We start from the raw sequence: 56,041 nt of genomic DNA, 5'->3' as shown, positions 1-56,041 counted from the left end.
TCTGCGGCTCGGCGTCTATCCGCGACGAACGCGCAGCCCACTTGCCGGCAAGCAGCGCCGCGGCCAGCGCGCCGAGCAGCGCCAGCAGACCGTATGGCAGCACGAAGGGGCCGATCGTTATTCCTGCCATGCGTCCCCCGTCGCCCCGTTGCTGATCATCCCTGGTTCCGGGGCGTGCCGCCGCCTGTCATTTTGCATGCTAATCATGAAGCGCATCGTACGGGGCCAGCATTAACACAGCATTAAGCGTTGCGCGATCCCGCCCCGCCGGGCCGCGAATTTTTATGGAACCGCGAGCGGTGTTCGTTTTTCCAAGCGGATGACGGCGGCTGCCTGCCGGCTTCCGCGATGCGCCCTTCCGCACCGGTTCATCTTCAATCGGGACAGCAGCCGGCGTTTGCTTCATAATACTTAAAAATATTATGTAATTATGTAATAGCACGAATTGGTTCAGCCGCTAGACTGGACCGACGCAGCTTCCGGCACAGTCCAATCAACAAGGAAGGAGAAGTCCATGATATTCCGCCAGCTGTTCGAACCGCTATCAAGCACCTATACCTACCTGCTCGGCTGCGAGCAGACCGGGGCGGCGGTGCTGATCGATCCGGTCATCGCGTCGATGGAGCGCGACCTCGACACATTGCACGCGCTTGGACTGACGCTTGCCTATGCGCTGGACACCCATATCCATGCTGACCACATTACCGGCGCGCTGGAACTGAAGCATAAAACCGGCTGCAGGATTGCAGCGCCTGCTATCGATCGCCTGCCGTGCGTCGATGTCGGCATCGAGGAAGGCAGGCCGCTGACCGTTGGCGGGCTTACGCTGAATGGGCTGCACACGCCCGGCCATACCGATGGCCACTTCGCCTATCTGCTGGACGATCGCATCTTCACCGGGGACGCATTGCTGATCGAGGGCTGCGGTCGCACCGACTTCCAGAACGGCGATGCCGACACGCTCTATCGCAGCGTGCGGGAAAAGCTGTTCAGCCTGCCGGACGATTATCTGGTGTATCCGGCGCACGACTACCAGGACCGGCATGTCTCGTCCATCGCGCAGGAAAGGAAGCGCAATCCGCGCCTTGGCGGCGACCGCTCGCTGGAATCATTCCGCGACATCATGGCGAACCTCAACCTGCCCTATCCGAAATTCATCGATTACGCGGTGCCGGGTAACCGCCAGTGCGGCGTCTGCCCGTCCGACCTCCCGGAAAACCTGGAGAAGTATTGCCGCCAGATGACGCAGAGCCCGCAGGGCTAGGCAGGCATAATGGCCAGCTTGTCCCGGCCGGAAATCCTGCCCGCATGACGATTGGACAGCCGTCAACCACCTATCCTCCCGGAGAAACTGTGACCAACGCCCCCTTCTTTCAATCCGCCGAGACATGGAACGAGCGCTACAGCGCGCCAGGTTTCGCATTCGGCACCCAGCCGAATGCCTACCTCGCCGACAGGCGCGCCTTGTTCGAACCTGGAAAGTCAGCCCTCGCCGTGGCCGATGGCGAAGGCCGCAACAGTGTCTGGCTGGCGCAGCAAGGGCTGAACGTGGATGCCTTCGATATTTCTCCGGTAGGCGTCGCCAAGGCCCGCCAGCTGGCGCAGCAGGCGTCGGTCGCGGTGAATTACCACGTCGACAGCTGCGACGGCTGGGACTGGCAGCCGGCGGCCTACGATTACGTCGTCGCGATTTTTGTCCAGTTCGCCGACCCCGAGATGCGCCGGCGGCTCTTCGCGAACATGGTGGCGGCGCTCAAGCCCGGCGGCCTGCTTGTGCTGCAGGGATATACACCCAAGCAGCTGGACTACAACACTGGCGGGCCCGGACAGCTCGACCACTTGTACACCGAGGAAATGCTGACCTCCGCGTTTTCGGCGCTCGAGCTTGTCGACATGCAGGTGTATGAGGCCGAACTGGACGAAGGAGCGCGGCACAGGGGGATGTGCGCATTGATAGGCATGGTCGGCAGAAAATAAGGCGGCGCTGCGCCTTTCGCCAGTTTCCCGCCCGTACCGGCGAGACCGCTTGGCCGCGTTCCCTTGCTCGGCGAAGCCGTCGTCGGTCCCGGAAGTCCGGTTCCGGTCAGCGTTGAAGCGTCAAAGCCAGACCTTGACGATCAGGCCGATCGCCACGACCGACGAAACCAGTGCGAAACCCTTCTGCATCTGCGGACCCGCGATGCGTGCAGCCACGATCCGGCCTGCCAGCATGCCGGCCAGCGCGCCCGCCGAAAACGGTATGGCAACCGGCCAGTCCAGGATGCCGGCAACGGCGCTCGATACCACGCCGGTCGCCGATACCAGCGCGATCACGGCCAGCGACGTCGCCACGACGGATTTGATGTCCAGGTCGGTATAGCGCTTCAATGCCGGCACCATCACGAAGCCGCCGCCGACGCCCAGCAAGCCGGACATCAAGCCGGCAATCCCGCCGGAAAGCGCCATCGCGCGGGCGCAGCGGCTGGTCCAGACGAATCGACCGCTGGAAGCATCGCGGATGCAGGCCAGATCGGCCCGGACGTCGTCCGCGCCCGTTCCGGGATGACTGGCCTGGCGCCAGGTCCGGTAAGCGACATAGAGCAGGACCACCGCAAACAGCGCCGTCAGCCATTGGTTGTCGATGCGGCGGGCCAGCCAGAGTCCGGCCGGCGACAGCAGCATGCCGGCTGACGAGATCAGCATTGCGGCGCGGTAGCGCACGGTGCCGGTGCGCAGTCCAAGCAGCGCGCCGAGCGCAGCCGCCATGCCCACGGCGAGCAGGCCCACCGGCCCGGCTTGGGCCACGCTCTGATGGGCGCCGAACATCAGCGCGGGAACCGCGAGGATTCCGCCGCCGGCGCCCGTCAGCGCAAGGATGACGCCTATCGCCGAGCCTAAGAGCAGGTTGGTCAGCATGTCTGCGCCGCGCGGTTCCCACGCATATCAGGCGGCCTTATGCCGGCCCGAAAGAGCCTGCCACTGAAGCAGCTCGAACAGCGCCATTCCCGCAAGCATCGCAAGGACGAACAGCAGCGGCTTGGCCCCGCCCGACAGCAGCGACGCCAGGGCCGGCCCCGGGCAATAGCCAGCCAGCCCCCATCCCGCGCCGAATGCCAGGCTGCCCAGCACCAGCCGACGGTCGATGTCGGTCGCGGTCGGCAGCCGTATCGGACCGCCGAGCAGCGCCGTGGCCCTGCCCTTTGCAAGGCGGAACGGCACGGCGCTGACGGCGATGGCGCCCGCCATGACCAGGGCCAGAGACGGATCCCAGTTGCCTGCCAGGTCGAGGAAGCCGATCACCTTCGCCGGATTGGTCATGCCGGACAGGATAAGGCCGAGACCGAAGATCAGGCCTGCGACCAGTGCCATGAATATCTGCATGATTCTCTCCTCAGGCCAGCCAGTGACGAACGATAAACACGGTCGCAAAGCCGGCCGCCATGAAGGCTGCGGTCGCGACCAGCGAGCGCGGCGACAGCCGCGAAATGCCGCATACGCCGTGGCCGCTGGTGCAGCCGGACCCGTACCGGGTGCCGATGCCGACCAGCAGGCCGGCGACGATGAGCGTCAGGTTGCCGGCCTCGACCTCGACGGCCGGCAGCGGCGCCAGCATGCCGAACGCCAACGGCGCGGCGATCAGTCCGCCCAGAAACGCAAGCCGCCACAGGCGATCATTCCTTACCGGATGAAGCAGTCCGCCCAGGATGCCGCTGATGCCGGCGATCCGCCCGTTGAAGAGGATAAACAGCGCTGCGGAAAGGCCGATCAGCATGCCGCCGGCGAGCGACGCCCACGGCGTGAAATGTGCCCAGTCTATGTTCATGTCCTTGCTCCTTTTCAGTCCTGCAATATCGCCCGTGCAACAAGCGGCATCGGCCGCAGCCATTGCCTTGCCGCCGGCGCTTCCCGACATGGTCGTACTATCTCAATACATTATATCTTTTTATAGTATGAAGTCCAGCACCCGCTCCGCTGGGCGCTGTATCGCCTGCTGCCGGAGGGGGTTTTTGGCGAATGGCCGCGTGACCGCCGGGTTGCGACATCATTCGTACCGCCCGCTTTCCTTTTTCCGTGCGGGCATGGTTGAAACGGAACCTGCCGCCGCTGGCGCGCAAGATCGCGCCCAGAACGCAACGAACTTGCAAAAGCGGCGGCCGGCGCACGAGCGCCGGCTGCCGTATTCGCATCGCTCCTATCGCGTCAGAACGGATAGTGCCGCGGCGATGTCTGCACCGTCATCCACCGCAGGTCGGTGAACTCGGCGATGCCGGCCTTGCCGCCGAAGCGGCCCATGCCGCTGCCCTTGACGCCGCCGAACGGCATTTGCGCCTCGTCATGGACCGTCGGCCCGTTGATATGGCAGATGCCGGATTCGATGCGGCCGGCCACGTTCATCGCGCGGGCGATGTCGCCGCCGAACACTGCCGACGACAATCCGAATTCATTGTCGTTGGCGCAGGCCACCGCTTCGTCGACGCCATCGACGCGCACGATGCCCTTGACGGGTCCGAACGATTCCTCGTGATAGATCTTCATGTCGCGCGTGACGTGGTCCAGCAGGGTGGCCGGCATCAACGTCGAATCGGCGCGTCCGCCGCAGAGCAGCGTCGCGCCTTTCGACAATGCGTCGTCGATCAGCGCATTGCAGCGGTGGACGGTGCTCATGTCGACCACCGAGCCCAGCACCACCGGTCCCTTGCGCGGATCGCCCAATGGCAGCTGGACCGCCTTTGCCGCCAGGCGCGATGTGAATGCGTCGGCGACCTTGCGGTCGACGATGATGCGTTCGGTGGACATGCATATCTGCCCCGAGTTGGCGAAGCTGCCGAATGCGGCGGCATCGACGGCGGCGTCGAGGTCGGCGTCGTCCAGCACGATGAACGGCGCCTTGCCGCCCAGCTCCAGCACCGCCGGCTTCAGGTACTTGGCGCAGTAGGCGGCAATGATCTTGCCGACGCGGGTGGAGCCGGTGAAGTTGACGCGGCGAACCGCCGGGTGGGCAATCATCGCCTCGACCACCGCGGCGGCATCCTGCGGCGCATTGGTGACGAAATTGACCACGCCGGGAGGCAGGCCGGCTTCCTGCATCGCTTCGATGATGAGCCCGTGGGTGGCCGGGCACAGCTCGGAGCCTTTCATCACCACCGTGTTGCCGCAGGCGAGCGGCATGGCGATCGCACGTACGCCCAGGATGACGGGGGCGTTCCAGGGCGCCATGCCCAGCACCACGCCGGCAGGCTGGCGCACGCCCATCGCCAGGCTGCCCGGCACGTCCGACGGGATGATTTCGCCGCTGATCTGCGTCGTCATCGACGCGGCTTCCAGCAGCATGCCGGCTGCCAGGTGCACGTTGAAGCCGGACCACATCGCCGAGCCGCCGGTTTCCGCGGCGACCGCGGCCGCGAATGCGTCGCCCTTGGCTTCGAGCGCCTGGGCGGCCTTCATCAGCATCGCGCGCCGTTCGCCCGGCCCGATGGCGGCCCACGCCGGAAATGCCCTGGCCGCCGCATCGACCGCGGCCGTCGCGTCCTCGACGCTGGCCGCCGGCGCCGTGGTGGCGACGCTGCCGTCGAGTGGATTGCGCCGTTCGAACTGCGCGCCATTGCGCGCCTGGACGCGGTTGCCATTGATCAGCATGGAGATAGTGCTCATGTTCGATTTTCCTTATCCTGTTGAGTGATGCGTAAGGTCCCGCCCGCCGCGCCATGATGCCGCGCAGCCTGCCGGGATGCGTTTTCCATAGCCCGAGATACGACTTTCTGATGCGCTTGCCCCGGAGCAGGTCCTGTCCTGCGCCTTCGCTGACGATTTGCCCCTGCTCCAGAATATAAGCGTGATCGCAGACGGACAGCGCCTGGCGCACGTTCTGCTCCACCAGCAGCACGCCGGTGCCCTGGTCGCAGATCTGCCTGAGGATGCGAAACAGTTCGGCGACCATCTTCGGCGCAAGCCCGAGGGACGGCTCGTCGAGCAGCAGACAGCGGGGCTTGCCCATCAGGAGGCGCGGCACGCCGGCCTCGGGATGAGCGCTGCAAATCGGTCCGGCTTAACCCGCTTTTCAGCAGGCGGGCCGAATTTACATTTAACAAGTATTCACAGTGCAATTAAGAAAGATAGTACACTGCCAACTCTGAGGACAGGCGTGCGAAATCAGCATAGTCCGGCTTCCCACTCCGTGCACGGCGCGCATGCGCGCGGCAGCGCGAAAGGACTTGCAATGACCTACCAAACCCGCGACTCCGGCATAGACGCTGTCGGCGATATTGCATGGGGCACGCACTTCTGCCAGTTCTACCGGACCAAAGAGGACCTGGCCGAAACCCTGGTGCCTTATTTCGAAGCCGGATTGAGGGCCAACGAATCCTGTCTCTGGGTGACTTCCGAGCGCCTCGAAGCGGACATGGCGGAAGACCTGATGATCAGCGCCATGCCCGAATTCAAGCAATACCTGTCGTCGGGCCAGATGCAGATCCTTCCTATTTCAGACTGGTACACGCCGGGCCAGGTATTTTCGGCCGACGATGTGCTGCAGGGCTGGGTCGACAAGGAAGCCGCATCGAAGAACAGGGGCCTGTCCGGCCTGCGCCTGACGGGCGACACGTTCTGGGTGGAGCGCTCCGGCTGGAATGACTTCATGGACTACGAGAACAAGGTCAATCACGCCTTCCGGCGCTACAACCTCGTTGCGCTGTGCACTTATTGCATGGACAAGTGCTCGGCCGAAGACGTGATCGACGTGTGCTGCCATCACCAGTTCGCCATTGCGCGCCGCCAGGGCAACTGGGAGCTGCTTGAAAGTTCTTCGCTGAAGATCGCCAAGGAGAACCTACACCAGTTGAACATCGAACTGGAATCGCGCGTCGATGCGCGGACCGTCGAACTGAACAACGCGCTCAAGGCGCGCGACGAATTCCTCGCGATGCTGGGCCATGAATTGCGCAACCCGCTCGCGCCGATTCGCAATGCGACCGAAATCATACGCAGCCTTACGCCGGCCAATTCGCCGCTGAGTGCGCCGACTGCCATCCTGGACCGCCAGGTCGGCCACATGACGCGCCTGGTCGCCGACCTCCTGGATGTCGGGCGCATCACGCAGGGCCAGATCAGCCTGGACAGGAAGGTGGTCTCGCTGTCGGATGTGCTGGAACAGGCGCTGGAATTGTCGCGTCCGCTGATCGATCAGCGCGGGCATTCGCTGTCCGTCTCGCTGCCCAGCCGCCATGTCAAGATCAGCGGCGACGCTTCCAGGCTGGCGCAGGTCTTCGGCAACCTGCTGCACAACGCGGCAAAGTACACGCCGGACGGCGGCAAGGTCAGCATCGGCGCCGAGGTCGACGGCGACTTCGCCACGGTGACCGTGCGCGACACCGGCGCCGGCATTCCAGCCGAAATGCTGGGATCGATCTTCGACCTGTTCACGCAACTGCCGCGTTCGCTGGCGCGCTCGGACGGCGGGCTGGGAATCGGCCTGACGCTTGTCAAGCGGATCACCGAAATGCATGGCGGCGCCGTGCTCGCGCATAGCGACGGCGTCGGGACCGGCTCCACGTTCAGCGTGCGGCTGCGACTGGTCGAACGGATGCCGTCCGACCAGTCATCCGCGGCTGCGCTGTCCGTCAATAAATCGGTCGCCAGCCGGCGCGTCGTCGTGATCGACGACAACCATGACGCCAACCAGACCCTTGCGATGCTGCTGCAGATCGCCGGCCACGACGTATCGTCCGCATTCGACGGTCCGGAAGGCCTGGAGCTGATCGGCGCGCTGCAGCCGGAGGTCGTCGTGCTCGACATCGGCCTGCCGGGACTCGACGGCTACGAGGTCGCCAGGCGGCTGCGGGCGGACCAGCGGACCAGGGGCGCTTACGTCATTGCGCTGACCGGTTACGGGCAGGAGACGGACGTCGCGCAGGCGCGTGAAGCGGGCTTCGACGCCCACCTGCTCAAGCCTGCGCGGGTCGACGACCTGCTGAGGCTGATCGCCAGCCTGTCGAGGAACCTGCTTCACTGAGCGATTCCACGCCGACGCAATTTCCAGCCGGCGTGCGGCTGTTTACAGTCCTGCATCGAACGCGCCCGCAGGCCGGGCCGCTGCCGGCAAGGCATGGGCCGAACGGCAGCCCATGCCTTGCCGGCCTATGCCGCTCAAGCAAAATACTCCATTCGATTGCCCGGCCCGCACCAGCCCGCTGCCGGCGACATAGACGATAGATTATTGCGAAACTATCGCCACTACCGTTCTTTTCGCGCCTGGCATGGCGCAGCAGCAGGATGATCGTGCCGCTGCGCTATTGGATGAACGGACAATGTTGTGCGAGTATACTGTTTTTTTATACAGTACTCTGTCATCATGGTTCAAGCGCCGGGTCGTTTATGGGATCGTCTTCATCGCGATGAAGCGCCGGTTGAAAGCGGCAAGGCAGCGCAGGCGCCTGTCCATACCGGCAATACGGCGCCCGACGACAGGAATTAATGATGCGCACCGAGATCACCAGTTTCGTTTGCGATGGCGAGGACCCGAATGCGGTGCCGCCGTCGCCGGACGACTTCGCCGCGGCGTGGGGCAATGCGACATTCCCGCCGGCGCTGTTAACGGACCAGCGCAATGCCGAATTAATGCGCTCGGCGCCGGCGACGCAGATGAATGCGCTGGCGGTGATGAAACATGCATGCGTCGATGCGCTTGAACTCGATGCATTGATGCCGGGCGACGCCAGCGTCTACGCTTCCCTGGTCGACCCCGTGTCGGTGCTGGCGCTGATCGACATCGTGGAGAAACGGATCACCGAGGAAGAAATCGCCGCGCTGCACCAGGTCATCGCCGAGATGGGCCACTATATACAATGCAATGCGCCGGGCGCCGAGGCGGATGCGCTGCTGCTGCGGGCGCGCCAGATCGTCGGCCTGACCGGCTAGGACATTCTCGCGCAATCCTCCAGCATCCTGCACAGCGGCTGTCACGGCGCCTGCCGGCGACGGCTGCGCAGCGCACCGCCTATCCAGGCGCGTTCCTGGCGACCCTGCCCATCCATGCCGCTTCCGTCCGGTCCCGCTTGACCTGGGTCATGGCGCATGCGGCGCCGGCTCTTATCATCGGTGGACTTCCTCCAAGCGATTGCCCCGCGCCCGGATGCCATGGAACAGAAGTCCGACACGCCCAAGTTGACGGCATGGCACTGGCTGCTGCTGCCGCTGCTGTTGCTCCTGCTGGTCAACCTGTTCATCGCGCGGGGCGACACGACGCTGGCCTATAGCGACTTCAAGCGCGTGCTGCATGCGGGCAAGGTCGACGAGGTGCGCGTCGGGCCGGCCGTGGTCACCGGGACGCTGCATGAAGACGGCCTGGATACGCTGCTGCCGAAGGAGCAGGTCGCGCGGCTGGGCCGTGCGGAAGCGGGCCTGCGCCGCTTCGAGACCGTGCGCATCGACGACCCCGACCTGGTGCCCGAACTTGAAAAGGCCGACGTGCGCTTCTCCGCGCAGGTGGGAAGCGCCTGGGTGGGCGCGGCGTTTTCGTGGCTGCTGCCGCTGCTGTTCTTCTTCTGGATCTGGCGCTCGATGGGCAAGTCCGGCGGCATCGGGCGCTGGGCGCTCGATATCGGCAAGAGCCGCGCCCGGGTCTATGCGGAAAAGCAGACCGGCGTGACCTTCGACGATGTCGCGGGCATAGACGAAGCCAAGGAAGAGCTGATGGAACTGGTGGCCTTCCTGAAGCAGCCGGAGCGCTACCAGCGGCTGGGCGGGCGCATTCCCAAGGGCGTGCTGATCGTCGGCGCGCCCGGCACCGGCAAGACCCTGCTGGCCAAGGCCGTCGCCGGCGAGGCGGGCGTGCCCTTTTTTTCCATCAGCGGTTCCGAGTTCGTCGAGATGTTCGTCGGTGTCGGCGCGGCCCGCGTGCGCGACCTGTTTGCGCAGGCCGAAGCGAAGGCGCCCTGCATCATCTTCATCGACGAGCTCGACGCCATCGGCCGTGCGCGCGGGATGGACCTGGCCGGCGGCGAAGAGCACGGCCAGACGCTGAACCAGCTGCTGGTGGAAATGGACGGCTTCAATTCCAGCCGGGGCGTGATCCTGCTGGCCGCGACCAATCGCCCGGAAATACTCGACCCGGCGCTGCTGCGGCCGGGGCGTTTCGACCGCCATATTGCGATCGACCGGCCCGACCTGAAAGGCAGGGAACAGATACTCCAGGTCCACGTGCGCAAGGTCAGGCTGGCGCCGGGCGTGAAGCTGGCGGCCATTGCAGGACGCACGCCGGGGTTTGCCGGCGCGGACCTGGCGAACCTGGTCAACGAGGCGGCGCTGCTGGCGGTGCGCCGCGGCCGTGACCAGGTCGAGATGGACGACTTCGACGACGCCATCGAGCGCATTGTCGGCGGACTGGAACGCAAGAACCGGGTGATGAACCCGCGCGAGAAGGAGACCGTCGCCTATCACGAGGCCGGCCATGCGCTGGTGGCCGAGATGCGTCCCAATGCCGACCGGGTGGCGAAGATCTCCATCATCCCGCGCGGCGTGGCGGCGCTGGGCTACACCCGGCAGCAGCCGACCGAAGACCGCTACCTGCTCAGGAAGAGCGAGCTGCTGGACCGGCTCGACGTGTTCCTCGGCGGCCGGGTGGCGGAGGAGCTGGTGTTCGGCGACGTGTCGACCGGCGCCCAGAACGACCTGCAGCAGGCCAGCGACATGGCCCGGCACATGGTGGCGCAATACGGCATGAGCGAGCGGCTGGGCCTGGTGACCTTCGAGGAAGTGCGCTCGCCGCTGCTCGGCCCGAATGCGCAGCCCGAGCGCCATGCATGCAGCGAACGCAGCGCCGAGGCGATCGACATCGAGGTGGCGAGGCTGCTGGCCGAAGCGCACCAGCGGGTGCGGGTGACGCTGACCAGCCGGCGCGCCCTGCTGGAACGGGTGGCGCAAGCGCTGCTGCAGCAGGAAAGCCTGGACCGCGCCGGCTTCGACGCGCTGCTTGCCGGCCAGCCGGCTGTTACACCGGCGGCGGAAGCCGCGCTGTCGCCGGCAGTCCGTTAAGGCTTTGCGGGTTCAGGGATGCCGCCGCGGGTATTGCGCGACTAACCGCCAAGCCGGGCGCGCGTGCAGGCCGGCGCGCCGACCCTGTGGTCACGGCGCCCTGCGCGGTCAACCCTGCCGCTCGCCCAGCGCGATGTCCAGCGTCATGTCATGCGCCAGCACGCCGAGTTCCTGCCGCAGCGCATCGGGGGACAGGCTTGCCGGCAGCAACAGGTGCGCGCCGATCTTGAAGGTCTGCCTGCCGGTGACGCCGCTGCGCACGATCTCGGTGTGCAGGTTTTCGATGCTGACGCCGCGCTCGGCGAGGATTTTCGTCAGCGAGCTGACGATCCCGATCCGGTCGTCGCCGACCAGTTCCAGCTCGACCGCGCGCAGCGAGGCCGGCACGCTGGCGCTGGCGCTCCTGGCGACGACGACCTGCAAGCCGCTGGACGACAATTCCCGCAGCGCCGCCTCCAGCGCGTCCGCGCGTTCCTTCGGCACGTCGAGATGCACCGTGCCGGCGAACTCGCCGGCCAGCCGGGTCAGGCGGCTCGCCGCCCAGTTGGCGCCGAAGCGCTGCGCCCTTTCCGAGAGCTGGCTGACGATGCCGTGCCGGTCGGGACCGACCAGCGTGACGATCAGCGCCGTGGTCGTGGTCGACTGGTCCTCGGTCAGCACCACGGATTTGCGCAGCATCGGCGCCTTGGTCGCAAAGCGCTGGTCCTGCGGCTCGGCCGGCAGCGCGCCGTCGATGCGGGCGGCCTGGACCACCCGCGTGAGCAGCGACAAACCCATCGGCGCCAGCGCACGCTCCCATAATTCGCGCGCGGTCTCGCCCTTCTCCACGAAGCACCAGTCCTGCGCGGCGATGGCGCCGGCATCCCATCCATGGGACAGGTGATAGACGGAGCCGCCGGCGATCGGGTCGCCTTCCAGGATGGTCCACTCGACGGCGGCGATGCCGCGGTGCCGCGGCAGCAGCGACGGGTGATAGCCGACGCCGCCGAGGCGGGCGCGGGCCAGCGCATCGTCGCTGACGCGCGCATGGGTGTGGGCGGCGATGATCAGGTCCACGCCGTCGGGAATCGCGTCGCCGGGCACCAGTTTGGGATTGTCCAGCACATGCACCGCCAGGCCGGCATTGCGCCCGGCAATGGCCAGCCGGTCATCCTCGGCCGGCGCGACCACGCCGGCGATCTCGACGCCCTCTTCCCTGCGCAGCGCCTCGAGGACGGTGGCGCCAAAAAACCGGGATCCTACCAGTACGCATTTCATCGATTCGCTTCCTTTGTGATCCCGGGCGCTACGTCCGGACCGGCGTGAGCCTGCGCTTCCATGCCGCCGGGCGCGACCCGGGGGCTTGCTAGATGCGGTCTTCCTCGACCCGCCAGGCGACCGGCTGAAAGGCGCCGTCGAAACCGGGCGCCGCCGCCAGTTGCGCAATGGTGATCGACTCCGGCCTGTACGACTCCGCGCCGCCGTCCTGGCTCCTGCGGCTGATGGCGACCTGGGAATCCAGCACTTCGCGCGGGTCCTCGTCGAACAGGCCGCCGGCCTTGCCGTCATTCCGGAACAGCAAGCCGTCCGCGAGCTTGACCCCGAATGCCTGGGCGTAATCTTCCGCTTCCTGTTCGGTCGGGAAATTCGGCACCGCCACATCGATGCGCAGGTCCTGACCGCACTGGAATGTGCCGACCGCGGTGTAAAGTTTTGCAGGGAGTTCGACAGCCATCGTATTTCCGATCAGTTAAAGAAGAAGAAACGATTCTAGCCGGGCGCTGTATCGCCGTCCGGCTGCTGCCCGCCGTGTTGGATTACGGACAAGAGTTTGGCCTTATTTCTTTCGGTACAGCATGCCGCCCACGTCGTTCGCTGTGTCTTTGGCCGCTCCCTCACCCGCGCGCGGAAGGCGGTAGAGGCGCCGCTCCCACAGCACCACGGCCAGGCCGCCGGCGCAGATCAGCGCGATGCCGGTCGCCGTCGTCAGGTCCGGCAGCTGGCCGAACGCCAGCCAGCCCAGCGTCGCCGCCGCCACGATCTGCAGGTAATTGAAGGGCGCGAGCAGCGTCGCCTGGGTTCGGCTGTACGCCATGATCTGCAACAGGTGGCCGGCGAAACCGGTAAAGCCGGTGGAAATCAGCAGCACCCACTGGGTGGCCGACAGCTCCGGCATCTTCCAGAACCAGGGCAATGCCAGGATCAGCGCGACCGAGCCGAAAATGCCGCCGTAGTAATTCGTGGTGAGCGGATTGTCGTGCGCGACCCGGCGCGTGGAAATCTGGAAAAACGCAAAGGTGATCGCCGTCAGCAGGCCCAGCCCGACGCCGATCAGGTCGAGCTGCGCGCCGGGGCGCACGACGATCAGCACGCCGGCGAAACCCATCAGCACGCCCAGCCAGCGATGCAGCCGATGCGGCTCGTTGAGTAGCCAGGGCGCCATGGCCATCAGGAACAGCGGCGCCATGAAATTCAGGGAAGTGGCCTCGGCCAGCGGCAGCCGCTTGAGCACGGAAAAGAACAGCACGGTCGACAGCACCATCAGCATGCCGCGAACCAGCTGGCGCGACAGCGACCGCGTCCGGAACAGCGCCCTGCCCTGCGACGGCAGGACAACCGCCGTCATCAGGGCCACGTGCATCAGGTAGCGCACCAGCGTCACCATCAATACCGGCATGCCCGCCAGCACCAGCCACTTGGCCGACGCATCCAGCGTGGAAAGCGTCCACAAACCGGCGACATGAAGAAGGATTCCGTTCTTATTCAATTTTTTGTTCTCTATAGGCTGCGCCGGCTTGCCGGTCCGGGGGTCCGGCAGGCGTACGCAATTATCCCAGAGCCGGGCGGCTTGCGCCGGCGGGTTCGCCCGACCGGACCAGGCCGGCCGCCTTGACGCCCTCGGGCGGCGCGAAACCGGCTGCATGCTGGTGGAGGAATTCGCGGAAGCTCTTCGCCGCCGGCGACAGTTCATAGCCGCGCTTGTAGAACAGCGACAGGTGCCGGAACACCACCGGGTTGTGCAGCGGCCGGGCCACGAGGCCGAACGGCGCAAGCAGCGGAATCACCGATTCGGGCTGCGCGGTCACGCCATGGCCCCACTGCACCATGCCGAGCGCGGTCGTGATGAAGGACACGCTATGCGCCGGGCTGAGGACCAGCGCGCTGGAATGCTTGAACAGGTCCGCCTGCAGCCTGGTCGTGAAATCCTGCGTCAGCGACACCACAGGCTCGCGCAGCACCTCTTCCCATTTGACCCGCTTGCGCGCCGCGAGCGGATGGTCGGGCCGGCAGATGAAGGTCATCCGGTCCTTCAGCAGGCTTTCCTGCACCACCTCCGGCGGCGACGGCCGCTGCGGCACGATGCCGATGTCCGCCTCGCCGCTTGCCACCCGCGCCACCGCCGGCTGGTTCAGCGAGTCGAGTATGTGCACGTCGATCGCCGGATACTGCTCGCGATAACGCAGTATCAGTTCCGGCAGCAGGGTCGACGCATACAGCGGCGTGCAGGCAACGCGCACCGTGCCGCGCTTCTTCTGCTCCAGGTCGCGCGTGCTTTCGACCGCGCGCCCGAGGTCGTCCAGCACTTTCTTCGCAAGCGGATAGAACTCGATGCCGGATTGCGACAGCACCGTGTTGCGGGTCGTCCTGTCGAACAGCCGCACCTTCAGCAGCTTTTCCATTTCCTTGATCAGCAGGCTCAGCGCCGACGGCGTCAGGTGAAGCCGGTGGGATGCCGCTGCAAAGCCACCGGCGTCGGCGACCATGATGAACGCGCGCAGCTGGCGCAGCGTGATATTCGATGTCGCATCGGCACTTCCATTCATGAGAATAACTCGCTAATGGCTAAAAATATCTAGTTTGTTTAAAGACTGCGCCGACTTTACACTAGTTTTCATGCTTGCCCCGCAGCCACTTCCGCGCTTGCGGCGTCCATTTCAATCACGGAGACCCAATGCTTAAATTCGATCCGAACCTGCGCTGGCTTTTTACCGAATTGCCGATGCAGGAACGGTACGCCGCTGCCGCAAGCGCGGGCTTTGGCGGCGTGGAAGTCGCTTTCCCCTATGCGCAGCCAGCGGCGGAAATGGCCCGCGTGCTCGACGACAACGGCCTGGAACTGGTCCAGATCCTTTCGCCGTTCGACTGGGACGCGGGCGAGCGCGGCATCGGCGCGCTGCCGGGAAGGCGGGAAGCGTTCCGGGCCAGCATCCGGATCGCCCTCGACTATTCGGCGCGGGTCGGCAAGCCGATGATCCATGTCATGCCGGGCAATATCGGTCCCGACCTCGACCCGGTCAGGTGCATGGAACTATTCCGGGAAAACATCGCCTGGGCGGCCGACGCCGCGGCCGAGGACGGCATCACGCTGATCCTGGAGCCGTGCTGCGCGGCGCGCTTCCCGGACTTCCTCTACCACCGCCTCGACGAAGGCGTCGAGGTGATCAGGGCCCTGAACCGGGATAACGTGAAACTGTGCTTCGACACCTTCCACGTGCAGATGGAAGAAGGCGCGATCGCGCAGCGGCTGCACCAGGTCTATCCATATGTCGGGCATATCCAGGTCGGGAATGTCCCCGGACGGCACGAGCCCGGCACCGGCGAGATCCATTTTCCCTACCTGTTTTCGGAACTCGAAAAGCTGGGCTGGGACCGCTGGATAGGCTGCGAATACACGCCGTCCGGCCCGACCTTCGACACGCTGGGCTGGGGCAAGCCGTACGGCATCGGCGCGCCGCGCCCGCGTTCCGGCTTCGAGCTGCCGCATCATTCGCAATGAGGGAGGAGTTCCAATGTTAAGCGCTGCCGATAACGAGATGCTGACCCGGTCCGGCCCGGACACGCCGATGGGCCAGTTCTTCCGCCGCTTCTGGCAGCCGGTGCTGCTGTCGAGGGAGCTGCCGGAAAACGACGGCGCGCCGAAGCGCGTGACCGTGCTGGGCGAAGCCCTGGTGGCTTACCGCAATACCAGGGGCGAGGTCGGCCTGGTCGATTCGAAATGCCCGCACCGCGGCGCCAGCCTGTATTTCGGCCGGAACGAGGACTGCGCGATCCGGTGCGTGTTCCATGGCTGGAAATTCGATATCGAAGGCAAGCCGGTCGAACTGCCCAATGTGCCGCCCGGCTCGCAGTATCACAAGACGATCCGGCTGAAGTCCTATCCGACGCGGGAATACGGCGGCGTCGTCTGGGCCTACATGGGGCCGCGCGAGCCCGGGGGCCGTCCGATGCCGGAAGTGCCGCAGCTGGAATTCGGCCAGCTGCCGGAGTCGCACCGCTACGTGACGAAGAAGCTCCAGGAATGCAACTGGGCGCAGTCGGTCGAAGGCGCGCTCGACACCTCGCATTTCTCCTTCCTGCACATGCCCGCACCCGGGGTGCCGTCCAATGCCAATGACGATGCGCCGGCCGACGAGAAGCGGCTGCGCTGGATACGGGAAGACCCGCTGCCGCTGTTTTCCATCCTCGAGCACGAGGTCGGCTTCGTGGTCGGCGGCGCGCGCCGCGCGGACGGCATGTCCCGTTACTGGCGCACCGCGCAGTTCGCACTGCCGTCGCACAGCACGACGCCGTCGACCTTCCCCGGCGAGACCCATTTCGGCTATACCTGGGTGCCGATCGACGACGGCAACTGCTGGATCTACACCTATGCCTGGAACCCGGACCGGCCGTTGACCGACGACGAGATGGCGAAGTTCAAGAACGGCCATGGCGTCATCGCCGAGGTCGACGAGAATTACATCCCGATCCGCAATCGCTCGAATGAATACCTGATCGATCGCCAGATGCAGAAGCACATCAACTTCACCGGCGTGCGCGGCGTGGCGGAGCAGGACGCGATGATCCAGGACAGCCAGGGCCGCATCGTCGATCGCACGGTCGAGCATCTGTGCGCATCCGATGCCGCGGTGGTCCGCTTCCGGCGCAAGGTGCTCGATGGCGCGAAGGCGCTGATGGCGGGCATCGAACCGGAGGCGCCGTTCCGGCATGACAGCTATACCCTGCGCTCGGGAAGCTGGATCGCTTCCGAGGGCGTATCGTTCGAGCAGGTGATGCTGGAGCGTTTCGGGCATCCGGCGGGGCGGGTCGCGGGCAGCAACGGCGACGGCGTCAGGCGCTGAAACACACCGGGACGGAGGCTGACCGCATGGCCAGGGCGCCCATCATGCAAAAACAACGGAGACAGACAATCATGACGCATCACAGAGTACCGTTTGCCGGCAAGGCCGCAGCGCTGGCGCTGGCGTCGATGGCGGGTGCGTTTTCCTTCTCCGGCAGCGCGGCGGCGGAAGGCTATCCGGACAAGCCGATCAGGCTGGTCGTGCCCTACGCGCCGGGCGGCTCCACGGACATCACCGCCCGCCTGATCGCGAAGTCGCTGGGCACGCGCTTCGGCCAGCCGGTCTATGTCGAGAACCGCGCCGGCGCCGGCGGCGCGATCGGGCATGAAGTCGTGGCCAGGTCGCCGGCGGACGGCTACACGCTGCTGTTCAGCGCCGCCGGGCCGCTGACCGTCACGCCCCATACCTATCCGAAGCTCAGCTACGAGCCTGTCAAGGGCTTCGAGCCCATCATGCTGGTGGCGACCCAGCCCCTGCTGCTGGTGGTCAATCCGTCGATGAAGGTGAACACGGTGGCCGAGCTGACGCGGGAAGCGGCGGCCAGGCAGGGCAAGCTGAATTACGGATCCTTCGGCAACGGCAGCGCAGCGCACCTGGCCGGCGAGTCGTTCAAGATGCAGAACCGGGTCAACATGACCCATGTCCCCTACAAGGGAAGCAGCCCGGCGTTGACGGCGCTGATGGCTGGCGAGATCGACCTGATGTTCGACGTGTTCAGCACCGCCGCGCCGCTGGTCCAGGCCGGGAAGCTGCGGGCGATTGCGATCACGTCGCAGTCGAGGTCGCCGCTGTTTCCGGACGTGCCGACGATGGTCGAGTCGGGCATGCCGAACTTCGAGGCCGGCACCTGGTTCGGCGTCCTCGCGCCTGCCGGGACCAGCAGGCAGATCGTCGACAAGCTGAACGAGGCGATGAATGCCAGCCTGACGGAAAAGGAATTGCGCAGCACGCTCGCCGCGCAGGGAGCCGTGGTGCGGGGCGGGTCCGCCGCCGACTTCGGCGCGTTCTTCGCCGACGAATTCCAGAAGATGGGTGCGCTGGTGAAGAGTGCCGGCGTCAAGGTCGACTGAGCCGAACTCGTTCCGGCAGGGCTGCGGCAACGGCTGTGATTACGGCCACTAACCGTCGGCCATGTCGCCGGCAAGCCGCTCGGCCAGGAAATCGAGCAGTGCGGCGACCCGCGGCGCCAGCGCTTCCTGGCGGTAGAACACTGCCCAGACCTGCTGCGTCCACGGCAGCGCCAGGTTTTCCAGCACCGGCACGAGCTGGCCGCTCGCGACGTCACGGCGCGTCAGGTAGTCGGCCAGGCAGGCGATGCCCGCGCCGGCCAGCGCCAGGTGGCGCACGGTCTCCCCGCTCGATGCGGCAATCGCCGGCTGCACCGCCAGCCCTTCGCCGCTGTCCTGCGGCAGCGGCCAGATATTCAGCGACGCCGGCGACGTGAATCCCAGCAGCCGGTGCCGGTCGAGGCTGGCGACGGTGTCCGGCGTACCGTGGCGCGACAGGTAGCCGGGCGACGCCAGCAGCCGCAGGCGGCTCGCGCCGAGGCGCCGCGCGTTCAGGGTCGAGTCGGCCAGCGTGCCGATGCGGATGGCGAGGTCCGCGCGCTCCTCGATCAGGTCGATCACGGTTTCCCCGCTGTCGAGCTCCAGCCGGATCAATGGATAGGCATCCATGAAATCGGCCATCAATGGCGCGACCAGGTGGTCCAGCACCGGCGTGGCGGCATTGAGCCGCACCAGCCCGGACGGCGCCAGGTGCCGCCGGGACAGCTGTTCCTCCATGTCGTCCAGGTCGGCCAGCACCTGCCTGGCCCGCGCCAGTAGCCATATGCCTTCCGCGGTCAGGTCTAGCCGCCGCGTGGTGCGCTTGATCACGCTCATGCCGAGCTGCGCCTCCAGCCGCGAGATCGCCCGGCTCACGCCCGAAGGCGTCTGCCCGAGCCGCTTCGCCGCCGCCGAGAACGAGCCGGTGTCGCTGACCGCGACGAAGGTAACCAGTGCATCCACATCCAGCATTCGTGACTCCGCGTCAAAAGTCTATTGTAGCCAGCCTGGTTTTTCTTCATCGCGCCGCGCGTCAGAATGCATGCCAGTCTGCTGTGCATGCGGCACAGCCACCCCGTTAGTCAAGCCATCCCGGCTATTTCAATGATCAAGGAGCACAACATGCCGCTCGCTTTATGGGCGCTGACACTCAGCGCGTTCGCCATCGGGACGACCGAATTCGTGATCGTCGGCCTGATTCCCACCATCGCCGCCAGCCTCGGCGTCTCGGTTCCTTCCGCCGGCCTCCTGGTCAGCCTCTATGCGCTGGGCGTGGCGGTCGGCGCGCCGGTGCTCACCGCGCTGACCGGCCGGCTTCCGCGCAAGCACCTGCTGCTGGGCCTGATGGCCCTGTTCACCGCCGGCAACCTGCTCGCATGGATGGCGCCCGGATACGAGGCGCTGATGGCGGCGCGGGTCCTGACCGGCCTCGCGCATGGCGTATTCTTCTCGATAGGTTCCACCATCGCCACCAGCCTGGTGCCGAAGGAAAAGGCGGCGAGCGCGATTGCGCTGATGTTTACCGGCCTGACCGTCGCGCTGGTGACCGGCGTGCCGCTGGGCACCTTCATCGGCCAGACGCTGGGCTGGCAGGCCACGTTCCTGGCGGTGTCCCTGCTGGGCGTGGTCGCCTTCATCGGCAGCTGGATGCTGGTGCCGAACAATATCGCCGGCAGCAAGCCGTCCTCGCTGCTGACCCAGCTGGCGGTGCTGAAAAAGCCGCGCCTGCTGCTGGTCTATGCAATGACGACGCTGGGCTACGGCGGCACCTTCATCGCCTTCACCTACCTCGCGCCGATACTCCAGCAGGTCTCGGGTTTCAAGGCGTCCAGCGTCAGCCTCGTGATGCTGGTCTACGGCGTGTCCGTCGCGGCCGGCAACATCTGGGGCGGCAAGCTGGCCGACCGCCAGGGGCCGGTCAGGGCGCTGCAGATCGTGTTCGGCCTGCTCGCAGTCGTGCTCTTCGTGCTGACCTTCACCGCATCCAATCCGTGGCTTGCCGTGCTGACCGTGCTGGCCTGGGGCGCCGTCGCCTTCGGCAATGTGCCGGGCCTGCAGGTCTATGTCGTGCAGCGCGCCGAACGTGACGCGCCGCAGGCGATCGACGTCGCATCGGGACTGAACATCGCGGCATTCAATATCGGCATTGCCGCCGGCGCATGGGCCGGCGGCCTGATCGTCGCCCATCTCGGCCTGATGGCGACGCCGTGGATAGGCGCGCTGGTCGTGCTCGGCGCGCTCGGCCTGACCACGCTGGCCGGATGGCTGGACAAGCGCGACGGCATCGCATCGGCCGGCAAGCCCGCCGGCCATGCAGCGCCGGTGCGTGCGCCGCAGCTTGCCGCGGAAGAGGGTTGATACCGCCCCCAAGTCATTGCACGTCAAACAAGGTCAATGGTTCGGACTCGAGATTCGTAGGGTGTGATAAGCGCAGCGCATTACAACACTGGTCCAATAGCTACCGGCGCCTGTTCGCGGCGATTGGTGCAATACGTGGCGCCTTGCGAACCGGAGTTGTTCTGACTGGGACGTTCAGGTCGCCAGCCTGAACACAGGCGCAAGGGCCGCCATCAGCTCGGCGCATCGGACGCGCTGACGGCGCGGGTCAATGGTTCGGTGGGCAGGTAGGAGGGCCGGGCTGTCGCGGCGTCGACGATGGCGCGGAACGGGGCCGGCGACGCCGGGTCGGTATCGCAGGTCGCGGCGGACCGGCTGCGGCCGTCGAGCGCGAGGGAATAGGTGAACTGGACCATCCGGTCGGCATAGTCTTCGCTGCGGGTCTGCAGGAAGCCGACGCTGAATGCGCCTTTCTCGTAGCGCAGGTCGGCCCGGCTCAGGCCGGGACCGGTCGTGAAGCGGCCGTGCAGCATGCTGCAGTCGTCGAAGCCCTGCGAATAATTCACGCTGGCCGACGCCTGCCGGTCGCGCCACTGCGCTGCGAACGCATTGTCGTAGATCGTGCTCTCCGCCTGGTAGCTCACTTCGAAGCGCGTGCGCACCATCGGCATCGCGGCGAGCTTGAGCATGTAGCCGGCGAGCGTGCCCATCTCGATGCCGGTGGCGGTCACGTCCCGCTGGCCCGGGCCGCCTGCCCTGGCGGTGAACACGGTGAAACCGGCTTCCGGGCGCACCCGGCTTTTCGACCACTGCTTCCGGATGCTGGTCAGCAGGCTGGTCTGCACCAGTGTCTCATCGACGCCGCCAAGGGAGGCCATCACGCCGTTCATCCGCATCTGCGACGCCGAAATCTGGATGCGCACATCGCGCCGGGGCGCGTAGACGCCGTTGAGCACCAGCTCGGACGAGCCGCTCTGGACCGTATAGACGCCGCCGATGCCCAGCTTGCGCGAAACCAGCCAGCCTTTTTCAAGCACGACCGCGGGCGCCAGTTCCTGATAGCCGTCCAGGCGCACGCCCATCACGTTGTCGAAGGATCGGTCGGTCAGGCCGATGCTGCCGGTATCGACATTGACCGCATCGGCTTCCTCGCCGCGCGCCTCGCCCGGCAGCGACGGCAGATCGCCGGCGTCGCCGCCCATGACCAGCCGGTCCTGCGCGACGCTGAAAACGGGATAAATGCAGAGAAGCGTCGCAGCGAGCGCCAGGGCCTGGGTCGGCCGGCGCAGTTCGCTTCTGCCGGTCTGGCTGCGCGAGGTGCGGGAGGGATCTTGGAAGGGTGGATTCGACATCGTGTTCGCCGCGGCTTTCCCGGCAGGCTCTCGGCGCGGAAAAATCGTGTTTGAATACTCGACAATAAGAAAGTTCCGGTCAAGAAATAAATTTAAATGGCCAGGGTTGCAGGACTGTTTCCTGGCAAGCCGCGCCCCGGAAGATGGATGCCCCTCACCGTCGGAGCGGCGGCCTTCCGGGCGCGCCGGCGCCGCCGCCACAGCGGAAATCACAGGAACAACCATTTGGTGTATTCTATGTCTTCAAATGGAGGTGAATGATGAGCGTGCCTGCAAGGAAAGAGAGTACGGCTGGGATGCCCGCCGACAAGCGGGTGCACGCGGCCGACGCGGCACTCGGCAAGGCCGGGGCCGGGAGCGCACGAAAGAAGGCTGCAACGGGAACGCGGCCTTCCCCGGCGACGGCGAAGCGGAACGACCCGGGGGCGTTCGGCCAGATCGTATCCGGCGCGCCGCTGGGCGGGTTTGCCGCGGTCCAGTCGATACGGGAAGGCTATCCGGCCGCCATACTGAAAGCCGCCAGCCGCTTTTTCGGCGTCACCGATGCGCGCATCCAGGCCATTGCCCAGGTCCCGGCGTCGACCGCGAGCCGGCTCGAGAAGAGCGCGGCGCGGATCGATGCAGCCGCCACCGAGCGGCTGTACCGGATGGGAACGGTGACGCGCATGGCGATCGACGTGTTCGAGGACGAAGCCGCCGCGGTCGAATGGATGCGCCAGCCGAATCGCGCGTTCGACAACACCGCGCCTCTGGACCTGATGGACACCGAGCCGGGCGCGGTGTCGGTGCGGCAGGTGCTCAACGCGATCGCCACGGGCGGCGTGGCTTGAGGCTGTGGCGCATCACGACCCGGAAGTGGGCGCTCGACACGCTGTGCGAAGGCGCCCGCCTGTACGGCGGCCGCTGGAATCCGATCGCCTGGCCGGTGATGTATGCCGGCGCGACCATCGAGATCTGCGCGCTGGAAAAGTTCGTCCATCTCGCCGGGTCGTCGCATCCGCCGCTGGTGCTGGTATCCATCGATGCACCCGACGATGCGTCGCTGGTCTACCGGCCGTCGATGGCGGAGCTGCCGCCCGACTGGGCCGACCTGCCGGCCCCGGCCAGCACGCAGGAGTTCGGCCGCCGGTGGATCGAATCGGCGAGCGGGCTGATCCTGTTCGTGCCCTCGGCCATCATTCCCGAATCCCGCAATGCGGTGCTGAATCCGCGCCACCCGGCGTACCGGGACATCCGGCTGGAAATCGTCCGCGACTTCGCCTTCGACGCGCGGATGTTCAAGGCCTGACGCCGGTCAGCCGCCGCTGAGCGCCCGGACCTGCGCGGTCAGCGCGCCGGCCGGGTCGGCCAGTTCCTCCAGTATCGTGAAATGGTCCTTTCCCGCCAGCGGCAGCAGTTTCCCGGGCAGGCCGGCGCGCAACGCAAAGTAGTCTTCCGACTGCCGCCGCAGTTCAGGCAGTTCGTCCGTGCCATAGGCCAGCACCAGCGGCAGCGGACTTGACGGAAGGCGCATCGGGCTCAGCATCGCCGCGTCCTCCGCGTTCAGTCCCAGCTTGCGGTTGATGTAGGAAAGCCGGATCGGCTCAAGGTCGAACACGCCGCTGATGGACAGGCCCCCGATCACGCCCGGCTCGGCCATGCTCATCGCGGTCAGGTGCCCGCCGGCCGACCAGCCCGACACCACCAGCCGGCTCGCGTCGCCGCCCAGCGCCGGCGCGTGCTGCCTGATCGCGCCGATCGCGGTCCTGATCTCGCCGACGATCTGGGCCAGCGTCGCATCCGGCGCCAGCGTGTAGCCCATCATTGCGACATGGATGCCATGGGCCAGCGGGCCGGCGGCAAGGAAGCTGAAACGCTCCTTGGCCTGCATCTGCCAGTAGCCGCCGTGGATGAAGACGAGCACCGGGCCGGGCGCGCTCGTCGGGAAATAGTCGATCCGGTTGCGCGGCCCCGGGCCGTACGGCAGGTCCAGGTGGTCCGGACAGGTTGCGCGCAACGCATCGCTGCGCTGCTGGAAATCGGCGAGGATGGCCGCGCTGTCGGCGACCGCCTGGCCGTTGTTGTAGGCGGCGTCCAGCGTCGCCTGGTCCATGCCGCGGTAGAGTTCGTTCATGTAAAGTCCTTGCCAGTCGCGTTTTCGGGAAAATCCGTTTCCGCCACGAAGGCTATCAGCCTTGCCGAAAACCTGCTTGCCATCCATCCACCTTCGCCCCTGGAGCATCCATGCCGCATCAGCGCCTCAATCCCGACAATCTCTACCGCGCCGCGGGCGACGTCTACAGCCAGATCGTGGTCTCGGCGCCCGGCACGCAATGGCATATCGCCGGCATGGTGCCGCTCGACCGGGAGCGCAACCTGGTCGGCGAAAACGACATGGCCCGCCAGGTCGAGCAGGTGATGCACAACCTGCAGCTTGCGCTCGACGCGGTCGGCGCAAGCGCGGCGCATATCGTCCGGCTGCACGTCTACACGACCGACATGGACCGCTTCATGGCCGAAGGCCGCGAACCGCTGTACCGCTTCTTCAGCGCGGCGCCGCCGGCGTCGACGCTGCTGGGCGTCGCGCGCCTGGCCGACGCCCGCTACCTGGTCGAAGTGGAAGTCTCCGCGGTTGCCGGCTGACGCCGCTGCCGGCGCCTGGTCCCGCCGGCGGCGCCGAATCCTCTTCGTTCTGTTTCCTTTATTACCATAAAGCACAATATTCTTTTTTTTCCAGGTCAACCGAAGTCTGTGCTGCTCGCTAATAGAACAGTTTCTTCATGGACTCGGTCATGCCCCTGGATCTCTTTGCCAATATCGAATTAGCCCCCATTGCATTTTCAACGGACGACCTGCAGGCGCAACTGCAGCCGTCCAGCCTCATGGGACCGGACCGCCCCGACCTGATCCGCGATGAATGCCTGGCCGACCTGCTGGAAGCCACCGCGGCCCGCTTGCCCGGCAAGCCGGCGCTGATCGACGGCGCCCGCACGCTGACCTATGCCGAGCTGGACAGCGCGGCCGACCTGGCCGCGTCGCGCCTGATCGCCGCCGGCGTCGGCGCCGGCCAGATCATCGGGCTGTGGCTGCCGCGCGGCGCCGACCTGCTGATCCTGCAGGCGGCGATCGCCAAGACCGGCGCGGCCTGGCTGCCGTTCGATGTCGAGACGCCGCCGGCCCGCATCCAGGTCTGCCTCGAGGACGCGCAGTCGCCCGGCCTGATCAGCTGCAGCGCCTCCGCGCCGCAGCTGGACGGACTGCCATGCGCGCTGTGGCTGACGGAAGACCTGCTGCAGCCCGCCGACGCGCCGCTGCGCCGCCGCGGCCAGGTGCTGCCGACCGACCCGGCCTACGTGATCTACACCTCCGGCTCCACCGGCAAGCCCAAGGGCATCGAGATTTCCCAGGGCGCGATCTGCCACTTCCTGCGCAGCGAGAACAGCGTGCTCGGCGTGCGCGAGAGCGACCGGGTCTACCAGGGTTTCTCCGTCGCCTTCGACATGTCGTTCGAGGAAATCTGGATCAGCTACCTGGTCGGCGCCACGCTGTGGATCGCGCCGCGCCAGGTCGCCGTCGACCCCGAGGCGCTGCCGCGCGCGCTGGACGAACATGGCGTGACCGTGCTGCACGCGGTGCCGACCCTGCTCGCGCTGTTCGAGCAGGACGTGCCGGGGCTGCGCATCATCAACCTCGGCGGCGAGATGTGCCCCGAGTCGCTGGTCGCGCGCTGGGCGCGCGACGGCCGGACCGTGTTCAACAGCTATGGTCCGACCGAAGCCACCGTGTCCGCCAGCATGACCACGCTGCGCGCCGGCGAGCCGGTCACCATCGGTGCGCCGCTGCCCAACTATGGCCTGCTGGTCCTCGACACCAGCACCGACGGCAGCCTGCGCCTCGCGGCGACCGGCGACACCGGCGAGCTCTGCATCACCGGCCCGGGCGTGGCCCGCGGCTATCTCGGCCGGCCCGAACTGACCGCCGAGAAGTTCATCGCCAACCCGTTCGCCTCCAGCGGCGCGCATGGACGGCTGTACCGCACCGGCGACCTGGCCCGCATCGATGAACAGGGCAAGGTGCAATGCCTCGGCCGCACCGACGACCAGGTCAAGATCCGGGGCTTCCGCGTGGAGATCGGCGAGATCGAGGCGGCCATCGCACGCCAGCCCGGCATCGGCACGGTCGCCGTGCTGCTGCGCAAGGATGACGGCATCGAGCAGCTGGTCGCCTTCATCGTGTCCGAAGGCGGCGCCGCGGCAGATACGCGCGCATTGCGCGCCGCGCTCGCGGCCAGCCTGCCGCCGTACATGGTGCCGGGCAAATACGAGGCGCTGGACGAGATGCCGCGCCTGATCTCCGGGAAGATCGACCGCAACGCGCTGCGCGCCCGCCCCCTTTCCGTCGTGGCCGACGGCGGCGGCGACCTGCCGCAGACGGCTGCCGAGACGGTGCTGTTCGACGTGCTGAAGACCCTGTTCCCCGGCCAGCCGCTGCAGCGCGACGCCGATTTCTTTTCCGACCTCGGCGGCCATTCGCTGTTCGCCGCGCGGCTGGCCTCGGCGCTGCGCGCCCGGCCCGGCTATGCGCATGTGACGGTGCGCGACATCTACCAGCACCGGAAGATCGCCGCGATCGCCGAGGCGATCGCCATTGGTCAGGCGGAGAGCCAGCCGGCGGCCAGGCCATTGACGCCGCCCATTTCCGCGCGCCGCCGCTGGACCTGCGGCGCGGCCCAGGCCATCGTCACGCCGGCGCTGATGACGCTGCGCATGGCGCAATGGCTCGCGCCGTTCTTCACCTATCACTTCTTCACCGGCGACCCGGGCGACTCGATCGCGCTGGCGGTGGGGGCGTCGGGCGGCGTCTTCCTGCTGATGACGCTGCTGGCCTTCGTCGTCTCCGCGGCCGGCGTGCGCCTGGTGGCCGGCGACCTGAAGCCGGGCCGCTATCCGCTCTGGGGCCTGACCTATTTCCGCTGGTGGCTGGGCGACCGGCTGGGCGACCTGGCGCCGACCTACCTGCTGACCGGCTCGTCGCTGTATGTCCACTGGCTGCGCGCCCTCGGCGCGAAGGTCGGGCATGACACGCTGATCGGCTCGATCACGCTGCGCGCGCCGGCGCTGCTGGAAATCGGCAGCGGCGCCAGCATAGGCAACGCGGTCAACCTCGAAAATGCGAAGGTGGAAGGCGGCGAGCTGCGCCTGGGCCGCATCACGCTGGCCGACGGCGCTTTCGTCGGTTCCTATTCGGTGCTGGAAGGCGATACCGACGTCGGCGCCGACGCGCATCTCGACGGCCTGTCCGCGCTGCTCTCCGGCATGAAGGTGCCGGCCGGGCGCAACTGGGGCGGCTCGCCGGCCCGCGACACCGGCGCGTTCGACCCGTCGGCGCGGATGGCGCGGCCCCGCGTGTCCAGCAGCCGGCTGGCCGGCGAAACGGCGTTCTTCGCCTGCGGCGCGCTGCTGGTGGCGCTGCTGTTCTTCCTGCCGGTGTTCCCCGCCTTCATGCTGATGGACTGGCTCGGCGAGCCGGGCCGCTTCACCTGGCTGCAGTCGGACAACGTGCCGGTGCAGCTGGCGCGCCACTTCCTGCTCGCGCTGCCGGCGTCGGCGGTGCTGATCATCTGCACGGTGCTGCTGTCGGTCGGCATACGCTGGACCATCCTGCCGCGCCTGAAGCCGGGCTCGTGGCCGGTGCACAGCAACATGTATTGCCGCAAGTGGCTGGTGAACCAGATCCAGGAAGCCAGCCTGAACGTGCTGCACGGCGTCTATGCGACCGTCTACTCGTCGCTCTGGTATCGCCTGCTGGGCGCCAAGGTCGGCCGCGATGCCGAGATCTCGTCGGCGCTGGGCGTGGTGCCCGACATGCTGACGCTGGGCGACGAGACCTTCATCGCCGACGCGGTGATGCTGGGCGACGAGCATATCGACGGCGGCTGGATGACCATGCAGCCGACCGTGATCTCGCGCCGCAGCTTCGTCGGCAACGGCGCCTATGTCCCCGACGGCACCGTGCTCCCCGAGAACTCGCTGATCGGCGTCCACAGCTATACCCCGCCGAATGCGCAGATGCAGTCGGGCGACTGCTGGCTGGGCTCGCCGGCGATCAACCTGCCGGCGCGCGAGGGCACCACCGGCTTCCCGGAGCGGCTGACCTTCAAGCCGTCGCGGCTGCGGCGCATCTGCCGCGGCGCGGTCGAGGCTTTCCGCATCGCCGCGCCGCACGCGATCATGACCGCGGTCGGCTACGTGGTGGTGCTTGGCCTGATGCCGGCCGCCGAAGCCGGGCGCTGGGGCGAAGTGGCGTCGGGCCTCGCGTTCGCCGGCCTGATGTACGGGCTGGGCACGCTGCTTTTCGTGGTCGCGCTGAAGTGGCTGTTCATGGGCGCGTACAAGCCCTGCACGGTGCCGATGTGGACGCCTTTCGTCTGGCTGTCCGAGGCGGTGACGAGCATGTATGAAGGCATCACGGTGCCGAGCTTCCTGCGCCACCTGCGCGGCACCCCGTGGCTCCCGGTCGCGCTGCGCATGCTCGGCTGCAGGATAGGCCGCGGCGTCTACATGGACACCACCGACATCACCGAATTCGACTGCGTGAGCATCGGCGACCATAGCGAGATCAATGCGCTGGCTTGCCCGCAGACCCACCTGTTCGAAGACCGCGTGATGAAGATCGACCATGTCACGATAGGCGAAGGCGTCTGCATGGGCGCCCGCAGCGCCGTGCTGTACGGCGCGCAGGTCCACGACCGCGCGCGCCTGGCGGCGCTGACCCTGGTGATGAAGGGCGAGGCGATCCCGGCCGACACCGGCTGGCAGGGCAGCCCGGCCGCGCCCGCGCGCGGCTGACAGCCGGCATGGCGGGACTGGTGACGCCCGTTTGGGCCGACCGCGCCGGGCGGCTGCTGCCCGTCCTGCCCGTCCCGCACGGCGCGCCGGCGGTGCTGATGGTGGCGACGCCCGTTACCACGCTGCGCGACCAGGCGCGCGCTCTGGTGCGCGCGGCGCTGCGCGCCTTCCTGGCGACGCTGGCCGGCTGTCCGGCCGAAGCGCTGAACCTGCATGCCGAACCCGGCGAGGCGCCGCGCGTCGACCATCTGTCCCCTGACGGCCAGCCGATTCACCTGTCCATCAGCCACGAGGCCGGCCTGTCGCTGGCGGCCGTATGCGTCGGCGGCAGGGTGGGCGTGGACCTGATGCGCGCCGCCGACGCGGCGATGCCGGACCGGCAGGCGATCGCGCAGGACTACCTGGGACCGGTCGCCGCGGCGAGCCTCGCGGCCCTTCGCGGCGGCGATGGACAGGCGGCGTTCGCGCGGGCATGGACCCGGCACGAGGCGGCGCTGAAGTGCCTGGGCCTGCGCCTGCAGGAATGGACGCCGGAACTGGAGCGGGCGCTGGAACAGTGCCGGGTCAGCGAACTCGCGCTGCCGGCCGGCTACGTCGGCGCCGTGGCGGTCTGCGACTGAGCACGGCGCGCCGCCGCGCCATCGCCGCATCGGGCGGCATCCTTCGCGCTTCCCGGCCTGCCGCTATACTCGGACGATTACGATCGATGAAGACAGGAGCAGCGATGCGCACCACCACACTTCCGTCCGGCGAAACCGTGCCGGTCCTCGGCCAGGGCACCTGGGGCATGGGCGAAGCGCCGGCCCGGCGGCAAGCCGAGATCGAGGCGCTGCGGGCCGGCCTGGACCTCGGGATGACGCTGATCGACACCGCAGAAATGTATGGCGACGGCGCCGCCGAGGAACTGGTCGGCGAAGCGCTCGCCGGCCGGCGCGACGAATGCTTCGTGGTCACCAAGGTCTATCCGCACAATGCCAGCCGCAGCGGCACGATCGCCGCCTGCGAACGCAGCCTGCGCCGGCTCGGCACCGACCGCATCGACCTCTACCTGCTGCACTGGCGCGGCCAGGTGCCGCTGGCCGAAACCGTGGCGGCCTTCGAGGCGCTCGTCCGCGACGGCAAGATCCGGCACTGGGGCGTGAGCAATTTCGACGTCGCCGACATGGAGCAGCTGCACAAGGCGCCTGGCGGCGCGGCGGCGGCGACCAACCAGGTGCTGTACAACCTGACGAGGCGCGGCATCGAATACGACCTGCTGCCCTGGTGCGCGCGCAAAGGCTTGCCGCTGATGGCCTATTCGCCGCTGGAGCAGAACCGGCTGCTGGACGACGGCGGCCTGGCGCACGTCGCCGCAAGGCACAAGGCGACCCCGGCGCAGGTCGCGCTGGCATGGGTGCTGCGGCACGAGCGCCTGATCGCGATCCCGAAAGCAGGCAGCGCCGCGCATGTGCGGGACAACCGCCTGGCGCTGGACCTGCGGCTGGACGACGAGGACCTGGCCGTTCTGGACCGCGCGTTCAGCCCGCCGTCGCGCAAGATGCCGCTCGAAATGCTGTGACCGTGCTCGCTGCCGCCATGCCCTGAGCCGCCGATGGCGCCCGCTCAGTCCAGCGTCATCAGGTAGGCCACCATGTCCCTGGCGTCGGCTTCGGTCACGCCCAGCACCGGCATCGCGGTCGCCGGGTCCACCGCGCGCGGGTCGCGTATCCAGTGCGCGAGGTTGGCCGGCGTGTTGGGCAGGCTGCGGGCGATGATGCGCTTCTTCGCGAGTCCCGCGAGCGACGGCCCGACCTGGACGTCCGATCCGGTGACGCCCGGTATCTCGTGGCAGGCGCGGCATGCATACTGGGTCAGCGCCAGCCGTCCGCGCTGCGGGTCGCCGTCCACCGCCGCCGGCTTGCCGCCGCCGTCGCAGCCGGTCAGGCATGCAGCCGCCAGCAGGCATGCGGCTATTGCCGTGCGGCCCGTCATTTCCCTTCCTCCATCGCCAGCGCGAATTCCTTCGACGACAGCGCCGGCAGCTTGCCGAGGAAGGCAACGACCGCCCACAGGTCGTCCTCCGGCATGCGGAATTCCCATGCCGGCATGCCGCTCATCTTGATGCCGTGGCGGGTGATCCAGTACAGCTCCTGCGGCTTCCAGCGCCGGCCCGCATCGACCAGCGGCCCCGGGATCGGCTGCATGCTCTTGCCGATGCCGGCCTGCGGCGCGCCCGGCCCGCCATGGCATTGCAGGCAATGGTCGCGGTACAGCGCCGCGCCGCGCTGCAGCATCCGGGTGTCGGCCAGATCGGGCGGCCGGATGTCGGCGGCATGATGGCGCACCGAGTAGTGCATGCCCCGTTCCAGCACCGTGTACACGGGCTGCCAGTGCTGCACCGTCGCGCCGATGCTGTACCAGCCGGAAAACAGGAAGAGCGCGCCGGCCGCGGCGGCCAGCGCGGCGGAGGCGGCCAGGGTTGCGGCGACGGTCGTCAGCACCAGGCGCTTGTTGTCGGGTCTCATGCGGGCGTCAAGCATTGCGCTTAAAAGTCGAGGTCGGCCAATGTTGCACAAGAGCGGCCCGCTGTCGCCCCATGCGGTCAAGCCCAAGCCGCTTATTTGCGTGCTTTTTCCGATTCCTTGTCGGGAACGTGGTTGCATCCGGCTGAACTTCGGCAAAATCGGCCCTGCGCGCCTGCCCCGCCGCCCTGAATTTTGCCTGGCTTCCGCCTGGATTTTGCCTGGATTCCGCCCGATTCCTTACTTGCAAGTCATCGCCATGCACAGCACACACCGTTATTCTTTATCCGCAGCCATTCCCACCGGCGCCGTGCCGGGGGACCGCGGACCGGGCTGCGCGTGACGCGCTGCATCCGTCCCCTGGCGCTTTGCATGGCGCTCTGCCTGCTGGCCGGATGCTCGCGCGACGAGCCGCAGGCGCTGCGGGTCGACGGCGGCGACCCCGTCCGCGGCAAGGCGCTGATGAACCAGTACCAGTGCGGCGCCTGCCATGCGATACCCGACGTGGCGGCGCGCGGCACCGCCGGCCCGCCGCTGGCGGACTTCTGGCGGCGCAGCTATATCGCCGGCCAGATCCCCAACCTGCCCGAATCGCTGGTCGCATGGATCGTCAATCCGCCGGCCCTGGTGCCCGGCACGCGGATGCCGGTCATGGGCGTTTCCGAAGCCGACGCCCGCCACATGGCGGCGGCGCTGTATACGCCGCAATGACGGCCCGCGCGCTCCTGCCGGCCCTGCCTGCCGCCATGCTGCTTGGCGGCTGCGCGCAGCTGCCCTCGCTGCAGTCGGTGCTGCACCCGGCCGGGCCGGATGCCGCGCTGATCACCGGCATGCTGTGGATGCTTTGCGCCGGCAGCCTGGCGCTCTTCGTCGGCGTCATGGCGCTGCTGGCGCTGAGCCTGCGGCGCGGCCGGCCGGTCGATGCGCGCTGGTGGATCGCCGGCGGCGGCATCGCGCTGCCGGTGGCGGTGCTGTCGGCGCTGCTGCTGTACTCGACCTGGCGCAGCGCGCAGCTCAGCCCGCAGGGTTCGCAGGATGCGCTGCATATATCAGTGACCGCCAGGATGTGGTGGTGGGAAGTGCGCTACCGCGACCCGGCCAGCGGGCGCGACATCCTGCTGGCCAACGAGCTGCATATCCCGGTCGGCCGCCGCGTCTACCTGGGCCTGGGCAGCGCCGACGTGATCCACAGCTTCTGGGTGCCGGCGCTGGGCGGCAAGATGGACACGATACCGGGCCGCATCAACGGCCTCACGCTGCAGGCCGACCGGCCGGGCGTCTATCGCGGCCAGTGCGCCGAGTACTGCGGCCAGCAGCATGCGAAGATGGCCATGCACGTGGTCGCCGAGAGCCAGCAGGACTTCGACGCCTGGCTGGCGCGGCAGGCCGCACCGGCTGCGCCCATCGCGCCCGTCGCACCGAATGCACCCGTCGCACCGGATGCAGCATCAGCCTCCGCCGGCAACGCGCTGCTCGAACGCGGCCGCGCGGCCTTTTTCGCGCAGCGGTGCAATGCCTGCCACGCGATACGCGGCGTGACCAGCCCGTCCGACGACGCCGGCGACGCCACGCTCGGTCCCGACCTGACCCATGTCGGCAGCCGGCTTTACCTGGCCGCCGGCGTGCTGCCCAATCACAGCGGCGCCATGGCCGGATGGATCGCCGGCGTGCAGGCCGTCAAGCCCGGCGCGCGCATGCCGTCGTTCGAGCGCCTGGACGGCGCCACGCTGTCGGCGCTGGCCGCCTACCTGGAACACCTGAAATGACGTCCATCCCATTACCCTCTTCGCTGCCGCGGCCGCCCGACGAGCTGGGCCGGCTCGAACGCACCTGGAAGACGCCTGCCGGCTGGCGCTTTTTCAGCACGGTCAACAATACCAATATCGGCCTGCTCTACATCGGCACCGCGCTGCTGTTCTTCCTGCTGGCCGGCGTGCTTGGCCTTTTGATGCGCGTGCAGCTGGCCGTGCCGGACAACACCCTCCTCGGCGCAGGCACCTATAACCAGGTCTTCACCATGCATGGCACGGTGATGATGTTCCTGTTCGCGATCCCGGTGGTCGAAGCGATCGCGGTCTACCTGCTGCCCGGCATGCTGGGCGCGCGCGACCTGCCCTTCCCGCGGCTCTCGGCCTATGCATACTGGGCGTACGCGATCGGCGGCCTGGCATTCTTCTGCACGCTGTTCGTCGGGCTGGCGCCGGACGGCGGCTGGTTCATGTACCCGCCGCTGACGTCCACCGCCTATTCGCCCGGCATGAATGCCGACTTCTGGCTGCTGGGCATCGGCTTCATCGAGATCTCGGCGATTGCCGGCGCGATCGAGCTGATCGTCGGCATCCTGTTCACGCGCGCGCCGGGCATGACGCTGGCCCGCATGCCGGTCTATGCATGGTCGATGCTGGTGGTCGGCGTGATGATCGTGTTCGCCTTCCCGGCCATCATCGCCGGCACCGCGCTGCTGGAGCTGGAACGCGCATTCGACTGGCCCTTCTTCATCGCCGAGCGCGGCGGCGACCCGGTGCTGTGGCAGCACCTGTTCTGGTTCTTCGGCCACCCGGAGGTCTACATCATCTTCCTGCCGGCGGCCGGCATGGTCTCCACGATGATACCCACCATCGCCGGGCAGCGGCTGGTGGGCCAGCGCATGGTGGTGATCGCGCTGGTCGCCGTCGGCTTCTTCAGCTTCGCGCTGTGGGCGCATCACATGTTCACCGCCGGCCTGGGCCTGCTGTCGATGGCCTTCGTCTCCGCAGCCAGCATGGCGGTGGCGGTGCCGACCGCGATCCAGGTATTCGCATGGATTGCGACGCTCTGGAAGGGCACGGTGCGCATCAACGGCCCCACCCTGTTCCTGCTCGGCTTCATGTTCATTTTCGTCCTCGGCGGCCTGACCGGCGTCATGGTCGCGCTCGTGCCGTTCGACTGGCAGGCGCATGACACCTATTTCATCGTCGCCCACCTGCACTACGTGCTGATCGGCGGCATGGTCTTCCCGGTGTTCGCGGCCATGTATTACTGGATCCCGCTGATCAATGGCCACGCGCTGTCCGAGCGGCTGGCGCGCTGGGTGTTCGGGCTGATGTTCGTCGGCTTCAACGTGGCCTTCTTCCCGATGCACCTGACCGGCCTGCTCGGCATGCCGCGCCGGGTCTACACCTATGCGCCGGATCTCGGCTGGACCGGCCTGAACATGGCGTCCACGGTCGGCGCCTTCATCTTTGCCGCCGGCGTGCTGCTGTTCTGCGTGGATGCGGCGCGCACCCTGAAGAAGGCGGCCAGGCGGCCAGGCAATCCATGGAACGCGTCGACGCTGGAATGGCTGCATTCGGAGGACTACGCGACCCGCAGCATCCCGGACATCGGGTCCGACTATCCGCTGTGGGACCGGCCGGAAATGATGGAGGAAGTCGAGGCCGGCCGGCACTGGCTCCCGGGCACGGCTACCGGCCTGCGCGAAACCATCGCGACCAGCCCGGTGGCGGGGCGGCCGCTCTACCTGATGATCGTGCCGGGCGACAGCTGGTGGCCGCTGGTGGCGGCCGCCGGCACCGCCGGCTTCTTCCTGCTGCTGACGGTCAAGCTGCACCTGCTGGCCTGGGCCTGCGGCATTACCGCCATCGCCTCGGTGATCATCTGGCTGTGGCAATCCGACCGGCCGCCGCCGCTGGCCGCCGCCCGGGTGTCCGACGACGTCGTGCTGCCGGTCGGCGCGTCTGGCCCGGTCTCGCAGTCGTGGTGGGCGACGGTGATCATGCTGGTGGTCGACGGCACGGTGTTCGCTTCCTTCCTGTTCGCCTATATCCATATCTCGATGCGCCTTCCGGTCAGCTGCCCGCCGCCGAACGCGGCCCTGCCAACGCCGGTGTGGCCGCTGCTGTCCTGCGGGCTGCTGCTGGCGGGCTCGGCCCTGATGGTCTGGGCGCGGCGTCGGCTGTCCGTCGAAGGCGGGCAGCGGGCGCTTCGCCTGGCGGTGATCGCCGCCGCCGCATGCATGGCCGCCAGCTTCGCCTGCGACATGGCCGGGCAGGTGCTGGCCGGCCTGGACCCGTCGGCGCAGGCATGGAGCGCGACGATCGGCGCAATGCTCGGCTACCAGGGCCTGCATGCGGTGCTGCTGCTGATCGTCGCTGCCTACCTGGTCGCCCGCTCCTGGAGCGGCTACCTGACGCCGGCAAGCCGGGCCACCATGGACAACAGCGCGCTGATCTGGCATTACACGACGCTGCAGGGCCTGGCCTTCGCGCTGGCGGTGAACGTGATGCCATTGCTGATGGACTGACCATGCAGGACAACCACGATTCCCTGTTCCGGAAGATGCTGCTGGCGACGGCGCCGCTGCTGCTGTGGGGCGCGCACTTCGTCTTCCTGTATGTGTTCGTGGCGGCAAGCTGCATTGCCGGCATGTCGGATGTCATGCTGGCCGGCGTCCCGGCGCAAACCGCCGTGCTGCTGCTGGAGTCGGCGGCCGCCATCGTTGCCGCCGGCGTGCTGCTGCTGCGTTCGGCACGCACGCTGAAACGGCGCGGCAGCCAGGCCCGCCTGGTCGAGATGGCCTATGCAGGCAGCGCGCTGCTGGCGCTCATCGCCATCTTGTGGGCCAGCCTGCCGGTGCTGTTCCTGCGAACGTGCAACTGATTCTGCAGCATTCGCAGGGCGACACGGCGCCGGCCGGCATTCACTGCGTCATATAGCCAGGGCCGTAGGGAATGAAACCGGAAAGTTCGCCGCACTCGTTCGGATAATAAGGACGGTAGCTTCGCATCGACTCGCACCGGTTGCGCGCCGCGCGCGCTTCCGGCCCGGTGTCGAAGACGGCCATGCTGGAACAGGCCGAGAGAACGGTGCTCATGATAACGACAGACAGGATTTTCATCGCGATGCCTCCCCATGCAGGTTGGCGCTTCCGCGGGCGAACGGTCGGGAAAGCGCGGTACAGGGAAGTATCGCAAGATTCGGCGATCCTTGCCGGCGGAAAACGGCGGTTGCCCCTTATCATTGAAGCAGTATGAACTGGCGAATGAGGCATCATGAAACAACACGCGTTCCCGCGGGCGGCCTGCCCCGGCGGCCCTGGCCGCGATGCGCCGGCTTGCCGATGACGGCGATGACGCGGCCCTTGCGGCCCTGCCCGCACGGCGCCGGAGGATGGCAGCGATGAACGCCGAAGACACCCGTTCGAGCGACGACAAGGAGTACGTCGCCGGCCTGGAAAAGGGCCTGTCCATCATCGAGGCCTTCGGCATCGTCAACCGGCCGCTGACGCTGAGCGAAGCCGCCGAAATCACCGGGCACAGCCGGGCGTCTGCGCGGCGCTCGCTGCTCACGCTGCAGCGGCTCGGCTATGTCGAGTCGGATGGCAAGCTGTTCAGGCTCGCGCCCCGGGTGCTGCGGCTGGGCTATGCCTATGTCACATCGACGCCGACCGCGAAGATCGTGCAGCCGGCGCTGGAGGCCATCAGCGAGCGCACCCGCGAGTCGAGCTCGGTGGCAGTGCTGGACGGCACCGACGTGGTGTTCGTCGCGCGCGCGGCGACCCGGCGCAGCCTTGCCAACGGACTCGGCCTGGGCTCGCGGCTGCCTGCCTACTGCGCGGCGACCGGGAGGATACTGCTGGCCGCGCTGCCGCCGGCAAGTGCCGAGGAAGCGCTGCTGCGCAGCAGGCGGCTGCCGTTGACGCCGAACACGCGCACCGACATGCCGGCGCTGCTGGGCCTGCTGGAGGACGCGCGCAGGCTGGGCTATGCGGTGTCCGACGAGGAGCTGGAGCTCGGCGTGCGCTCGATCGCCATACCGCTGATGGACCGGCAGGGCCGCACGATCGCCGCGCTGAGCATCGTCGCGTCGGTGCGCCGCTACACGCTGGAGGCGATGCTGGAAACGCTGCTGCCGCAGCTGCAGAGCGCGCGCCGCATGCTGGCCGCGATGCTGTGACGCGCGTTTATCCTAGTCCTGCGCCGCCTCGGTCACGAAGGCGTCGCAGAAGAACGCATCGGACGGCAGGCCGCACCGGCCGGTGAAGTCGCTGCGCGCGGCGGTGATCATCGCCGGCACGCCGCAGGCGTAGACCTCGTGGCCGGCGAGCGACGGGAAGTCCGCCATGACCGCGTGATGAACGAAGCCGGTCCGGCTTTCGCCATCGTCCTCGTCGGACAGCACCGGGATGAAGCGAAAGCCCGGATACTGCTTCGCCCATTTCTCCGGCAGCTCGCGCTGGTACAGGTCGGCCCTGCGGCGGGCGCCCCAGTACAGGGACACCGGCCGCTGCGGCGCGCCGCGCTTGAACATGTCTTCCAGGATGGACTTGATCGGCGCGAATCCGGTCCCGCTGGCGACAAACACCAGCGGCTTGCCGGCGTCGTCGCGCAGGTAGAAGTCGCCGAAGGGCATCTGCAGCCTGACGATGTCGCCGACGGCCGCGGTCGATTCCAGGTAAGCGGAAAAGCGACCGCCGGCCAGGTGCCGGATATGCAGCAGCACGCCATCGTTCTGCTGCGGCGGATTGGCCATCGAATAGCTGCGGCGGGAGCCGTCCGGCAGCAGCACCTGCAGGTACTGCCCGGCCTTGAAGCGGACGCGCTTGCCGGCCGGGAAGCGCAGCTGCAGCAGCGTCACGTCGTCCGCGCCGCGGCTCAGCTTGTAAACCTTGGCGTCGACGGTCTGGTGCGCGTTCGGGTCGAGCTTCGTAATGGACCGCGCGCCGATTTCCACGTCCGACGTCGGCCGGGCCTGGCAGAACAGCGTGTAGCCGGCCGCCCGCTCCTCCTCGCTCAGCGCTTCGCTGGCGGCCGCCATGTCGATGCTGCCGCTGACCAGGCGGCCCTTGCAGCTGCCGCAGATGCCGGTGCGGCACGAATAGGGAAGCTCGTAGCCGCTCCTGCGGGCGGCGTCGAGCACGGTCATGCCTTCGGCGCATTCGAATTCGATGTCGGACTGCGCCACGCGGATCTGGTAGTTCATGCTGGGTTCCGGGTTAGGGCCGCGCGCTGCAGCAGCGCCAGCGTTTCAGTAACGGACACCGGGTCGGCCACGCCCTGCCCGGCGATATCGAACGCGCTGCCATGGCCGACGCTGGAGAACAGCACCGGCGTGCCCACCGTCAGCGCGCTTGCGCGCAGCGGCGACAGCAGCTTGATCGGGATGTGCCCCTGGTCGTGGAACATCGCAAGATAGATGTCATGGCGACGCTGGCCCAAAAGCAGGTCGGCGCCGAGCGGGCCGTCGGCCGCGATGCCCATCTCGCGCAGGCGCCGCACCGCCGGCTTGCCGATGCGCTCGTCCTCGTCGCCGAACAGGCCGTCCTCGCCGGCATGCGGGTTGATGCCGAACACGCCCAGCGTGACCTCGCCCAGCCCCAGCGCCCGGCCCGCCTGCGCCGCGGCCAGCCCGGCTTCGACCACCAGGTCCGCATCGATCCGCGCCAGCGCGGTGCGCACGCTTTCATGCAGCGTCGCATGGACGATGCGCAGCCCGGCGGCGACCAGCATCAGGAACACCTTCCCGGGCGGCGTGCCGGTCAGTTCGGCCACCAGCTGCGGGTAGCCCGAGAACGGAATGCCGGCGCTGTTGATCGCGGTTTCGGAATGCGGGCAGCCGACCACAGCATGCACCGCGCCCGCCATGGCCAGGCGCACCGCTTCCGCCGCATAGGCGACGGTGGCGCGGCCGGCGGCCGCCGACACCGTGCCCGGCGCGAAATCCTGCGGCGCCAGCGCGTCGACCGCCGCATAGCTGAGCGCGGCCGGTCGCGCCGGATCGAAGGGCTGCAGCGCGATGCCCGCCGCATGCCGCTGCGCGTAATGCCGGATCACGTGTTCGTCGCCGACCAGCACCGCCTGCAGGCTGCCGCCGGCCGCGAGGGCCGCTGCCTTGACGGCGATTTCCGGACCGATGCCGTTGGGGTCGCCGATGGCGATGGCGATTCTGCTTTGCATGGCCGCTCCGTTAAAAGGGAATTGCCACCAGCGTGTCGAAGCTGTCGCTGTCGCACACCACGATGCGCTCGGCCAGCTTCAGCGCGCCGTCGGCATCCACGGTCACGCGGTCGACGTACTTGCCGCTGGCGAACAGGTCGGTGCGTCCGCCGCGCATGATGCGGGCGACGATGAACGGCGTTTCGGCCGACAGGCCCCGCTCGTCGCGGCCGGTAATCTGCGGCATGCCGATCAGGTGCCGGTAGCGCTGGCGCTCGAAGACATTCGCTTCCCGCAGCGCGGTGACGCGGTCGGCAAGCATGCGCCGGCTGTCCGCGTAGACCAGGCCGGCCGCCATGCCGCCGCGGTAGTTGTCGGCCGTGGTGATCTTGTACAGGCATTGCTCGGTAAAGAAGGACGGCCACTGCTCCAGCCTGTCGTCGTCGATGCAGCCGGCATAGCCGGCATTGAGCGCATTCAGGTTCTCGTAATTGATGTCGACGGCCATGATCAGATCCCCATGTAGGAACGGTACGCATGCCAGAAGCCGCGCACCGAGGTTTCGGTGGCCCGGTAGGTCGAGCTCTCGATGCCCTCGCCGCCCATCCGGATGATGCCGCGCTCGTCGGGCGCGCAGGCCACGCCGCGCTGCACGAAGCCGCCGACCGCGCCGTCTTCCATCGACACGAAGCCGGCCGGGCCGACCAGGTTGGCCTGCTTCAGCCGCATGGTCTCGAGTTCGGGCGTATCGTCCTGGAAGCCGAGGTAGGTCCAGTTCAGCTCGGTGCTTTCCTGACCCTTGGGCAGCACCTGGCGCACGGCCAGCGAGTTCTGTATCTGCTGCAGCACGAAGCCGGGGAACACCGACAGGATCTGCAGCGTGACGCCGTCGCCGAACTCGTCGACGCCGTCGAGCATGCTGGGGTCGGCCAGCGTGTAGCCGTCCTTGTCGGCGCGCAACTTCTCGGCGCTGTAGTCGGCGCTCCTGGCTTCAGCCGGGTCGATCGCGGAATAGCTGACATGGTGCGCGCCGCTCTCGCTGACGATCACGCCGCCCTTCTGCGACAGCCGGTTCAGGCGGAAGGTCGTGAAGAACACGTGCAGCAGGCTCGCATGGTAGGTGTCCTTGACGTTCTCCACGTAGAGCTTCCAGTTGTTGGGCAGCTGCTGGCGGAAGCGCCCGATCACCTTGACCGGCTTGCACAGCACCCGCTCGATGCGGCTGACGATCTCCTCGCCGAGATAGTCCTCGATCGAGGGCACGTCGTCGTCGAGGCTGCCGAACACCAGGCCGCTCAGGGTTGCGATGCGCAGCTTGCGCGGGCCGTGCTCCTCCATGCAGAACGATGCCGGCATGCCGCCCTTGCCATTCACGCCGTTCTGGAAGGCCACGCCCTTGAGGTTGCCTTCGAGGTCGTAGCGCCATGCGTGATAGACGCAGGTGAAGTCCTCCGCGTTGCCGCCGTCTTCCAGCGCGATCAGCGCGCCGCGATGCGCGCAGCGGTTCTCGAACGCATAGATTTCCTCGTCGGGGCCGCGGACCACGATCACCGGCATTTCGCCGACGAAGGTGGTGCGGAAGTCGCCTTGCGCCGGGATCTCGGCTTCCAGGCACAGGTAGTTCCAGGTCGGTCCGGCAAAGACTTTCTGCTGTTCGGCGCGGCGCACCGTGTCGTCCTGGTAGACCCAGTACGGCACCCGGGTCGTGTCCTCGGACCAGTCGGGCAAGGGCTGCGCCCGCATGTCGTGCAATATGCTGCTGCTCATTGATATGGCTCCTTGGTAGGCAAGCTGATGCGGGGGAAGTCTAGGAGTCGCGGCGGAAGCGGGTCAACGAAAGTGCCGGATTTGTTCGGAACGCGAACAAATCCGATGTCCGCCTTGCATGCCCCGCGCGCGCGGCGGCATCGCGCCGGGCATGGATGCGGCGGCATTCATCGCTGGCGCCCCGGACCTGCGCGGGATGCTTCTATCGGTTCGATTACTTGAGCTGCGGTCCGGCCACGGCGGGCATCGTGGCGCGCGCGACGTCGGGCTTGCCGCCGCGACGGTACAGCCGTCCCATCAGGAAAATGCAGCAGCCGCCGAACAGGATCATCGCGCCGCCGCCGTAGAAGATGTCGGTCGGCGTCCAGTGCGCGCTGATCAGCAGCCCGACGACCGACGGGCCGGCGATGCCGCCCAGCCGGCCTATGCCCAGCGCCCAGCCGACGCCGGTCGAGCGTATCTCGGTCGGATAGAAGACGGCGGCCAGCGCGATGATGCTTTTCTGGCCGCCGCTGACGCAGAACCCGGCCAGGAAGACCGCGACCATCAGCACCGGCAGCGAGGCCGTGAACATCGCGGCGGTGAAGGCCATGCACAGGCCGCCGAACACGTAGAGGATGCCGATGGACAGGTAGGGGCCGATGCGGTCCATCGCCGGGCCGACGACGAAGGCCGCCACGATGCCGCCGGTGGTCGGCAGCGCGGTCAGCCAGACCACGGTCTCCATCGGATACTTGAGCCCGGTCAGGATGGTCGGCAGCCAGCTCTGCATGAAGTAGAACACGGCCAGGTTGATGAAGAACACCAGCCACAGCAGCAGCGTGCCGCCGGTGCGGCCATGCCTGAAGAGTTCGGAGATGGCGGCCCGCTTCGCGTCGCCGCGCGCTTCCGCAAACACCGTGCCGCGGTCGACCTGCAGCGAGGGCGCGAGCCGGCGGACGATGGCGACCAGTTCGTCCTTGCGATGCTTGCTGCGCGCCAGGTAGGCGATGGACTCGGGAAGCATCGCCAGCAGCGCGACGCTGAGCAGGATGGGCGCGATGCCGCCGACCCACAGCAGCGAGGTCCAGCCGTAGCGCGGCAGCAGTTCGCCGGCGACGAAGCCGGCCACCACGAAGCCCAGCGAGAAGCCGCAGTAGATCGCCAGCACGAAGGTCGCGCGCAGCCGCGGCGGACTGTATTCGCCGGTCAGGCCCACCGCGCTCGGCGCGGCCGCGCCCAGGCCCACGCCGGTGATGAAGCGCAGGATCATCAGCTCGGTGATGTTGGTGGCCAGCACCGTGGCGATCGTGAATACGCCGAACAGGAAGGTCGCGACGATCATCACCCGCTTGTGGCCGTATTTGTCGGACAGCGGCGACACGAACAGATAGCCGACCATCAGTCCGACCAGCGTCGACGAAAAGATCGGACCCAGCAGCTTGGGCGCGATATGCCAGTCCCTGGCAAGCAGCGGGATGATGTAGCTGATGGCTTGCGTGTCGAAGCCGTCGATGAAGAGCACCAGGCCGCACAGCGCGACGACCATATACTGGAACGCGCTTACCTTGCGCGACTCGATCACATCGGACACGCGTAGCGGGTCTTTATTCACAGGCAGTCTCCTTATCCTCGAAGCCGCCGCCTCTCGTGTAGCCTCTTGTCAGTGAGCGGGCGTTCGGCCTGAATCGGGTTGAATCAAGGTAGGAGACCTTAGTGAGGCGGGAGAACTGCGTCAACCAAACGAAATCGGAAGTTCGCAAAGCGAACAAAGGCAATTCACGTCGATGCGGCTGGTGCGACGGGAGCGGTGCGCTGCGCTATGCCGGAATGACCGGAAGGCAGCGCCGGCCCCGGTGGATGGCCGGCGGCGCGGACACGGGGGTCAGGCCGAAGCGCTGCCGGTGTCGTACACGGCTGCGGGCCGTTCGCCTGCCAGCGCCTGCAGCAGGCTCGTGGTGGCCAGCGCCGCCATCGCCTGCCGCGTCTCGTGCGTGGCCGAGCCTATATGCGGCAGCGCGGTGACCCGCGGATGCGTACGCAGCGGCGAGTCGAAGGGCAGCGGCTCGGTCGCGAACACGTCGAGGCCGGCCGCCTTCAGCGTGCCGCGGTCCAGCGCGTCCAGCAGCGCAGCTTCCTGGACGATTGCGCCGCGGGCGCCGTTGATGAAGATCGCGCCCGGCTTCATCAGGCCGAATTCGCGCGCGCCCATCAAGCCGCGGGTGGCGTCGGACAGCGGCAGCGTGACCACCACGATGTCGGATTCCGCCAGCAGCTGTTCCAGCGAGGCCTGCCGCGCATGGCCGTCCAGCTCCGGCGCCTCTGCCGGCCGGCGCGCATGGTAGAGGACAGGCATGCCGAAGCCCAGCGCGGCGCGGCGGGCCACGGCCTGGCCGATGCGCCCGAAGCCGACGATGCCGATGGTCTTGCCATGCACGTCCGAGCCGAACAGGTCCTCGCCGATGTTCCTGGTCCAGCCGCCGTCCCGCACCAGGTTGGCCAGCTCCACCAGCCGCCTGCTGGTCGCCATCACGAGCGCGAAGATGGTGTCGGCGGTCGTCTCCGTCAGCACGCCCGGCGTGTGGCACAGCAGGATGCCGCGGCGATGCATCTCCGCCAGCGCGTAATTGTCCACGCCGACCGAGATGCTGGAAACCACCGACAGCTGCGGCGCGCGCGCCAGCACCGCCTCGTCGATCGGAAAGCTCGCCCCTATCATGCCCTGCGCGGTGGGCAGCGCCGCGTCGAACGCGGCGCGCTGGCCGGGCTGCCTGGGATCGGCCACGGTGACGTCATGCGCCCTGGCGATGCGGTCGAGCTGGGCGGGCGGCAGTTCGCGAAACACCAGGACCTGCTTGCGTTGCGTTGGCATGTGTTCTCCTTAAAGTCCGGCTGCGTCGAGTTCGGCCCGGGTCGGCAGGCCCTCGGTGTCGCCCGGCACCTGGACCGCGCGCGCGCCTATCCAGGCGCCGCGCCGGGCCGCGTCCGGCACGCTGCGCCCTTCGAGCAGCGCGCTGATCACGCCCACCGCGAAGCCATCGCCGGCGCCGACGGTGTCGACCACCTGCGCCACCGGAAAGGCGGGCACGCTGCCGCGCACGTCGGCCCCGCCGTGGCTGCCCTCGAAATATGCGCCGTCCGCGCCCAGCTTTACGATCACCAGCCGCGCGCCGCGTTCCAGGTAAAAGCGGGCAATGCGTTCGGGCGCGTCTTCACCGGTCAGCAGCCTGCCTTCCTCAAGGCCGGGCAGCACCCAGTCGGCCTGCACCGCGAGGTGGTTGACCCAGTACCGCATCCGTTCTTCCGACTGCCACAGGCTGGGCCGCAGGTTGGTGTCGAAGGAAATCGTCCGGCCGGCCTCGCGCATCAGCGCGACCTGGCGGCAGGCGGCTTCCCGTGTCGTGTCCGACACCGCGGCGAACACGCCGGTCGCATGCAGGTGGCGCGCCGACAGCATCCAGCCGGCGTCGATGTCGCCGACGCCCATGGCGCTGGCGGCCGAGCCCTTGCGGTGGTATTCCACCGGCGGGTCGCTGCCGTCGGTGACGCGGCCCTTGAACTGGAAGCCGGTGCGCTGCGCGGCGTCGACGGCCACGTGCGAACAGTCGATGCCTTCGCGCCGCATCTCGGACAACAGGTAGCGTCCCATCGAGTCGTCGCCGAGCCGGCTGGCCCAGCCCACGCGCAGCCCCAGCCGCGACAGGCCGATCGCCACATTGGTCTCGGCGCCGGCGGTGCGCTTGCTGAAGGCCTGCACCTGCTCCAGCGGGCCGGGCTGCTGCGCCACCAGCAGCATCATCGCCTCGCCGAAGGTCACCACATCGAGCGCATGGTCGATGGTCGTCATCGCTGCGCAGGCTCCCGGGTCGCGGCCTGGCCGGCGGCCAGCGCACGCAGCGCGGCGATTTCGGCGCGGGTCACCGCTTCGAGGTCGTCGCCGGCAAGCGGGTACTCGATCGCCCACGGCACCGTGGGCGGCAAGGCCCGCAGCACCGCGCGCCAGGGCGCCGCCGACTCGGACAGCGGCACGGCGACCCAGCGCTGCGGCTGCCGCTGCACACCCTTGCAATGCACGTAGGCGACGCGCGGCGCGCAGGCCTGGGCCGCCTGCAGCGGGCATTCGCCGACCCAGTGCCAGTTTCCCATGTCGAAGGTCATGCCCGGCGCCAGGCCGCGCTCGCCGGCCTCGGCGAAAAATGCCTGCAGCGCGGCGAGCGTGCCCGCGCTGGCGGTCTGGTCGTTCTCGATCAGCAGCGCGATGCCCCGGCCCGCGAGCCTGTCCTCCAGCGACGCGATCGTCGGGGACGAAGCGCGGCCGTAGCCGCCGACCGACATCTTCAGCACGGTGGTTCCGAGCAGCGCCGTTGCCTGCAAGGCGCGGTCCAGCGCATCCGCATCGAGCGCGCCTGCGGCAGTCCACAAGCCGTCCGGGCTGGAGTAGACCAGCGAGAGCGAGCGCTTGCCGGCTTCGTCGGCGATCGCCGGCAGCTCGGACTGCGGGTCGGTCAGCAGTTCGCCGCGCACCTCGACGCCATCGGCGCCGGCATCATGGGCAAGCCCGGCGAAGAAGCGCTGGCCGTGGCGGCGCACTTCGGCCGCGCCGAAGGAGGACAGGGAAACAAGGATGGTATTGGTGGAAGTCATCACGTCATGCCCGCGCATGGTGCGAGGTCAATATCTGGCCGAGGAAATTGCGGGTCTTTTCCTGCTGCGGGTTGCTGAAGAACTGCTCGGGCGGCGCCTGTTCGACGATGCGGCCGTCGGCCATGAAAATGACGCGGTCGGCGACGCTGCGGGCGAAGCCCATCTCGTGCGTCACGCACAGCATGGTCATGCCGTCCTCGGCCAGGCCGACCATGGTGTCGAGCACTTCCTTCACCATTTCAGGGTCGAGCGCGGAGGTCGGCTCGTCGAACAGCATGATGCGCGGCGACATGCACAGCGCCCGCGCGATCGCGACCCGCTGCTGCTGGCCGCCGGAAAGCTGGCTCGGGTACTTGCTGGCCTGGTCGGGGATGCGCACCCGGGTCAGGTACCTGATCGCCGTCTCCTCGGCCTCTTCCCGGCTCATGCCGCGCGAGCGCATCGGCGCCAGCGTGCAGTTTTCCAGCACCGTCATGTGCGGAAACAGGTTGAACTGCTGGAACACCATGCCGACCTCGCGCCGCACTTCTTGGGTGTTGCGCCCGCCGGCCGTCAGGTCGATGCCATCGACGACGATGCGTCCCTTCTGCACGGTCTCCAGCCGGTTGATGCAGCGGATCAGCGTCGATTTGCCGGACCCGGACGGCCCGCAGATGACGATGCGCTCGCCCTGCTGCACCGCGAGGTCGATGTCATGCAGGACCTGGAACTGGCCATACCATTTCGAGAGGCCGTCGATCTGGATAATGGGCTCGCCGCCTGCCCGGCTTCCCTCGGCCTTTCCTTCCGCGGCCTTGCCTGTTTCAGCGTTCATCGCATGTCCCGGTCAGGTTTCCGGCAACGCCGGCAGGTCAGTGTCGAGCCACTTGCGGTAGAGCTTGCCCAGCTTGCCGTTGGCCTTGTTGCGGGCGACGAAGTCGTTGACGGTCTTCACCATCTCGTCCTGGTCGGGCCGCAGGGCCACGCCCATGAATTGCTGGCGCAGCAGGAATTTCTCCTCGTAGGTATTGGCCGGCGCGCGCTTCGCGATCTGCGCGGCGACGGTGGTCGAGCAGCCGATCGCGTCGACCTGACCCGACATCAGCGCCTGCATCGCGGACGCGTCGTCGTCGAAGCGGCGGATCTCGGTGCCCTGCGGCGCGGCCGCGGTCAGCGCGATGTCCTGCGTGCTTGCGCGGGCCACCCCGACGCGCATGCCCTTCAGCTCGGCCGCTTCCTTGATCTTCGCGTCCTTGCGGCCGTACAGCACGATGCTGGCGGCGGCATACGGCCGGGAGAACTTCACCTGCTTGGCCCGCTCCGGCGTGATCGCCAGCGAGGCGACCAGCAGGTCGACCTTGTTGGTCAGCAGGAAGGGAATGCGGTTGGGACCGGTGACCGGCACCAGCTTGAGCTTCATGCCGAGGTCTTCGGCCAGCAGGCGCGCGACATCGGCGTCATAGCCGTCCGGCTGGTTGCTGCCGTTGAGCGTGCCATAGGGCGGGAAGTCGACCAGCATGCCGACCGTCAGCTCGCCCTTCTTCTTCAGGTCGGCCAGAGACTGCGCGGCGGCCAGCGGCAGGTGGCTTGCGAGGGCGGCGCCGATGCCGGCGGCGGCGATGGCCTTCAATACGGTGCGGCGCTTGCGGAATGTCGTCATTGCGTTGTCTCCTGTGACGGGTTTCGATATTTGCTCGGTCGTGGCGTCCGGTCGCGTGGCTCAGCGGGCCGTCGCCACCGCCCTGCGCCGCTCCATGTGCGCGGCCAGCAGCGACAGCGGCCAGCACAGCATGAAATAGATTCCGGCGACCACGCCGAACACGATGACGGGCTGGAACGTCGCATTGTTGATGATCTGCCCGGAACGCGTGATTTCGACGAAGCCGATGATGGCGGCCAGCGACGTGCCCTTGATGATCTGCACCATGTAGCCGACGGTGGGCGGCAGGGCGATCTTGAATGCCTGCGGCAGGATGACGTCGCGCATGCGGTCGACGTACGACAGGCTGAGCGCTTCCGCCGCTTCCCACTGCCCGCGCGGGATGGCCTCGATGCAGCCGCGCCATATCTCGCCGAGGAAGGCGCTGCTGTTGAGGACCAGCGCGATGCCGGCCGCGAGCCAGGGGTTGATGTCGAAGCCCAGCACCGGCGCGCCGAAGAAGATCAGGAACAGCTGCAGCAGCAGCGGCGTGCCCTGGAACAGCTGGATGAAGCCGCGCGCCGCCATGCGCAGCCAGCCGACCGTCGACGTGCGGGCCAGCGCCAGCAGCAGCCCGCCGACCGCGCCGCCGGCAAAGGCGATCAGCGACAGCGCGATGGTCCATTTTGCCGCTTCTAGGATGAACAGGAAGTCGGTGAAGCCGAAGGTGCGCATTATCGACGCTCCGGGTAGTTGAGCCAGCGCTGGTAGGCCAGGCGGAACAGCAGCGAGAATCCCAGCGACAGCAGCAGGTAGATCGCGGTCACCACGATGTAGATCTCGAAGCTGCGGAAGGTCTGCGACTGCAGGTTGGCGGCCACCGACGTCAGGTCGTCCGCGGAAATGGCCGACACCACCGCCGAACTCAGCATCAGCAGGATGAACTGGCTCGACAGCGCCGGATAGATCGCGCGCAGCGCCGGCTTCAGGATGACGAAGCGGAAGATTTCATGATGCTTCAGGTTCAGCGCCAGCCCGGCCTCGATCTGCCCCTTGGGAATGGACTCGATGCCGGCGCGGATGATTTCGGTGGCATAGGCGCCGAGGTTCACGACCATCGCGGTCAGCGCGGCGGTGTACGCCGACCAGCGTACGCCCAGCGCGGGCATCGCGAAGAAAAAGAAGAACAGCTGCACAAGGAAAGGGGTATTGCGGATCAGCTCGATATACGCATTGATGACCCAGCGCAGCGGCCTGGGACCGGCGGTCTTGCCCCATGCGCAGGCGATGGCGAGCAGCAGGCCCAGCACCATGGCCGACAGCGACAGCTGGATCGTGGTCCAGGTGCCTTCGAGCAGCAGCGGCCAGGCCGCAAAGACGTCTCCAAACTGGAACTTGTAGTTCACTGTATATGCCCCGGACCGAGTAGAGAAAGCGAGGGACTGTCCGTCGAGGGACAGTGAAAGCGAGTCTAGCTGAAACCGGTTTCAAAAGGCAAGCGGGAATTTCAAATCGCGCTTCCGGAAGGCAAGCCGCAGGAAGGCGCGCAGTTGAGCATGTGCGCAGGTGAGCAGCCTTCTAGGCTGCGCCGCGCTGCGACGAGCCGCGCACGATCAGTTCGCCCGACAGCAGTATCTGGCGCGGCGGGCTGGGCGAGCCCTGCAGCCGCTCGACCAGGCAGCGCGCCGCCAGCCGGCCCAGCGCATCGGTCGGCTGGGCGATCGTGGTCAGCCCCGGTCCCACCAGCGGCGCCCAGTCCAGTTCGTCGAATCCGATGAACCCGATGTCCACGCCGAAGCGCAGCGCCTGGCGCATCACCGCGGTGGCGCAGCGCAGCGTGACGACCGCATTTCCCGACAGGATCGCGGCCCGGCTGCCGCTGCGCCCGTGCAGCGCGGCGATCGCCTGTTCCAGCGCATCGGCGCCGTCCTCGACGCTTTCGAACACATCGCCGCGCACATCGCCGTGGCTTTGCACGCAGGCATGGAAGGCCGCCTGCCGGTCGAGGCGGGAGCTGACATTCCTGACCGGCTCGGTGACGTAGAGCAGGTCCCGGTAGCCGGCGTCGACCAGGTGCGCCACCGCCATCTCGACCGCGCCGGCATTGTCCAGCGACACGAAGTCGGCGCTCATCCGGCCATGGCGGCGGTCGACCAGCACGGCCGGCTTGCCGAGCCGCTCCACCTCGGCGCGGCCCTTGCCGCCATGGTCGAACGTGTTGAGGATGAAGCCGTCGACCTGGTAGGACGACAGCGTGGCGATGGCCTCGCGCTCGCGTTCCGGCTCGTTGCCCAGGTTGAACAGCATGACCAGGTAGCCGGCGTCCTTGCAGGCCTTTTCTGCGCCGCGCAGCACGGCCACCGAATACGGGTTGGTCACATCGGCCACCACCATGCCGATCAGCCGCGACGTGCCGCGCTTGAGCGCCTGCGCCATCGGGCTGGGCCGGTAATCCAGCGCCGCTATCGCGGCCTCGACCCGCGCCGCGATGTCCGGCGTCAGCAGCGCCTCGCGATGATTGAAGAAGCGCGACACGGTGGCCTTGGACACGCCGGCCTCGCGGGCGACGTCGGCGATGGTCACGCGGGCCGGCGCGGCGCCGGCGGCAGGAGGTGTGTCGGAACGCATGGGAGAAGTCCGGAAAGTCTGTCGCCTCGGGCTGTCTCGGCCTGAAAGGCTGAAACCAGTTTCAGGATATGGTAGCAGTTGCGGCCGCCGAATGAAACGGCAGCGATGCGCGGGCCTGTCGGCCATCGGCGCAGGCAATGGACAGGCGCATGCGGGAATATGACGTGCCTCAAAAATGCAAATCGTTTTGGGACAAAAATCTTCATAGCGTCTTTCAGGGAGCAGATCGAAAAACGAATCGGTCCCACGGCCGCTTGAAAGGACACGCCATGTTGAAGACTCGAATACGCTGCATGCCGGTAATGGCAGTGGCTCTTGCATCGCTCACCGCCGCGCCAGGCGTCCGGGCCGACCACGGCGTCAGGGGCGGCATCGATTTTTTTGCCGAAATCGAACAGGTGAAACGTGGCTATGAGATTGTGCCCCGGGGAGTACATCTGAATCTCGCCGGGAAGAACCGCGTGCTGGTCGGCCTGGGGAGCTATATAGTCAATACGTCCGGATGCAACGACTGCCATACCCGCCCGTCCTACCTGCCAACCGGCGATCCCTTCAACGGTTACCCGGAGCTGGTCAATTACCAGCAATATCTGACAGGCGGCCGAACGTTCGGGCCCAAGATCACAGCGCCCAACCTTACCCCGGATGGCGAGGGCAAGCCGGCTGGCCTGACGCTTCCCGAGTTCATAGAAACCCTGCGCACCGGACATAATCCACATGATCCACCAGACAAGATCCTCCAGGTCATGCCGTGGCCGGTCTATGGCAAGAAGACCGAGCGCGAACTTGCCGCCATCTATGAATTCCTGCGCGCGCTCCCCTCCTTGCCGAACAACCGGGACGAAGGGCCCTGACCGCCAGGACTGTTCCGCTGTCGCGCAGGTCGCCTGACCGTCCCGCCCTGGGAGATGCCCCGGGGCCGCATCGCTTGCTATACTCCGGCCCGGCAATGGCGACGGAGAAGAGCGGTCCATGGGGAATCAGTCAGGCAGGAAAAAACAGAAGGCCACGGCGCCTGTCCTGTGCGCGCGGCACCGGGGCTTCGACCTCTGGTTCGAAGGTATCGGCTGGGACCTGCCGCGCACCGACCGGATGATGAAGGGCCGGGAAAACGGCCGCTACGCGGATATCTGCGGCGACGACATCGGCGCGATGGAAGGCCTGGGTTGGGAGTTCATCGCCGAGCCGATCTGCTTCACCGCCACGCATGGCGATGCGGCCGTGATCGCGAGCGCATGGGTCGCGCCGATGCGCACCGAGGAAAACGAGGTCGGATGCAACCTGACCTACGCGGTCGACGAAGCCTACGAAGGCCGCTCGCTTGCCAGGCTGCTGACCTGCCTCGCCTTCCTCGCGGCCGACCAGACCCATGCCGGCATGACCTTCGCCAACATCGAGAGCCGCACCGGCAACCTGGCGTCGCTGGCCCTTGCCAGGTCGCTCACCTTCACGCACTACCCCGACGGCGATTTCACGATGCCGGTGGCCGGCGCCGCGGAGGAAGCCGCCTTCCAGTGCCTGCGCGCCGACATGGATGCGCTGCGTCACTGTGCATACCGGACGCTGGAGGAACGCGGGCTGGGCGCATTGCTGTCGCTGATCAGGGGAGCGGCCCGGCCCGCTGCCTAGCCAGCCGGCTGCGAACGGACGCGACGGTCATCTTCGCCGCCGCGCGCGCGGACGCCGCTCAGGCCGTCCTGCGCGCGCCGTGCGCCGCGGCGTCCGCGATCAGCCGCCCGAGCCGGCTCACGCCGTCGGCTATGGTCTGGCTCCAGGGATTGGCGCAGTTGATCCGGATATGGTCGCGCAGCCTTCCGGACGCCGAGAACAGGGGTCCCGGCATGAAGGCGATGCCCTGCCTGATCGCGTCCGCATGCAGCTGCAGCGCATCGACCGCCGCCGGCAGCTGCACCCATAGCACGAAGCCGCCCCTGGGTTCGGACACGAAGCAGCCTTCCGGGAAGTCCGCCGCGATCGCATCCGACATCTGCGCGATGCGCTGGAACAGCTGGCGCCGCATGGCCCGCAGCTGCTTGTCGTAGGCGCTGCCGGCGAGGAAATCGGCGACGACCGCCTGCGGCAGATGGCTGGTCGCGCCGCTCGACACCGTCTTCAGGAATTTCACCTTCTCGGTGTATTTGCCCGCGGCCACGTAGCCGACCCGCAGCGCCGGGCTGATGGTCTTGGAATACGAGGAGCAGGACAGCACATTGCCCGAGGTATCGAACGCCTTCACCGGACGCGGCCGCTCGGCCGAGAAGCAGAGGTCGCCGTAGATGTCGTCCTCGATCAGCGCGATGTCATAGCGGGCCACGAGCCCGGCCAGCCGCTTCTTGTTTTCGTCCGGCATGATGCTGCCGGTCGGGTTGTTGACATTCGCGACGAACAGGCAGGCCTGGCACAGCCCCTCCCGCAGCGACAGTTCCAGCGCGTCGAGCGACGGGCCGGTGCGGTTGTCCATCGGTATCTCCAGGGCTTTCAGTCCCAGGCTTTCCAGCAGCTGCAGCAGCACGAAGTAGGTGGCGGACTCCACGGCCACCGTGTCGCCCGGCTTCGTCACCGCGCGCAGACAGAGGCTGATGGCCTCGGTGCAGGAGGCGGTGACGACGATTTCATCGGCGTCCAGCGTGCCCCATGCCGACGCGCGGCGCAGGATCTGCCGCACCAGCGATGGCTCGTTGATATCGAAATACCGGGCGTTCGCCAGCAGCCCGGGATTGCGCCTGGTCACTGCGGCGAGCGTGCGCCGGACCCGTTCGTTCGGCAGCATTTCCGCCGGCGGCAGCGCCGAGCCGAGCGCCGCGGCCCCATGCAGCTCATGCTCCTTCAGCACCTGCATCAGGATGTTGTTGATGCCGACATAGGCCGGCTTCTCGACGCTGCGCAGCGCGGCGACCGGGGCCAGCGCCCTGCCGCGGGCGCGGACATAGAACCCGGCCTGCGGCCGCGCATCCACCAGGCCACGGTCTTCGAGCAGCTGCATCGCATGCATCACGGTGCTGATCGACAGGCGTTTTTGCAGCGCGAGCTGGCGTATCGACGGCAGGCGCTCGCCGGCCGCGAACACGCGTTGCGCGATCAATTGCCCGAGATCGTCGGCGAGTCGTTCGTACAGGAGGGGTGTGCTTGTCATTGCAGGATTGTTACCTTGCCGGCGCCAGGCACAAAGATACAGCAGCGCTGAATTTCGAGCAGCACAGTTGCGAAAAACCCGCGCTGTGACCATCACAATTTGGCCGTGCTGCGCCTGTTACGGCCAGCGTCGAGTCCGTACGCTGGATGCCATCGATCATGGCAGGAGGTTACGATGGCAAACCAGGCGAGGAAAGCATGGGAAGCAGGGAGCGGCACCGCGCAGGCCTTGCCGGCGCTGCGGTTTTTAAGGTTCAACGATGCCGCCGGATGCCGCCTGGTCTGCGTTTCCGGGGTGCTGCTGGTCACCGTTGCCGGCGTTTCCGCGGATATCGAGCTGTACCCGGCGGACAGCTTCGTCATTCCGAACGGGGGCCTGGTGCTGGTCGAGGCGGTGCGCGAATCCAGCGTGCGCGTCGAAAAGCCGGCGGCGTTCCATCGCGCCTGGCCCGGATGGACCGGACGCGGGGCCTTGCGGGCTTGAAACTGCACATTCGGTTGACTCAACGCATGGACGACAATTCGATTCACCCATAGATTAATGCTTTGGCCGGCACAGTCCGCCTGGACAGCGGCTGCACCGCGCCTGCCATGCATTACCCACGCCAGGCGGCTGACGACCGGGCTCAAGGCCCGCGTCGGCAGCGCCTTCAAAACCTGCTTCCCTATAACGCCCGGAGAAACCCTATGGCCATTTCGAAATCAGACCAGGAAAAGAAAGACGCCGGCGCCGCCAACCCCGCGCTGCGCACGCCGACCGACCTCAAGCCGGAAGCCACCGGCCAGATCGCCAACGCGCTCAATGCGGTGCTGGCCGATGTCTTCGCCTTGTACATGAAGACCAAGAACTTCCACTGGCACATGAGCGGACCGCATTTCCGCGACTACCACCTGCTGCTGGACGACCAGGCAACCGAGCTCTTCGCAATGACCGACCCGCTGGCCGAGCGCATCCGCAAGCTGGGCGGCAAGACCCTGCGTTCGATCGGCCATGTGTCCCGGCTGCAGCGCATCCCCGACAACGACGCCGATTTCGTCGAGCCGTCGCAGATGCTCGGCGAACTGTGCGACAACAACCGCGCACTGGCGGCCAGCCTGCGCGAGGCGCACGAGGTATGCGACGACAACCGCGACATCGCCACGGCCAGCCTGATCGAGAACTGGATAGACGAGACCGAGGAACGCACCTGGTTCCTGTTCGAGGCGGTGCGCAGCCCGGACAAGACCGGGCACTGACGCAGGACCCGCAAACCCCGCCAGTCCTCAGGGCGTGATGGCGACCTTCACCACGCCATCGCGCTGGTTGGCAAACAGGTCGTACGCTTCCTCGATCTGGTCCAGGCGGAAGCGGTGCGTCACCAGCGGTTCCAGGTCCACCCGCTTCGAGCCGACGATATTCATCAGCCGGCGCATCCGGTCCTTGCCGCCGGGGCATAGCGTGGTCACGATGCGGTGGTCGCCTAGCCCGGCCGCGAAGGCGTCGAGCGGCAGCGACAGCTTTCCCGAGTAGACGCCCAGGCTGGACAGCGTGCCGCCGGGCTTCAGCGAGCGCAGGCCGCTTTCAAACGTCTGCTGCGTGCCCAGCGCCTCGATCGCGACGTCGGCGCCGCGGCCGTTCGTCAGCTTCAGGATCTCGTCGACCACATCCACCTGCTTGTAATCCAGCGCCACGTCGGCGCCGAGGCGGCGCGCCATGGCCAGCCGCTCGGGGACGGAATCCACCACGATGATCTGGCTGGCGCCCTGCAGCCGCGCGCCGGCCGTGGCGCACAGCCCGATCGGCCCCTGCGCGAACACCACGACCGTGTCGCCGATGCGAATGTTGCCGCTCTCGGCGCCGCCGAAGCCGGTGCTCATGATGTCCGGGCACATCAGCACCTGCTCGTCGGTCAGGCCGTCGGGCACCGGCGTCAGGTTGGCCATGGCGAAGGGCACCCGCAGGTATTCCGCCTGGCAGCCGTCGATGGTGTTGCCGAAGCGCCAGCCGCCGACGGCCTTGCCGCCGCACTGGGACTGGTGGCCTTCCAGGCAGGAGTCGCACTGGCCGCACGGCGTGATGGCGCCGACGATCACGCGCTGCCCCACGGTATAGCCGGTGACGCCGGCGCCGAGTTCGGCGATCACGCCCACCGGCTCGTGGCCGACGATGCGACCCGGTTCGACCGGGTACTCGCCGCGCAGGATGTGGATGTCGGTGCCGCAGATGGTCGTCGTCGTTATCTTGACCAGGGCGTCGCCCGGGCCTATCGATGGGACGGGTTTCTCGTCCAGGATGATCTTGCCGGGCCGTACAAAGACGGCCGCTTTCATTGTGCGCATCGCATTCCCCACGGTTGAAGTTCGGAAAAGGAATCGGCGCCTTGTCGGTGCGGTGTGCCATGCTGCGCCGATCCGGGCAGGGCTGCATCACCATAACGACAGCGAACCGCGACCTCCCTGACCCAGATCAAAAATGCCGGGCATCGGACGGACGGCTTTGCCGCATGGCAGCAGGGGCGGATGACGGCGCGGCATTGCGCCGTCTCCTTGCGATGCATCAGCCCCGTGGCCGGCAATGTCATGCACGCTGAAGCAAGATCAACCGCGGACCTCCACGACATGGACCACGCCGATCCGATAACCTGTCCCCCCTTCACGGCCGGGGCGATGCAATGAGCGCGCCGGTGCGGCGGATTGCCATCAGCACCGGCGGCGGCGACGCGCCCGGCCTCAACGCGGTGATCCGCGCGGTGCTGCTGTCGGCCCTCGGCCAGGGCTGGGAATGCTATGGCATCCGCGACGGCTACAACGGCCTGCTGATGCCGGAGCGCTATCCGCAAGGCGGCATGGTCCTGCTGACCCGCGAACGGGTGCGCGGCATCGCCCATATCGGCGGCACGATACTGGGCACCAGCAACCGCGGCGACCCGCTGCATTACCCGGTGCGCCAGCCCGACGGCACGCTTGCGGAAGTCGACCGCACCGACGAACTGATCGCCGGCCTTGCCGCCCACGGCATCGATGCGCTGGTCTCGGTCGGCGGCGACGGCTCGCTGCTGATCGCCAACGCGCTGCACCGCAAGGGCGTGCGCGTGGTCAGCGTGCCCAAGACCATCGACAACGACCTCGACAAGACATTCACCACCTTCGGCTTCGACACCGCGGTGTCCTTCGCCACCGAGTGCCTGGACCGGCTGCACAGCACGGCGGCCA

55 protein-coding genes (2 of these 55 only partly in view) are annotated in these 56,041 nt (G+C 67.4%); 25 read left to right on the top strand and 30 right to left on the bottom strand.

Annotation, left to right across the window (positions count from 1 at the left end; all coding sequences use genetic code 11):
* Positions 1-130, bottom strand: partial view of a TlpA disulfide reductase family protein gene (locus QOL82_RS13610; protein ID WP_283442824.1) — the 5' portion only. The gene continues 683 nt to the left of window position 1, outside the view; only the first 130 of its 813 coding nucleotides appear in the window; it begins with the start codon at positions 128-130; its stop codon lies beyond the left edge, outside the window.
* A gap of 384 nt (positions 131-514) precedes the next feature.
* Between QOL82_RS13610 and QOL82_RS13605 the strand changes: the two genes are divergently transcribed.
* On the top strand, positions 515-1,264 hold the full coding sequence (locus QOL82_RS13605) for an MBL fold metallo-hydrolase (protein WP_283442823.1): 750 nt from the start codon (positions 515-517) through the stop codon (positions 1,262-1,264).
* 44 nt (positions 1,265-1,308) lie between these two features.
* Entirely contained in the window at positions 1,309-1,977 is a 669-nt protein-coding gene (locus QOL82_RS13600) for a class I SAM-dependent methyltransferase (protein ID WP_430438480.1), read from the top strand.
* Positions 1,978-2,097: 120 nt separating this feature from the next.
* On the opposite strand, the gene QOL82_RS13595 is transcribed toward QOL82_RS13600, so the two are convergent.
* The 4 genes from QOL82_RS13595 to QOL82_RS13580 all read right to left on the bottom strand — a co-directional run bounded on the left by QOL82_RS13595 (position 2,098) and on the right by QOL82_RS13580 (position 5,631).
* On the bottom strand, positions 2,098-2,895 hold the full coding sequence (locus QOL82_RS13595) for a sulfite exporter TauE/SafE family protein (protein WP_283442821.1): 798 nt from the start codon (positions 2,893-2,895) through the stop codon (positions 2,098-2,100).
* Between the two features lie 27 nt (positions 2,896-2,922).
* The gene (locus QOL82_RS13590; RefSeq protein ID WP_283442820.1) at positions 2,923-3,360 is read right to left on the bottom strand and encodes a YeeE/YedE family protein; all 438 of its coding nucleotides are present in this window, start codon (positions 3,358-3,360) and stop codon (positions 2,923-2,925) included.
* Positions 3,361-3,370: 10 nt separating this feature from the next.
* A complete protein-coding gene (locus QOL82_RS13585) occupies positions 3,371-3,802 on the bottom strand; it encodes a YeeE/YedE family protein (RefSeq protein WP_283442819.1) in 432 nt (143 codons plus the stop codon).
* A gap of 377 nt (positions 3,803-4,179) precedes the next feature.
* Complete coding sequence (locus tag QOL82_RS13580) at positions 4,180-5,631, bottom strand: aldehyde dehydrogenase (RefSeq protein ID WP_283442818.1); 1,452 nt, start codon at positions 5,629-5,631, stop codon at positions 4,180-4,182.
* Between the two features lie 565 nt (positions 5,632-6,196).
* Between QOL82_RS13580 and QOL82_RS13575 the strand changes: the two genes are divergently transcribed.
* The 3 genes from QOL82_RS13575 (at position 6,197) to ftsH (ending at position 11,007) form a co-directional block, all read left to right on the top strand.
* The gene (locus QOL82_RS13575) at positions 6,197-7,987 is read left to right on the top strand and encodes a hybrid sensor histidine kinase/response regulator (RefSeq protein ID WP_283442817.1); all 1,791 of its coding nucleotides are present in this window, start codon (positions 6,197-6,199) and stop codon (positions 7,985-7,987) included.
* 461 nt (positions 7,988-8,448) lie between these two features.
* Complete coding sequence (locus tag QOL82_RS13570) at positions 8,449-8,892, top strand: hypothetical protein (protein WP_283442816.1); 444 nt, start codon at positions 8,449-8,451, stop codon at positions 8,890-8,892.
* A 219-nt stretch (positions 8,893-9,111) separates the two neighbouring features.
* On the top strand, positions 9,112-11,007 hold the full coding sequence (gene ftsH, locus QOL82_RS13565) for an ATP-dependent zinc metalloprotease FtsH (RefSeq protein WP_283442815.1): 1,896 nt from the start codon (positions 9,112-9,114) through the stop codon (positions 11,005-11,007).
* Between the two features lie 108 nt (positions 11,008-11,115).
* Here the strand turns inward: ftsH and QOL82_RS13560 are convergent, their stop codons facing one another.
* The 4 genes from QOL82_RS13560 to QOL82_RS13545 all read right to left on the bottom strand — a co-directional run bounded on the left by QOL82_RS13560 (position 11,116) and on the right by QOL82_RS13545 (position 14,810).
* Complete coding sequence (locus tag QOL82_RS13560) at positions 11,116-12,264, bottom strand: ACT domain-containing protein (RefSeq protein ID WP_283442814.1); 1,149 nt, start codon at positions 12,262-12,264, stop codon at positions 11,116-11,118.
* Positions 12,265-12,352: 88 nt separating this feature from the next.
* Complete coding sequence (locus QOL82_RS13555) at positions 12,353-12,721, bottom strand: hypothetical protein (RefSeq protein WP_283442813.1); 369 nt, start codon at positions 12,719-12,721, stop codon at positions 12,353-12,355.
* A 102-nt stretch (positions 12,722-12,823) separates the two neighbouring features.
* The gene (locus QOL82_RS13550) at positions 12,824-13,753 is read right to left on the bottom strand and encodes a DMT family transporter (protein ID WP_283442812.1); all 930 of its coding nucleotides are present in this window, start codon (positions 13,751-13,753) and stop codon (positions 12,824-12,826) included.
* A 61-nt stretch (positions 13,754-13,814) separates the two neighbouring features.
* A complete protein-coding gene (locus QOL82_RS13545; RefSeq protein ID WP_283442811.1) occupies positions 13,815-14,810 on the bottom strand; it encodes a LysR family transcriptional regulator in 996 nt (331 codons plus the stop codon).
* A gap of 128 nt (positions 14,811-14,938) precedes the next feature.
* Between QOL82_RS13545 and QOL82_RS13540 the strand changes: the two genes are divergently transcribed.
* From QOL82_RS13540 to QOL82_RS13530, 3 genes are all read left to right on the top strand, one after another.
* The gene (locus QOL82_RS13540; protein ID WP_283442810.1) at positions 14,939-15,763 is read left to right on the top strand and encodes a hydroxypyruvate isomerase family protein; all 825 of its coding nucleotides are present in this window, start codon (positions 14,939-14,941) and stop codon (positions 15,761-15,763) included.
* A gap of 13 nt (positions 15,764-15,776) precedes the next feature.
* Positions 15,777-17,105 (top strand): Rieske 2Fe-2S domain-containing protein, encoded by a 1,329-nt coding sequence (locus QOL82_RS13535; protein WP_283442809.1) that lies wholly within the window; start codon positions 15,777-15,779, stop codon positions 17,103-17,105.
* Positions 17,106-17,176: 71 nt separating this feature from the next.
* Positions 17,177-18,175: a Bug family tripartite tricarboxylate transporter substrate binding protein gene (locus tag QOL82_RS13530; RefSeq protein WP_283442808.1), complete on the top strand. Its 999-nt coding sequence runs from the start codon at positions 17,177-17,179 to the stop codon at positions 18,173-18,175.
* 48 nt (positions 18,176-18,223) lie between these two features.
* On the opposite strand, the gene QOL82_RS13525 is transcribed toward QOL82_RS13530, so the two are convergent.
* Entirely contained in the window at positions 18,224-19,123 is a 900-nt protein-coding gene (locus tag QOL82_RS13525) for a LysR family transcriptional regulator (RefSeq protein ID WP_283442807.1), read from the bottom strand.
* A gap of 150 nt (positions 19,124-19,273) precedes the next feature.
* Between QOL82_RS13525 and QOL82_RS13520 the strand changes: the two genes are divergently transcribed.
* Positions 19,274-20,509: an MFS transporter gene (locus tag QOL82_RS13520; RefSeq protein WP_283442806.1), complete on the top strand. Its 1,236-nt coding sequence runs from the start codon at positions 19,274-19,276 to the stop codon at positions 20,507-20,509.
* A 212-nt stretch (positions 20,510-20,721) separates the two neighbouring features.
* On the opposite strand, the gene QOL82_RS13515 is transcribed toward QOL82_RS13520, so the two are convergent.
* Positions 20,722-21,840, bottom strand: a complete 1,119-nt coding sequence (locus QOL82_RS13515) for a hypothetical protein (RefSeq protein WP_283442805.1) — start codon at positions 21,838-21,840, stop codon at positions 20,722-20,724.
* A 296-nt stretch (positions 21,841-22,136) separates the two neighbouring features.
* On the opposite strand from QOL82_RS13515, the gene parS reads away from it, so the two are divergent.
* Positions 22,137-22,670: a type II RES/Xre toxin-antitoxin system antitoxin gene (parS, locus tag QOL82_RS13510; protein WP_283442804.1), complete on the top strand. Its 534-nt coding sequence runs from the start codon at positions 22,137-22,139 to the stop codon at positions 22,668-22,670.
* Positions 22,667-23,128: an RES family NAD+ phosphorylase gene (locus QOL82_RS13505; RefSeq protein WP_283442803.1), complete on the top strand. Its 462-nt coding sequence runs from the start codon at positions 22,667-22,669 to the stop codon at positions 23,126-23,128. Before parS ends, QOL82_RS13505 begins: the two co-directional genes overlap by 4 nt.
* A 6-nt stretch (positions 23,129-23,134) precedes the next feature.
* Here QOL82_RS13505 and QOL82_RS13500 read toward each other — a convergent pair whose 3' ends face one another.
* Positions 23,135-23,953: an alpha/beta hydrolase gene (locus QOL82_RS13500; RefSeq protein ID WP_283442802.1), complete on the bottom strand. Its 819-nt coding sequence runs from the start codon at positions 23,951-23,953 to the stop codon at positions 23,135-23,137.
* A gap of 110 nt (positions 23,954-24,063) precedes the next feature.
* On the opposite strand from QOL82_RS13500, the gene QOL82_RS13495 reads away from it, so the two are divergent.
* From QOL82_RS13495 to QOL82_RS13480, 4 genes are all read left to right on the top strand, one after another.
* The gene (locus QOL82_RS13495) at positions 24,064-24,462 is read left to right on the top strand and encodes a RidA family protein (protein WP_283442801.1); all 399 of its coding nucleotides are present in this window, start codon (positions 24,064-24,066) and stop codon (positions 24,460-24,462) included.
* Positions 24,463-24,701: 239 nt separating this feature from the next.
* Complete coding sequence (locus QOL82_RS13490; RefSeq protein WP_283442851.1) at positions 24,702-28,667, top strand: Pls/PosA family non-ribosomal peptide synthetase; 3,966 nt, start codon at positions 24,702-24,704, stop codon at positions 28,665-28,667.
* 20 nt (positions 28,668-28,687) lie between these two features.
* Positions 28,688-29,287, top strand: a complete 600-nt coding sequence (locus tag QOL82_RS13485; RefSeq protein ID WP_283442800.1) for a 4'-phosphopantetheinyl transferase family protein — start codon at positions 28,688-28,690, stop codon at positions 29,285-29,287.
* A gap of 104 nt (positions 29,288-29,391) precedes the next feature.
* The gene (locus QOL82_RS13480; RefSeq protein ID WP_283442799.1) at positions 29,392-30,225 is read left to right on the top strand and encodes an aldo/keto reductase; all 834 of its coding nucleotides are present in this window, start codon (positions 29,392-29,394) and stop codon (positions 30,223-30,225) included.
* A 44-nt stretch (positions 30,226-30,269) separates the two neighbouring features.
* Here QOL82_RS13480 and QOL82_RS13475 read toward each other — a convergent pair whose 3' ends face one another.
* Positions 30,270-30,638: a c-type cytochrome gene (locus tag QOL82_RS13475; RefSeq protein ID WP_283442798.1), complete on the bottom strand. Its 369-nt coding sequence runs from the start codon at positions 30,636-30,638 to the stop codon at positions 30,270-30,272.
* Entirely contained in the window at positions 30,635-31,171 is a 537-nt protein-coding gene (locus QOL82_RS13470; protein ID WP_283442797.1) for a c-type cytochrome, read from the bottom strand. Before QOL82_RS13470 ends, QOL82_RS13475 begins: the two co-directional genes overlap by 4 nt.
* Positions 31,172-31,540: 369 nt before the next feature.
* Between QOL82_RS13470 and QOL82_RS13465 the strand changes: the two genes are divergently transcribed.
* From QOL82_RS13465 to QOL82_RS13450, 4 genes are read left to right on the top strand one after another with little or no spacing between them, the layout of a single operon-like run.
* The gene (locus QOL82_RS13465; protein WP_283442796.1) at positions 31,541-31,879 is read left to right on the top strand and encodes a c-type cytochrome; all 339 of its coding nucleotides are present in this window, start codon (positions 31,541-31,543) and stop codon (positions 31,877-31,879) included.
* Complete coding sequence (gene coxB / locus QOL82_RS13460; protein WP_283442795.1) at positions 31,876-32,934, top strand: cytochrome c oxidase subunit II; 1,059 nt, start codon at positions 31,876-31,878, stop codon at positions 32,932-32,934. Before QOL82_RS13465 ends, coxB begins: the two co-directional genes overlap by 4 nt.
* Positions 32,931-35,450, top strand: coding sequence for a cytochrome c oxidase subunit I (gene ctaD / locus QOL82_RS13455; RefSeq protein ID WP_283442794.1), 2,520 nt, complete (start codon positions 32,931-32,933; stop codon positions 35,448-35,450). The genes coxB and ctaD overlap by 4 nt, the downstream gene beginning before the upstream one ends.
* Before the next feature lie 2 nt (positions 35,451-35,452).
* Positions 35,453-35,806, top strand: coding sequence for a hypothetical protein (locus QOL82_RS13450; protein ID WP_283442793.1), 354 nt, complete (start codon positions 35,453-35,455; stop codon positions 35,804-35,806).
* A 40-nt stretch (positions 35,807-35,846) separates the two neighbouring features.
* Here QOL82_RS13450 and QOL82_RS13445 read toward each other — a convergent pair whose 3' ends face one another.
* Entirely contained in the window at positions 35,847-36,044 is a 198-nt protein-coding gene (locus QOL82_RS13445; RefSeq protein ID WP_283442792.1) for a hypothetical protein, read from the bottom strand.
* Positions 36,045-36,325: 281 nt separating this feature from the next.
* On the opposite strand from QOL82_RS13445, the gene QOL82_RS13440 reads away from it, so the two are divergent.
* On the top strand, positions 36,326-37,102 hold the full coding sequence (locus QOL82_RS13440) for an IclR family transcriptional regulator domain-containing protein (protein WP_283442791.1): 777 nt from the start codon (positions 36,326-36,328) through the stop codon (positions 37,100-37,102).
* A 12-nt stretch (positions 37,103-37,114) separates the two neighbouring features.
* Here QOL82_RS13440 and QOL82_RS13435 read toward each other — a convergent pair whose 3' ends face one another.
* From QOL82_RS13435 to QOL82_RS13375, 13 genes are all read right to left on the bottom strand, one after another.
* Positions 37,115-38,128: a CDP-6-deoxy-delta-3,4-glucoseen reductase gene (locus QOL82_RS13435; protein WP_283442790.1), complete on the bottom strand. Its 1,014-nt coding sequence runs from the start codon at positions 38,126-38,128 to the stop codon at positions 37,115-37,117.
* Positions 38,125-39,102 (bottom strand): PdxA family dehydrogenase, encoded by a 978-nt coding sequence (locus tag QOL82_RS13430; RefSeq protein ID WP_283442789.1) that lies wholly within the window; start codon positions 39,100-39,102, stop codon positions 38,125-38,127. Before QOL82_RS13430 ends, QOL82_RS13435 begins: the two co-directional genes overlap by 4 nt.
* Before the next feature lie 10 nt (positions 39,103-39,112).
* Positions 39,113-39,589, bottom strand: a complete 477-nt coding sequence (locus QOL82_RS13425; protein WP_283442788.1) for an aromatic-ring-hydroxylating dioxygenase subunit beta — start codon at positions 39,587-39,589, stop codon at positions 39,113-39,115.
* A gap of 2 nt (positions 39,590-39,591) precedes the next feature.
* Positions 39,592-40,824: an aromatic ring-hydroxylating dioxygenase subunit alpha gene (locus QOL82_RS13420; protein WP_283442850.1), complete on the bottom strand. Its 1,233-nt coding sequence runs from the start codon at positions 40,822-40,824 to the stop codon at positions 39,592-39,594.
* 238 nt (positions 40,825-41,062) lie between these two features.
* Entirely contained in the window at positions 41,063-42,442 is a 1,380-nt protein-coding gene (locus QOL82_RS13415) for an MFS transporter (protein WP_283442787.1), read from the bottom strand.
* Between the two features lie 270 nt (positions 42,443-42,712).
* Positions 42,713-43,699 carry a 2-hydroxyacid dehydrogenase gene (locus tag QOL82_RS13410; protein WP_283442786.1) on the bottom strand — a complete coding sequence of 329 codons (987 nt, stop codon included), beginning with the start codon at positions 43,697-43,699 and terminating at the stop codon, positions 42,713-42,715.
* Positions 43,700-43,708: 9 nt separating this feature from the next.
* Positions 43,709-44,674 (bottom strand): sugar kinase, encoded by a 966-nt coding sequence (locus QOL82_RS13405; protein WP_283442785.1) that lies wholly within the window; start codon positions 44,672-44,674, stop codon positions 43,709-43,711.
* On the bottom strand, positions 44,671-45,471 hold the full coding sequence (locus tag QOL82_RS13400; RefSeq protein WP_283442784.1) for a sugar phosphate isomerase/epimerase family protein: 801 nt from the start codon (positions 45,469-45,471) through the stop codon (positions 44,671-44,673). Before QOL82_RS13400 ends, QOL82_RS13405 begins: the two co-directional genes overlap by 4 nt.
* A gap of 4 nt (positions 45,472-45,475) precedes the next feature.
* Positions 45,476-46,285, bottom strand: a complete 810-nt coding sequence (locus QOL82_RS13395; RefSeq protein ID WP_283442783.1) for an amino acid ABC transporter ATP-binding protein — start codon at positions 46,283-46,285, stop codon at positions 45,476-45,478.
* Positions 46,286-46,297: 12 nt separating this feature from the next.
* A complete protein-coding gene (locus QOL82_RS13390) occupies positions 46,298-47,110 on the bottom strand; it encodes a transporter substrate-binding domain-containing protein (protein ID WP_283442782.1) in 813 nt (270 codons plus the stop codon).
* A gap of 60 nt (positions 47,111-47,170) precedes the next feature.
* A complete protein-coding gene (locus tag QOL82_RS13385; protein ID WP_283442781.1) occupies positions 47,171-47,824 on the bottom strand; it encodes an amino acid ABC transporter permease in 654 nt (217 codons plus the stop codon).
* Positions 47,824-48,495, bottom strand: a complete 672-nt coding sequence (locus tag QOL82_RS13380) for an amino acid ABC transporter permease (protein WP_283442780.1) — start codon at positions 48,493-48,495, stop codon at positions 47,824-47,826. Before QOL82_RS13380 ends, QOL82_RS13385 begins: the two co-directional genes overlap by 1 nt.
* 172 nt (positions 48,496-48,667) lie before the next feature.
* Positions 48,668-49,717 carry a LacI family DNA-binding transcriptional regulator gene (locus QOL82_RS13375; RefSeq protein ID WP_283442779.1) on the bottom strand — a complete coding sequence of 350 codons (1,050 nt, stop codon included), beginning with the start codon at positions 49,715-49,717 and terminating at the stop codon, positions 48,668-48,670.
* A gap of 269 nt (positions 49,718-49,986) precedes the next feature.
* On the opposite strand from QOL82_RS13375, the gene QOL82_RS13370 reads away from it, so the two are divergent.
* The gene (locus QOL82_RS13370; protein WP_283442778.1) at positions 49,987-50,571 is read left to right on the top strand and encodes a hypothetical protein; all 585 of its coding nucleotides are present in this window, start codon (positions 49,987-49,989) and stop codon (positions 50,569-50,571) included.
* Positions 50,572-50,689: 118 nt separating this feature from the next.
* A complete protein-coding gene (locus QOL82_RS13365) occupies positions 50,690-51,346 on the top strand; it encodes a hypothetical protein (RefSeq protein WP_283442777.1) in 657 nt (218 codons plus the stop codon).
* A 58-nt stretch (positions 51,347-51,404) separates the two neighbouring features.
* On the opposite strand, the gene QOL82_RS13360 is transcribed toward QOL82_RS13365, so the two are convergent.
* A complete protein-coding gene (locus QOL82_RS13360) occupies positions 51,405-52,850 on the bottom strand; it encodes an aminotransferase-like domain-containing protein (protein ID WP_283442776.1) in 1,446 nt (481 codons plus the stop codon).
* A gap of 174 nt (positions 52,851-53,024) precedes the next feature.
* Here QOL82_RS13360 and QOL82_RS13355 point away from each other — a divergent pair, with 174 nt between their 5' ends.
* Positions 53,025-53,333, top strand: coding sequence for a hypothetical protein (locus QOL82_RS13355; protein ID WP_283442775.1), 309 nt, complete (start codon positions 53,025-53,027; stop codon positions 53,331-53,333).
* A 203-nt stretch (positions 53,334-53,536) separates the two neighbouring features.
* Positions 53,537-54,085 carry a Dps family protein gene (locus QOL82_RS13350; protein WP_283442774.1) on the top strand — a complete coding sequence of 183 codons (549 nt, stop codon included), beginning with the start codon at positions 53,537-53,539 and terminating at the stop codon, positions 54,083-54,085.
* A gap of 27 nt (positions 54,086-54,112) precedes the next feature.
* Here the strand turns inward: QOL82_RS13350 and QOL82_RS13345 are convergent, their stop codons facing one another.
* Complete coding sequence (locus QOL82_RS13345; protein ID WP_283442773.1) at positions 54,113-55,168, bottom strand: NAD(P)-dependent alcohol dehydrogenase; 1,056 nt, start codon at positions 55,166-55,168, stop codon at positions 54,113-54,115.
* Positions 55,169-55,500: 332 nt separating this feature from the next.
* Between QOL82_RS13345 and QOL82_RS13340 the strand changes: the two genes are divergently transcribed.
* Positions 55,501-56,041: the 5' end (the start) of a 6-phosphofructokinase gene (locus tag QOL82_RS13340; protein ID WP_283442772.1), read on the top strand. The gene runs 569 nt beyond the window's last position; the window shows 541 of its 1,110 coding nt (coding positions 1-541); its start codon is at positions 55,501-55,503; its stop codon lies off the right edge, out of view.

It is taken from the genome of Noviherbaspirillum suwonense (assembly GCF_900182955.1).
Lineage (GTDB): Bacteria > Pseudomonadota > Gammaproteobacteria > Burkholderiales > Burkholderiaceae_D > Noviherbaspirillum_A > Noviherbaspirillum_A suwonense.
This window is presented reverse-complemented; position numbering and strand designations above follow the sequence as displayed.

Coding starts and splice junctions, on each gene's coding strand:
- QOL82_RS13535 (WP_283442809.1), top strand. CDS start 15,777: ATGTTAAGCGCTGCCGATAACGAGATGCTGACCCGGTCCGGCCCGGAC.
- QOL82_RS13470 (WP_283442797.1), bottom strand. CDS start 31,171: ATGAGACCCGACAACAAGCGCCTGGTGCTGACGACCGTCGCCGCAACC.
- QOL82_RS13385 (WP_283442781.1), bottom strand. CDS start 47,824: ATGCGCACCTTCGGCTTCACCGACTTCCTGTTCATCCTAGAAGCGGCA.
- QOL82_RS13495 (WP_283442801.1), top strand. CDS start 24,064: ATGCCGCATCAGCGCCTCAATCCCGACAATCTCTACCGCGCCGCGGGC.
- QOL82_RS13390 (WP_283442782.1), bottom strand. CDS start 47,110: ATGACGACATTCCGCAAGCGCCGCACCGTATTGAAGGCCATCGCCGCC.
- QOL82_RS13375 (WP_283442779.1), bottom strand. CDS start 49,717: ATGCGTTCCGACACACCTCCTGCCGCCGGCGCCGCGCCGGCCCGCGTG.
- QOL82_RS13525 (WP_283442807.1), bottom strand. CDS start 19,123: ATGCTGGATGTGGATGCACTGGTTACCTTCGTCGCGGTCAGCGACACC.
- QOL82_RS13520 (WP_283442806.1), top strand. CDS start 19,274: ATGCCGCTCGCTTTATGGGCGCTGACACTCAGCGCGTTCGCCATCGGG.
- QOL82_RS13370 (WP_283442778.1), top strand. CDS start 49,987: ATGTTGAAGACTCGAATACGCTGCATGCCGGTAATGGCAGTGGCTCTT.
- QOL82_RS13465 (WP_283442796.1), top strand. CDS start 31,541: ATGGCGCTCTGCCTGCTGGCCGGATGCTCGCGCGACGAGCCGCAGGCG.
- QOL82_RS13420 (WP_283442850.1), bottom strand. CDS start 40,824: ATGCGGGCGCAGCCCTTGCCCGACTGGTCCGAGGACACGACCCGGGTG.
- coxB (WP_283442795.1), top strand. CDS start 31,876: ATGACGGCCCGCGCGCTCCTGCCGGCCCTGCCTGCCGCCATGCTGCTT.
- QOL82_RS13595 (WP_283442821.1), bottom strand. CDS start 2,895: ATGCTGACCAACCTGCTCTTAGGCTCGGCGATAGGCGTCATCCTTGCG.
- QOL82_RS13580 (WP_283442818.1), bottom strand. CDS start 5,631: ATGAGCACTATCTCCATGCTGATCAATGGCAACCGCGTCCAGGCGCGC.
- QOL82_RS13500 (WP_283442802.1), bottom strand. CDS start 23,953: ATGAACGAACTCTACCGCGGCATGGACCAGGCGACGCTGGACGCCGCC.
- QOL82_RS13355 (WP_283442775.1), top strand. CDS start 53,025: ATGGCAAACCAGGCGAGGAAAGCATGGGAAGCAGGGAGCGGCACCGCG.
- QOL82_RS13530 (WP_283442808.1), top strand. CDS start 17,177: ATGACGCATCACAGAGTACCGTTTGCCGGCAAGGCCGCAGCGCTGGCG.
- QOL82_RS13585 (WP_283442819.1), bottom strand. CDS start 3,802: ATGAACATAGACTGGGCACATTTCACGCCGTGGGCGTCGCTCGCCGGC.
- QOL82_RS13395 (WP_283442783.1), bottom strand. CDS start 46,285: ATGAACGCTGAAACAGGCAAGGCCGCGGAAGGAAAGGCCGAGGGAAGC.
- QOL82_RS13365 (WP_283442777.1), top strand. CDS start 50,690: ATGGGGAATCAGTCAGGCAGGAAAAAACAGAAGGCCACGGCGCCTGTC.
- QOL82_RS13400 (WP_283442784.1), bottom strand. CDS start 45,471: ATGACTTCCACCAATACCATCCTTGTTTCCCTGTCCTCCTTCGGCGCG.
- QOL82_RS13445 (WP_283442792.1), bottom strand. CDS start 36,044: ATGAAAATCCTGTCTGTCGTTATCATGAGCACCGTTCTCTCGGCCTGT.
- QOL82_RS13350 (WP_283442774.1), top strand. CDS start 53,537: ATGGCCATTTCGAAATCAGACCAGGAAAAGAAAGACGCCGGCGCCGCC.
- QOL82_RS13480 (WP_283442799.1), top strand. CDS start 29,392: ATGCGCACCACCACACTTCCGTCCGGCGAAACCGTGCCGGTCCTCGGC.
- QOL82_RS13425 (WP_283442788.1), bottom strand. CDS start 39,589: ATGGCCGTCGACATCAATTACGAGAACCTGAATGCGCTCAATGCCGGC.
- QOL82_RS13450 (WP_283442793.1), top strand. CDS start 35,453: ATGCAGGACAACCACGATTCCCTGTTCCGGAAGATGCTGCTGGCGACG.
- ftsH (WP_283442815.1), top strand. CDS start 9,112: ATGGAACAGAAGTCCGACACGCCCAAGTTGACGGCATGGCACTGGCTG.
- QOL82_RS13405 (WP_283442785.1), bottom strand. CDS start 44,674: ATGACGACCATCGACCATGCGCTCGATGTGGTGACCTTCGGCGAGGCG.
- QOL82_RS13430 (WP_283442789.1), bottom strand. CDS start 39,102: ATGCAAAGCAGAATCGCCATCGCCATCGGCGACCCCAACGGCATCGGT.
- QOL82_RS13490 (WP_283442851.1), top strand. CDS start 24,702: ATGGGACCGGACCGCCCCGACCTGATCCGCGATGAATGCCTGGCCGAC.
- QOL82_RS13590 (WP_283442820.1), bottom strand. CDS start 3,360: ATGCAGATATTCATGGCACTGGTCGCAGGCCTGATCTTCGGTCTCGGC.
- QOL82_RS13515 (WP_283442805.1), bottom strand. CDS start 21,840: ATGTCGAATCCACCCTTCCAAGATCCCTCCCGCACCTCGCGCAGCCAG.
- QOL82_RS13475 (WP_283442798.1), bottom strand. CDS start 30,638: ATGACGGGCCGCACGGCAATAGCCGCATGCCTGCTGGCGGCTGCATGC.
- QOL82_RS13575 (WP_283442817.1), top strand. CDS start 6,197: ATGACCTACCAAACCCGCGACTCCGGCATAGACGCTGTCGGCGATATT.
- QOL82_RS13560 (WP_283442814.1), bottom strand. CDS start 12,264: ATGAAATGCGTACTGGTAGGATCCCGGTTTTTTGGCGCCACCGTCCTC.
- QOL82_RS13600 (WP_430438480.1), top strand. CDS start 1,309: ATGACGATTGGACAGCCGTCAACCACCTATCCTCCCGGAGAAACTGTG.
- QOL82_RS13345 (WP_283442773.1), bottom strand. CDS start 55,168: ATGCGCACAATGAAAGCGGCCGTCTTTGTACGGCCCGGCAAGATCATC.
- QOL82_RS13570 (WP_283442816.1), top strand. CDS start 8,449: ATGATGCGCACCGAGATCACCAGTTTCGTTTGCGATGGCGAGGACCCG.
- QOL82_RS13605 (WP_283442823.1), top strand. CDS start 515: ATGATATTCCGCCAGCTGTTCGAACCGCTATCAAGCACCTATACCTAC.
- QOL82_RS13410 (WP_283442786.1), bottom strand. CDS start 43,699: ATGCCAACGCAACGCAAGCAGGTCCTGGTGTTTCGCGAACTGCCGCCC.
- QOL82_RS13540 (WP_283442810.1), top strand. CDS start 14,939: ATGCTTAAATTCGATCCGAACCTGCGCTGGCTTTTTACCGAATTGCCG.
- parS (WP_283442804.1), top strand. CDS start 22,137: ATGCCCGCCGACAAGCGGGTGCACGCGGCCGACGCGGCACTCGGCAAG.
- QOL82_RS13545 (WP_283442811.1), bottom strand. CDS start 14,810: ATGAATGGAAGTGCCGATGCGACATCGAATATCACGCTGCGCCAGCTG.
- QOL82_RS13360 (WP_283442776.1), bottom strand. CDS start 52,850: ATGACAAGCACACCCCTCCTGTACGAACGACTCGCCGACGATCTCGGG.
- QOL82_RS13555 (WP_283442813.1), bottom strand. CDS start 12,721: ATGGCTGTCGAACTCCCTGCAAAACTTTACACCGCGGTCGGCACATTC.
- ctaD (WP_283442794.1), top strand. CDS start 32,931: ATGACGTCCATCCCATTACCCTCTTCGCTGCCGCGGCCGCCCGACGAG.
- QOL82_RS13435 (WP_283442790.1), bottom strand. CDS start 38,128: ATGAACTACCAGATCCGCGTGGCGCAGTCCGACATCGAATTCGAATGC.
- QOL82_RS13440 (WP_283442791.1), top strand. CDS start 36,326: ATGAACGCCGAAGACACCCGTTCGAGCGACGACAAGGAGTACGTCGCC.